The organism is Flavobacterium sp. (assembly GCF_044357305.1).
Classification (GTDB): Bacteria; Bacteroidota; Bacteroidia; order Flavobacteriales; family Flavobacteriaceae; genus Flavobacterium.
Map to the genome: position 1 here is coordinate 1 of NZ_JBIKPS010000023.1, position 46,221 is coordinate 46,221.

Here is a 46,221-nt window from a genome sequence, read left to right on the forward strand (position 1 = left end):
AAACAATTGTTAAAATTTTAAACTTGAACCAAGTTGAACCAAAATAATAATAATTTAATGCAGTAATTTGTAATAATTATTTCAATTACTAATTAGTAATCAAATTATCCAAAAAAACATTGAAAACTATTGTTGTTAATAGTGTAAATCAAAGGACGAAATTAAAAATAGGTGTTTAAATTATATAAATTAAAAATTAAAATACAAGTCCTATAAAAATTATTTATTCCTTATTAGGACTTTATTGTCACTATATTTTCGAAAACTTTAGAGAAATGCAAGTAGTTTTGTGATTTAATTAAGAGAATCTTAAGAATTGCCTTTAGGATGTTTTTTAGAGTTCTTTTAGAGTTTACACTACCACAGGGATGGTGTTTAAATTAGAATGCCAATTTGGGTAGCACAACCGTGACTAACCATGGGGAACCCGTACCAATTCAGACTGTTTTAAATATTAAAACTGTGCTACAAAGTTCTTAAAAAAACCTTTTTTTGAATTGGAAAAAACAAAATAAATAAAAAGATAGAAAAAGACTTCACTGCCAGAAAATAGGGTGAAGAAAAAGAAATCAAATTATATTTTAATACCCAAGACCACCGCTTCTCTAGTAGCGGTTTACGGAAAGAATTTTTTAACAAATAACTAGAAAACGCGCAGAAATAACCCTTTTTTTGTTCCCAAAATCAAAAAAACCTTTATGCCTACTAAATCTAACGTAACTCTAGTAGTTCTCACCGGCGGTGTAGGAAGCAGGCTTTGGCCGCTTTCTAGAAAAAGCCAACCCAAACAATACTTGGAGCTTTTTGACGGACAATCTCTTTTTGAGAAAACCGTAGCCCGAAATGCCGATGCCACGAACCAATTGATAGTGGTAGGAAATATCGAAAATTACCAAATGAGCAATGCGGTAATGACTAAATTCGATACTTCGTTTACCCATATCGTAGAAGCAACACCACGAAACACAGCTGCAGCAATTGCCTTTGCAGCATTTTCCTCCCACCCTGATGATGTGTTGCTCATCACCCCTTCCGATCACGTTATTGAAGGCAGCGACTTGTACACCAACTCGGTGCAGCAAGCCATTGCCCTAGCCAACCAAGATTTCTTGGTCACCTTTGGTATTCAACCCACTAAGCCAGAAACGGGTTATGGGTATATCGAATTTGAAGGCGAAAATGTGATTGCTTTTCACGAAAAACCCAACTTAGCTACCGCAACCACCTATTTAAATAGTGGTAATTACTTTTGGAATAGCGGTCTTTTTTGTTTTAAAGCGGGCTTGTTCTTATCAGAATTAGAAAAACAAGAACCAGAAGTATTTCGTACCTCCAAAAAAGCTTGGGAAGCAAACCAAAACGGATTTTTAGATTTAGATTTATCGATGCAAATTCCATCGATCAGTGTAGACTATGCCGTTATGGAACGTTCTGCCAATATAAAAGTAGTGCCAACTAGTTTTGATTGGTCCGATTTAGGGTCCTTCGAATCGGTTTATGATTATCTAGCACAAAAAGGACATCCTGTAGATGCTAATGGCAATATGGTCATTGGTACCGATATGCACACCACCTTTGTAGGAATGCACAATTGTTTGTTTATTAACACTCCCGATGCGCTAATGGTTTTGCAAAAAGAACATTCACAAGCCGTGAAAGAAGTGTATCAAAATCTTGAGGCGATGCAATCGGCACTAACCTAAAAAAAAATGACTTTAAGGTTAGATTAATTAAAAAATCTCCCTTAATTTTATGTCGAAATATAAAAGATGTCCAAAAATAAAAAAATATACATCGCAGGTCATAACGGAATGGTAGGAAGTGCCATCTGGCGAACACTAATTGCTAAAGGGTACACCAATCTTATTGGAGTTTCTAGCAAAGACTTGGATTTAAAAAACCAACAAGACGTTACCAATTTCATTGCTAAAGAACAACCCCAAGTAATCATTGATGCTGCTGCTAAAGTTGGCGGTATTTTGGCAAACAACAATTTTCCATACCAATTTTTGATGGAAAACATGCAAATTCAAAACAACCTTTTGGATAGCGCACATAAATTAGGCGTTGAAAAATTCCTATTTTTAGGAAGCTCTTGTATTTATCCTAAAATGGCGCCACAGCCACTTAAAGAAGAATATTTACTTACCGATAGTTTAGAACCTACTAACGAATGGTATGCTTTGGCAAAAATCACTGGAGTTAAAACCTGTCAAGCCATCCGCAACCAATTTGGTAAAGATTATGTAAGCTTGATGCCTACTAATTTATATGGCACCCACGACAATTTTGATTTAAACAGTTCCCACGTTTTACCTGCCATGATGCGTAAGTTTCATGAAGCCAAAGAAAACAATAATGCACCCGTAACCCTTTGGGGAAGCGGTACCCCAATGCGGGAATTTCTATTTGTAGACGATATGGCCGCAGCAGTAGTATTTGCATTAGAAAATAAATTACCAGATTATCTTTATAATGTTGGAACTGGAGAAGATTTAACCATTCACGATTTGGCCACTACCATTCAGAAAATTGTAGGCCACCAAGGAGAAATAATTTGGGATGCCAGCAAACCCGATGGCACTCCAAGAAAATTAATGGATATTTCTAAAATGCACGACCTTGGCTGGAAACACCAAGTGAATTTAGAAGATGGTATTGCAAAAACCTACGCTTGGTTTTTAGAAAACATAGAGAGTTTTAAGGAATTGAAATATAGTTAAAAGTACGAAGTTAGAAGTGGGAAGAGGGAAGTTAGAAGAGGGAAGTTAGAAGAGGGAAGAAAGAAGTTAGAAGAAAGAAGTTAGAAGTGTAAAAATAAGGTTTATTTGCATTAACTAAACTCATAACCTTCTAAACTCATAACCTAGAACTCATAACCTAGAACCCAGAACCTAGAACCCAAAACCCAGAACCCAATACCCAAAAAAACAATGAGCACAAAACAAAAAACAGCATTAATCACCGGAGTAACAGGGCAAGATGGATCTTATTTAGCGGAACTATTATTAGAAAAAGGATATATAGTTCATGGAATTAAAAGAAGAGCATCCTCATTTAATACCCAAAGAATAGATCATATATATAGAGACCAACACGAAAATAATGTCAATTTCAAATTGCATTACGGAGATTTAACCGATTCTACTAACCTTATTAGAATTATTCAAGAAACACAACCCGACGAAATTTATAATCTTGGGGCAATGTCGCATGTAAAAGTTTCCTTTGATTCCCCGGAATATGTTGCTAATGTGGATGGTATCGGAACTTTAAGAGTTCTAGAAGCCGTACGTATTTTGGGTCTAGAAAAGAAAACAAGAATTTACCAGGCTTCAACTTCCGAATTGTATGGAGGTTTGGCTGAAAATAAAAATGCTGCAGGATTTTACGATGAAAATTCGCCGTTTTATCCTCGTTCTCCTTACGGAGTTGCCAAAATTTATGGCTTTTGGATTACCAAAAACTACCGCGAAGCTTATGATATATTTGCCTGCAACGGAATCCTATTCAACCACGAATCGCCACGAAGAGGGGAAACCTTTGTTACCCGTAAAATTACAATGGCAACCGCTGCTATCGCTTTAGGTAAACAAGATTGCTTGTACTTAGGAAATTTGAATTCCCAAAGAGACTGGGGGCATGCTAAAGATTATGTGGAAGCTATGTGGCGCATTTTGCAACAAGACGTTGCCGAAGACTACGTAATTGCTACTGGAGTTACTACTTACATCCGTGATTTTGTTCGTTATGCTTTCGCAGAAGTAGGAATGGAATTAGCATTTGAAGGAGAAAACGAAAATGAAACTGCTACAATAATAGCGTGTAATAATCCAGAATACCAATTGCCAATAGGTACCGTAGTAGTTCGAGTAGACCCACAATACTACCGTCCTACCGAAGTAGATTTATTATTGGGAGACCCAACAAAATCGAAAACACAATTAGGTTGGAAACCACAATACGATCTTGCCGGATTAGTAAAAGAAATGGTCGCAAGTGATTTAGAAAACGTGAAAAAGGGGCATAATTAGAGGGTAGTGAGCAGTATTCAGTGATTAGTGTTCAGTCATCAGTGTTCAGTAATCAGTACATAAAAACAACCATAGATTAAGCAACAACAGAAATCTGTGAATTCTGCGCATTCTGCGGGAAAAAATCAATTACAATTTCAAAATCAGTGTTCCGTAATCAGTTATCAGTACACAAAAACAGCCATAGATTAAGCAGGAACATTAATATTCTGTGAATTCCGCGCAATCTGTGGAAAATAATCAATTGCAAAACACATTAACGATTATAATCAGTTCTAATCTGCTAAGCGAAGCGCATCTGCACTAATCCGTGCAATCTTTGGCAAAAAAACCAGTTTCAAAAATCAACATATAATTGCAACAATAATATTCTGTGAATTCCGCGCATTCTGCGGGAAAAAATTAACCACATAGAAACATAGATAATGCAACTGCATAACTAAGTTTTCTTTGTCAAGCGAAGCGCCTTAGTTACCTGCATAAAATTATGACCCTATGGGCTTTAAAAAATATAATTTCAGTAGATAATTGCAACAATAATCATCTGTGAATTCCGCATAATCTGCGGGATAAAAACAAATTTCAAAACATATTAACGATTATAATCAGTTCTAATCTGTTAAGCGAAGCGCATCTGCACTAATCCGTGCAATCTTTGGCAAAAAAACCAGTTTCAAATTTCAACATATAATTGCAACTATAATATTCTGTGAATTCCGCGCAATCTGCGGGAAAAAATTAACCACATAGAAACAAAGATAATGCAACTCCATAACTAAGTTTTCTTTTTCAAGCGAGGCGCCTTAATTCCCTGCATAAGCTTATGACACTATGTGATTAATAAAAAGAGCAATAACAATCAATTAGTTTTTGGTATCAATTAACAGATACCAAAATAGAATAAAAAAGTTAAATCTCTTAGTAAAAACATAAAAAAACATCAACGTATTGAGATAAAAACACGATAAAAACATCAATCCATTGATATTTTTACCCATAAAAAGTAGCAACCTATTGACATTTATCCTATTTTTGCATAAAAAAGAGTACTTATGGAAAAATTAGTATCCCTGTTTTATGAAAAATACGCAGCAACAGCAACCGATTCGGTTCGAAGTTTTATAGACACCATCGATTGGGATAACCGATTTATTGGAATCAAAGGCAGTAGAGGTGTAGGAAAAACAACATTAGTACTACAACATATAAAATTAAATTACCAACCAGACAAACGTGTTTTATATATCAGTTTAGATCACCTTTATTTTCTTGAAAATAATTTATACGATTTAGTTACTGATTTTTATAAAAAAGGTGGCGAATTTATAGCCATTGATGAAGTACACAAATACAAAAATTGGGCTGTTGAATTAAAAAACATTTACGATGACATGCCCAACTTGAAGCTAGTTTTTACAAGTTCCTCTTTGTTGCATATTCATCAGGCCAAAGCCGATTTAAGCAGGCGAGCTGTAGTATATGAAATGCCAGGATTATCGTTTAGAGAATTTTTACAATTTGAAACTAAAGCACCTCTAAACTCCTATTCCGTTGAACAAATAATAGAAAATCATGTGGCAATTGCTATTGACATCCATCAAAAAGTAAAACCGCTACACTATTTTGCCGATTATTTACACCATGGTTATTATCCATTTTATTTAGAAAATAAAAAATCATTTCATCAAAAATTAAGCGAGATACTGCTCACCGTTTTAGAAGTCGATATTCCACAATATGCTGTCATTTCACCTTCTAACGTTATATTATTAAAAAAATTAATGGCAATCATTAGTAGTTCCGTGCCATTTAAACCCAATATGAATTCTATAAGTGAGCGCAGTGGCATTAGTTTAAATACCATGAAAAATTATTTAAACCTATTGAATGATGCACAACTTTTGAATTTATTGTACACAGAAGACAAAGGAATTAATAGTTTGGGCAAGCCCGAAAAAATTTATGTTCATAATGCCAGTTTGATGTACAATTTAGTTTCCACTCCTAATGAGGGTAGCATTCGTGAAACGTTTTTTTTTAATCAAGTGAACCAAAACAATACAGTATTTGCATCAAAACAAGTAGATTTCACAGTTAACAACCTCTATTCTTTTGAAGTAGGTGGAAAAACCAAAAAACAAACACAACTAAAAAACATCCCCAATTCCTATATCGTTAAAGACACTATAGAAATAGGTAACGACAATAATATCCCGCTTTGGTTATTTGGGTTTTTGTATTAGTTGGTGGGTTTAAGGTTTTGGGTCTTGGGTTTTGGATCTTATGCTTTAGGTATAGTAGAAAACCACAAACAACAAACCACAAACAACAAACCACAAACAACAAACCATAAACAACAAACCATAAACAACAAACCACAAACAACAAACCACAAACCATAAACAACAAACCACAAACAACAAACAACAAACCATAAACAACAAACCACAAACAACAAACCATAAACAACAAACCATAAACAACAAACCACAAACAACAAACCATAAACAACAAACCATAAACAACAAACCATAAACAACAAACCACAAACAACAAACCATAAACAACAAACCACAAACAACAAACCATAAACAACAAACCATAAACAACAAACCACAAACAACAAACCATAAACAACAAACCATAAACAATAAACCACAAACCACAAACCATAAACAACAAACCATAAACAACAAACCATAAACCACAAACTAAAAACAACAAATAAAACCCTATTATAAGTTATAGACATAACTATAACTTTTTATATATTTGTTACTTATTAAAAGTATATCTATAACAAATGGTGAAATTCAAACTTCCTGAAAATACTATTAGACGAACGGTCTATTTAGAAAAAGTGCGACCTTTTAGGAACACCAATCTAATTAAGGTCTTCACGGGGCAGCGTAGGGTTGGAAAAAGTTATTTGTTATACCAAATTATTCAGGAAATTTTAAGTCAAAATCCAGCTGCAACTATAGTATATATTAATAAAGAAGATCTTGCTTTTTCAGCTATTAAAACAGCTAATGATTTAAACGATTATGTGCTTCTAAACAAATCGCAAACAGGAAAAACATATGTATTTATAGACGAAATTCAAGATATCATCGAATTTGAATTAGCGTTACGCTCGCTACTTCTAGATTTACAACTTGATATTTACTGTACAGGAAGTAATGCCAATTTATTGTCTGGTGATATAGCAGGTTTTTTAAGTGGACGAGTTATAGAAATTCAAGTGTATAGTCTTTCTTATTCAGAATTTTTAATGTTTCAGCAATTAGAAACCAATGTTAAAAATTTAAATTTATATCTTAAATATGGCGGATTACCTTATTTGAAGCATTTAAAACTAGAAGATGAAATTGTATTCGAATATTTAAAAAACATTTATAGTACCATTATTTATAGAGATATTATCAATAGGTATTCCGTTCGAAATGTATCTTTCTTAGAACAACTCGTTTTGTTTTTGGCTTCAAATACAGGAAGTATATTTTCAGCAAAAAAAATTAGTGATTTTTTAAAATCACAACGAATTAATATAGCCCCCAATCAAGTACAGATTTATAACCGATATTTAGTCAATGCTTTCATAATTCAAGCAGTATCGCGTTATGATATTATCGGAAAACGGATATTTGAAATTGGCGAAAAATATTACTTCGAAAATTTAGGGATTCGTAATGCACTTTGGGGATACCGTTTAGAGGATCGAGCGAAAATAATAGAAAATGCAGTTTACAATCATTTGGCTTATTGTGGGTATAAAATAAGCATTGGTATGCTTGGCGATAAAGAAATTGATTTTATTGCCGAAAAAAATGGAGAAAAAAAATACATTCAAGTAGCGCTAAGTATTCATGAAAAGCAAACTTTAGAGCGAGAGTTCGGAAACCTATTAGCCATCAAAGACAATTATCCTAAAATAGTAATTACTATGGAGCCTTTTTCGGGTAATACTGTCGAAGGAATAGAAATCGTACAATTAGAAAATTTTTTATTGACCAATTAGTAACCTAAATAGATACCCTTTATAAAATGGCATTGCAGGGTCACTTATAAAACAAACACAACTAAAAAAACCTCCCAAATTCCTATATAGTAAAAGACAACATCGAAATAGGGAGCGACAAAAATATCCCGCTTTGGTTGTTTGGGTTTTTACATTAGGTGTTAGATTTTTGGTTTCTTGGTTTAGGGTTTTAGGTTTAGGTTTAGGAATTTAATAAGTAGGAAAAATGCTTTACCTGTTAAGCAAAAAATTACAAAAATGCTTATTATATTAAGCAAAAAATAGTTATATTTGCTATCTCAATTAAGCAATAATGACAACACTATTTGAAAAACACCTCCGTAAAATTAATGCAACTCCCATGCATTTTACTAGGAGTATAATGGATACGATTCACTGGGAGGCGCGGTTAATAGGCATAAAAGGAGCAAGAGGAGTAGGCAAAACTACGCTGCTTTTACAATACATAAAGAAAAATCTGCCTATTGATAAGGCCACTTTATATGTAAGTTTAGACAGTATTTGGTTTACTGAAAACACCCTTAGTGCACTAGCAGATCAATTTGTAAAGCAAGGAGGAAACTATCTTTTCTTAGATGAAGTACATAAATATCCTAATTGGTCACAGGAATTAAAAAACATATACGATGATTACCCCGAGTTAAAAATTGTTTTTACCGCCTCGTCCTTGTTAGAAATTCTCAATGCGAGAGCCGATCTCAGTAGGCGAGCTGTGGTATATACCATGCAAGGTTTGTCGTATAGGGAATATGTAAATTTAAACTTGGGTTTGCAATTACCCAAATACACCTTATCCGAAATTTTAGACCAACATGTGTCTATTGCCAGTGAAATAAATAAAAAAATTAAGCCATTACAGTATTTTAACGACTATTTGCACCATGGTTATTATCCTTTTTTTCAGGAAGTGCCCGAATTGTATTTTTATAGAATTGAAGAAGTACTCAATTTAATTCTTGAAATAGAATTACCGCTACTCCGAAAAGTAGAAGTAGCCTATATAGCCAAATTACGACAGCTGCTACAAATCATATCTCAATCGGTTCCATTTGTGCCCAATGTGAGTAAATTAAGCGAAAGAATAGGGGTAAACAGAAATACATTTGTAAGTTATTTGTATTTTTTAGAAGAAGCCCATATCACCAGAAACTTATACAAAGATGCCAAGGGAATTACCCAATTGCAAAAACCCAATAAAATATATTTAGAAAACACCAATTTGCAATATGCCCTTTCTCCAGATCAAGCTAACATTGGTACTATTCGCGAAACTTTTTTTTTAAATCAAGTAAGTGTGCATCACAAACTAGAATATATTGATGAAAGTGATTTTCTGGTGGACCACCAATACATTTTTGAAATAGGTGGAAAATCTAAGAACCACAAACAAATAAAAAATCTTAAACAAAGTTATCTCGCACTCGATGACCTTGAATATGGCATGGCAAATAAAATTCCGCTTTGGTTGTTTGGGTTTCTTTATTAGGTGGTTGGTGGTGGGTTGCAGGTTTAAGAAGTAACAATGACAATTGCAAAAATCTATGGCAATACAATAGCAATACCAATAACTAAGTTCTCTTTGTTAAGCGAAGCGCCTTTACACATAATAAAACTATAACCCTATGTGGTTTAAAAAATAACAATTTCAAATTTCAATAGATAATTACAACAATACTATTCTGTGAATTCCGCGCATTCTGCGGGAAAAATAACAATCGCAAAACACATTACCGAATAAAATCTGTTCTAATCTGTGTCAAGCGAAGCGCATCTGTACCAATCCGTGCAATCTGTGGCAAAAAAAATAACAATATCAATAACAATATCAAAAATCAACATATAATTGCAACAATGATATTCTGTGAATTCTGCGCATTCTGCGGGAAAAAAAATAAAAATCGCAAAACACATTACCGAATAAAATCCGTTCTAATCTGTGTTAAGCGAAGCGCATCTGTACCAATCCGTGCAATCTGTGGCAAAAAAAATAACAATTTCAATAGCAATATCAAATTTCAATAGATTAAGCAGCAAATATATTCTGTGAATTCTGCGCATTCTGCGGGAAAAAATCAATTACAATTTCAAAATCAGTGGGGCAGTGTTCGGTGTTCAGTACACAAAAACAACCCTAGATTAAGCAACAAATATATTCTATGAATTCCGCGCATTCCGCGTAATCTGCGGAAAAAAATAACAATCGCAAAAGCATAAACCAATAAAATCTGTTCTAATCTATGTCAAGCGAAGCGCATCAGTACCAATCCGTGCAATCTGTGGCAAAAAAACCACATAAAAAGCACCACCACGTTCAAGTAATAAACCCAATACCCAAACAGCTTAACCAATCCAGTTTACTGGATAAAAAATTAATACTATGGAAATAATAATAAGTTACCTCAAAGAATATTATTTTCTTGGAGCGTTTTGCATAGTTCTTTTTTCCTTTTTAATGTCTTATAAATTATTCCCGGTAATAATTAATTTAAGTAACGTTAAAAATCTACATCAGGAGCCAGAAGAAAGGAGTTCGCACCAACATAAAACCCCAACTTTAGGAGGAATAGGAATATTTTTTGGTTTCACATTATCCATTGCAATAACCGGATCCATTTTAAGTAAGCACTTTCAAAGTAGTGCGTTATTAGATCTGATTGCGGCCCTTTTAATCTTATTTTTCATTGGCGTAAAAGACGATTTAATTAACATCTCTCCTTTAAAAAAACTGATTGCACAGCTAATGGCTGCAAGTATTGTTCTGTTTTTATCCGATGTTCACGTGGTAACTTTTGATGGATTTTTGGGCATTTATGAATTGCCTTACATTATTTCTATACTCTTCACTTACTTTGCCTTTATTTTAGTAATCAATGCATACAACTTAATTGATGGCATTGACGGATTAGCTGCCTCCATTGCATTAATAATATTTGTGTTTTTTGGTTTTTATTTTTTAATAAACAAACAAATAACACAATTGTTAATCTCCCTATCGTTAATCGGACCCTTAATTGCTTTTTTGAAATACAATGTATCCTCCAAAAGAAAAATATTTATGGGCGACACAGGCTCTATGGTCATTGGGTTTATAATAGTATACCAATCCATAAATTTTCTTACCATAAATCAAACGGCCAATTTGCCATTCCAATTAAGTAATGGACCTGTTTTCATAATAGCACTTCTTTCCTTTCCTTTATTAGATACCTTAAGAGTATTTATCCTCCGAGTAAAAAAAGGCAATAGCCCTTTTAAGGCAGATAGAAACCATCTCCACCATTGTTTTATAGATTACGGATTTTCACATATCAATTCCACATTAATTATAGCAACCTTATCCTTTATCGTGTTACTAAGTGCTTTTTTATTACAAAAAACCAACATTAACCTTGAAATGTTTATCATTGCATTTATAGCTTCTGGTGTTTATTTATTTATCACTACTAAAATTAAAAAAGGCATTTCAAAAAAAAACAGTTAAGTTATTGAAATGGAATCCAAAAATACAAGTGTTAAAATAATAATCACAGGAGGAGCTGGTTTTATTGGTTCCAATCTATGCGAACATTTTCTTAACAAAGGATACTCTGTAGTTTGCTAGGGGTAAAGGTAATTCGTGAATTATCTTTAAAATAAATAGTCATGATTTTCGATAAACTAAAATTTAGATTTAGTAAGCTTTTTAAAATAAAACGGAATTTAAGACACTATTTATCATCCACAAGTCTATTTAACATAAGTAATAACTGAGTATATTTCACCTTTCATCTTATTAACTCACTACTTGCAATTCCAAACTTTTTTTGTAATATCTTATTAGTCAATAAAGCTAAGTACTATCAAGTATAATGAAATCTTATATAGGAGTAACAAAAATAGAATTCCTATTTCAATACATAATTCCTTTATAGCAAGAAAATGCAGTTGTATATAATCTTAAAGGAATATATTACGGAAATAATGCAATATTGTAAAATAGTAATTTTTAAAAATCATGAATATATTAAAACTTATAGGACGGACAGACCAGCTTTTTAAACAAGATATTTATTCTTATAAAAATAAATTAAGCGAAATAGTTTCATCTTCTACCTTCTTAGTTATTGGAGGAGCCGGTTCAATCGGACAAGCCGTTACTAAAGAAATATTTAAGCGGAATCCTTTAAAGTTACATGTAGTTGATATCAGTGAAAATAATATGGTTGAATTAGTTCGTGATATTCGAAGTTCTTTTGGCTATATTGATGGTGACTTTCAAACTTTTGCATTAGATATTGGATCTACAGAATATGATTCTTTTATAGAATCGGATGGTAAATATGATTATGTTTTAAATCTATCAGCCCTAAAACATGTTCGAAGCGAGAAGGATCCATTTACATTGATGAGAATGATAAATGTAAATATATTCAATACAGATAAAACCATTCAACAATCAATTGCTAAAGGAGTTAAAAAATATTTTTGCGTTTCTACTGATAAAGCGGCTAATCCAGTAAATATGATGGGCGCTTCTAAAAGAATCATGGAAATGTTTCTGATGCGCAGAAGCAAAGAAATAGCTATTTCTACTGCTCGTTTTGCTAATGTTGCTTTTTCTGATGGCTCATTATTGCATGGATTTAATCAAAGGATTATGAAAAAGCAACCTATAGTTGCACCTAATGACATCAAGCGTTATTTTGTTATACCAGAAGAATCAGGACAATTGTGTTTGATGTCATGTGTTTTTGGAGAAAATAGAGATATTTTTTTTCCTAAATTAAGTGTAAGTTTGCATCTGATTACTTTTTCAGATATTGCAGTAAAATACTTAAACGAGCTTGGATATCAGCCATTTTATTGTAAAGATGAAGATGAAGCTAGATTACTAATGGAAACATTACCTGCAGAGGGTAAATGGCCTTGCTTGTTTACAATTAGTGATACCACTGGAGAAAAAGATTTTGAAGAATTTTTTACGGAAAACGAAGTCTTAGATATGAATCGATTTGAAAATTTAGGTGTAATTAAAAACAACTTAAATTTTGATGAAGAGAAATTAAATCTTTTTACTCAAACAATAGATACTTTAAAGAAAGAAGGAAAGTGGAATAAAGAAAAAATAGTTGACTTGTTTATTAAGATGATACCAGATTTCGGACATAATGAAATAGGTAAATACTTAGATTCTAAAATGTAATTATGCAGAAAATTAAAAATACGATTTCATTCATTCAAGACTGTTATAAGTCAAAAGGTTTTATTTCGTTACATACCCCCTCTTTTGAAGGAAATGAAAAGAAATATTTATTAGAAACTATAGACTCTACTTTTGTTTCTTCAGTTGGTGCATATGTTGACCAATTTGAAGAAATGATGACTGCTATTACAAACACTAAAAAATCTGTAGCGGTTGTTAATGGCACAGCAGGAATACAAGTAGCTTTGCGATTAGTGGGAGTTAATGCTGGAGACGAGGTAATAACTCAAGCGTTAACATTTGTAGCAACTGCTAATGCAATTGCATATAATGGTGCATCTCCAATTTTTTTAGATGTTGATTTGGATACAATGGGTTTGTCGCCAAATTCGGTTTCTCTATTTTTAGAAGAGTATGGTGATTTGCGCGATGAGGGATGTTTTAATAAAAAAACAGGAAATAAAATTAGTGCATGCCTTCCTATGCATACTTTTGGATTTCCAGTACATCTTGATGAGTTAAAAGTAGTTTGTGATGCATGGAAAATACCTATAGTCGAAGATGCAGCTGAATCATTAGGTAGTGAATATAAAAACAAACCTACTGGAAGTATTGGTGAAATGGGAGTATTTTCATTTAATGGAAATAAAATTGTAACCTGTGGAGGTGGTGGCGCTATTGTAACTAAAAATGAACAATTAGGTATAAAAGGAAAATATTTAACTACAACAGCTAAAGTGCCTCATGCATATGAATTTTATCATGATGAATTGGGTTTCAATTTTAGAATGCCCAATTTGAATGCTGCCTTAGCTTGTGCCCAACTAGAACAACTTGATGTTTTTTTAGAAAAAAAACGTTCGTTGGCGGCTGAGTATAAAACTTTTTTTGATGTTTCAGGAATAAAATTTAGAGACGAAACACCAAATACAAAAGCCAATTATTGGTTGATGTGTGTTGAGTTAGAAAATCAAACAGAAAGAGATTTTTTTTTAGCTGAAACGAATGTGGCAAAAATTATGACGAGGCCAATCTGGCAATTGATGTATCGTTTACCGATGTACCAACACTGTCAAAGAGACGAACAATTAAATGCCCAGTTTCTTGAAGAACGCATTGTAAATATACCAAGTAGTGTTAGATAAGAAAATTATTTTAATTGGATATTCAGGACATGCATATGTCGTTGCAGATACTGCTATTGAGAATCAATATAATCTTATTGGTTTTACTGAAAATTCAATTGTCAAAAAAAATCCTTTTAACTTAATTTTTTTAGGGAATGAAAATGAAAATGATTTTTTCAATAAAAATATTGATGTAAATTACTTAATAGGTATTGGAGATAATAAAATAAGAGAAAGAATTTATAACCTTATTTCAGTTAAAAATGCTGAAGTTATTACATTAATAAGTCCTTCTTCATCAATATCAAAATCCGCAACTATAGGAAATGGAACTTTTGTGAATAGAAATGTTACGATTAATGCATTAGTTAAAATAGGCAAAAATGTTATATTAAATACCTCATGTGTTATTGAACATGAATGTGATATTTCAGATAGTGTCCATATAGCACCTGGAGCAGTTTTAGCAGGAAACGTTATTGTTGGCACAAGATCTTTTATAGGCGCAAATTGTGTTGTAAAACAAGGAGTTAAAATAGGGAATGATGTGTTTGTAGGCGCTGGAACAGTAGTTTTAAAAGACATTCCTGACGGAAAAAAAATTGTTGGAAATCCTAGTAGATTTATTTAAATATGGAAAAAGTAATAATAATTGCCGAAGCAGGAGTAAATCACAATGGGGATATTAATTTAGCTAAATATCTAATAGATGTTGCTGTTGCTGCAGGAGTTGATTATGTAAAATTCCAAACATTTAAATCAGAAAATTTGGTTTCGAAGTCTGCAAAAAAAGCTGATTATCAAATTGAAAACACACAAAATAAAACTGAAAATCAGTTGCAAATGTTAAAAAATTTAGAACTTTCACATGAACAGCATATTGAATTAATTGCATATTGTGGAGACAAAAATATTTCTTTTTTTTCTACAGCATTTGATATAGATTCTCTGATTTATCTTAAAGAGTTAGGTTTGACAATGGTGAAAATTCCCTCGGGAGAAGTAACAAATTTACCCTATTTAAGAAAAGCAGCAGAATTATTTTCAAAAGTAATTATATCAACAGGAATGTCAACCATTGACGATATAGAAAACGCATTAAATGTTTTTTTATCTGCGGGAATTAAAAGAAAATCTATTTATATTTTACATTGTAATACGGAGTATCCTACACCAATGAAAGATGTGAATTTATTAGCTATGTTGGAAATAAAAAATAAATTCAAAGTTGAAATTGGATATTCAGATCATACATTAGGCATTGAAGTGCCAATAGCAGCTGTCGCTCTAGGTGCTAAAGTCATTGAAAAGCATTTTACTTTAGATAGAAGTTTACCTGGTCCCGATCAATTAGCTTCTCTCGAGCCAGAAGAATTATCTGCAATGGTAGTTGGTATTCGAAATATAGAAATTGCAATTTCTGGAAATGGAAAAAAGGAACCTAGTATCTCTGAACAAAAAAACATGGAAATCGCGCGAAAAAGTATTGTTGCAAAAACAATAATAAATAAAGGTGAAATTTTTTCTGAATTGAATATTACAACAAAAAGACCAGGCAACGGAATTTCACCTATGAAATGGGATTATGTTATTGGAATAGTCGCTCAAAAAGATTTCAATGAGGATGATTTAATTGAGATAGCCAAATGAAAATAGGAGTATTAACAAGTTCAAGGGCAGATTATGGAATCTATTTGCCATTAATAAAAAAAATTAAAGATGATGATTACTTTGATCTTGAAATAATTGCTTTTGGTACTCATTTATCCAAAAGTCATGGTTATACGTTATCAGAAATTGAAAAAGAGAACTATAAAAAAACTCATTGTATATCTTCTTTGATTTCAAATGACGACGAGCAAGGAATTGCAACTTCGTATGCATTAACAGCATTGAAATTTGCAGATTTTTGGCAACAAAATAAATTTGACTTGGTTTTCTGTTTAGGAGATCGATTTGAAATGTGTGCTGCTGTTCAAGCTTCAATACCATTTAATTTAAAATTCGCACATTTTCATGGTGGTGAAACAACATTAGGAGCGATTGATAATATTTATAGACATCAAATTACATTGGCTTCAAGTTTACATTTTTCAGCGAACGAAATTTTTTCTAAACGTATAATAGAATTAATAGGTAAAAAAGATAATGTTTTCACTGTAGGTTCATTGAGTTTAAATGGAATTGAACGCTATCAACCAATTGAAAAAACAGAATTTTACGAAAAATTTAAACTATATAATGAAGATTTTGCATTAATAACTTTTCATCCCGAAACCGTAAATTCTAAAATGAACAAACAATTTGCTAATGAAATGAGAAAAGCATTAACTCATTTAGCATCAAAATTGTTTTTAGTAATTACCATGCCAAATGCCGACACAATGGGATCTTTTTTTAGAAAAGAAATAGCGCAATTAGAAGACGAATTTTCAGATCAAGTATTATGCATAGAAAACTTTGGAAAGGAATACTATTTCAGTGCAATGTATTATGCTAAATTATTAATTGGCAATACTTCTAGCGGAATAATTGAAGCCGCTTCTTTTGGCAAATATGTCGTAAATGTAGGTGACAGACAAAAAGGACGCCTTCAAAGTGATAATGTTATAAATGCACCATTTAGTAAACAAGAAATAATTGAAGCGTTTGATAAAGCTTTAGTTAGAGAATGTTATACTGGAAAAAATAATTATTATAATCAAAATTCAGCGGATTTAATTATTAAACAAATTAAACAATTCAATGAGGTCGTATAAAGAACATTTAATTTTAAGCGGGAGTTCAATAAAACAGGCACTTAGTGTGTTGAATGATTTATCTCTAGACGCTATATTGTTTGTAGTTGATAAAAACGAAAAATTAATTGGATCTATCACGGACGGTGATGTAAGACGTGGGTTTTTGAATAATTTCACTTTAGATAGTGTAATAGATACAATTATACAACCCAAGCCACGATTCATTAGAAAAGGATACTATGACGTTCAAAAAATAATTAAATATCGAGAAGAAAATTTTCGAATTATTCCTGTTTTAAACGATAATGATGTTGTAGTTAATGTGATTAATTTTAGGCATATCAAATCCTATTTACCAATCGATGCGGTAATAATGGCTGGAGGTAGAGGACAACGTTTACAACCTTTGACCGATAATACTCCAAAACCATTATTAAAAGTTGGAGATAAACCAATAATGGAGCATAATTTGGATCGATTAACTTTGTTTGGTATAGATGATTTTTGGGTTTCAGTTAATTACCTTGGCGAGCAAATAAAAAATTATTTTGGTCACGGAAAAAAAAAGAATATTAACATAGAATATGTTTGGGAAAATGAACCGCTAGGGACAATTGGAGCGGTGTCTCAAGTAAGAAATTTCAAACACGACTATATATTAGTGACCAATTCTGATTTATTAACAAATATTGATTATGAGCATTTCTTTTTAGAATTCATTAAACAAGAAGCAGATTTAGCAGTTCTAACAATTCCTTATCAAGTAACCATTCCTTATGCGGTATTAGAAACAGAAAAAGGGGAAGTCAAAAGTTTCAAAGAAAAGCCTACTTACACATATTATTCCAATGGAGGTATATATTTAATGAAGAAAGAGATGTTAACATTTATTCCACAAGATAAATTTTTTAATGCTACTGATTTAATGGAAGAATTAATTCATAATAATAAAAAAATAATTTCATTTCCTTTTTCTGGATATTGGCTAGATGTTGGTAAACACGAAGACTTTGAGAAAGCCCAAAATGATATAAATAATATCAAATTTGTATGAGAATTTTATATTTAATTCCAGCTAGAAAAGGATCAAAAGGTCTACCAGGTAAGAATACTAAAATACTAGGGGATAAACCATTGATTTTATATACGATTGATTTCGCATTAAATATAATGGAGGATGAAGATGTATTGTGTATTTCGACAAATGATCTCGAAGTAGTAAAAATAGCTGAAGCTAAAGGAATATTAATTCCATTTATACGATCGGAAGAATTGTCAAATGATAACGCAGCAAGTTATGATGTGATTATACATGCGATAAATCATTATGAAAAGTTGAGTCAAAAGTTTGATGCAGTATTATTACTTCAACCCACTTCTCCTTTTAGAATCCAAGAGGATTTTGTTCATTTAAAAAATGAGTTTGACATTACTACAGACATGGTAGTGAGTGTAAAATTCGCGAAAGAAAACCCTTATTTTACACTTTTTGAAGAAAACAATGATGGGTATCTAGATAAAAGTAAAGTTGGAAATTTTGAAAGAAGGCAAGACTGTCCTCCTGTTTATGCCTTTAATGGTTCAATGTATTTAATTAACATTGAATCAATTAAGAATTCAAAAATTGCAGATTTTAAAAAAGTAAAAAAAATAGTAATGCCCGAAGAGCGAAGTGTTGATATTGATACGCTTGCGGATTGGACTTTGGCGGAATTTAATTTAAAAAATGAAAACAGTTAGAATAATACCTAGGTTGGATGTTAAAGGTCCTAATCTTGTAAAAGGAATTCATTTAGAGGGTTTAAGGGTTTTAGGCAAACCATCTGATTTTGCCAAATTCTATTATGAACAAGGTGCGGATGAATTGATGTTTATGGATGTAGTTGCCTCACTATACGAGCGTAATAGTTTACATGATATTATTTCTGAAACAGCAAAAAGTATTTTTATTCCAATTACTGTTGGTGGTGGCTTACGCTCTATCTCAGATATTAAAGAAGTACTTAGGGTTGGAGCTGATAAAGTTTGCCTCAATACTGCTGCAATTAAAAATCCAAAATTAATAAAGGATGCCTCACGAATGTTTGGATCTTCTACAATTGTAGTAGCGATAGAAGCAATAAAAGAAAGCAATGGAAAGTATTTAGCTTACACAGATAATGGAAGAGAATATACTGGAGTTGATGTTTTTGAATGGGCACAACAAGTTGCTGAATTAGGTGCGGGTGAAATTGTTATTACATCAGTTGATAAAGAAGGAACGGGACAAGGATATGATTTAGATTTAATTTCAAAAATCACAAATATTGTTGGTATTCCTGTAATCGCTCATGGTGGTGCTGGTAAGCAAGATCACGTTGTTGATGTATTAATGAGTGGAAATATTAGTTCAGCAATGATTTCCTCTCTTTTTCATTATCATTACATTAAAGAAAATGAATCTCAAGGATCCAATCTAGAGGGTAATGTAGAGTTTTTGAACCAAAAAAGAAGTTTTCATACATTTGAACCTTGTTCAATAGAAGATGTCAAAAGAAGATTAAAAAGTAACCAGATTGATTGCAGATTATAATGGATAATAATTTAAAAAAAGTAATAATAATTGATTATCAACTAGGTAATCTATTTAGTGTTAAGCAAGCTTGTGATACAGTTGGTATTAACGCGGAAATAAGTTCAGATCGAGAAGAAATATTAAATGCAGACGCGTTAATATTACCTGGTGTAGGAGCTTTCATCGAAGCCATGAATAATTTAAAATTTTTTGGTTTAGATACGGCAATACAAAATAAAGTAAAAGGAGGGACGCCCATTTTTGGAATTTGTTTAGGACAACAATTATTGTTTACTGAAAGTGAGGAGTTTGGAGCAGGTAAAGGTTTAGATTTAATTTCAGGGATAATTAAACGATTTCCTGAAAGTTTTGAAGAACGAAAAATTAAGGTGCCACACATTGCTTGGAATACTATTTTCAGTAATAAACAAGAATGGGGTAATTCAGCATTAAGAAACTTAGATATTAATGATTTTATGTATTTTATTCATTCATATTATGTGAAACCTAATGATGATTCTTGTATTTTGACTCTTACAAATTATGATGGAATTGAATTTTGTTCATCAGTTTTAAAAAATAATATCTTTGCAACTCAATTTCATCCTGAGAAAAGTGCAGAAAAAGGAATTTCTATATATAAAAATTGGGCTTTAATTAATAACTTATTATGATGTCAGAAAATAAAAAATTAGAGGCATATTTTGGATTGCCTGAAGAGGTTGTATATTGTACTAAATGCGTAATGTCTAATCAACGGCCTACTTCAGCAGTTGAATTCAAACATACCAAAGACAGTAAAAAAACAACCATGAATTTCGACGAAGATGGTGTTTGTGATGCATGTAGAACTGCTGAAATCAAAGACAATATCGATTGGGGGATGCGGGAAGAAGAATTAGTAAAACTCTTAGATAAACACCGCAAAAATGATGGATCTTACGATTGTTTAGTGCCTGGGAGTGGTGGTAAAGACAGTGCTTATCAAGCTCATGTTTTGAAATATAAATATAATATGAATCCTCTTACTGTAACTTGGCCTCCTATATTGTATACCGATTATGGTTTGCAAAATTGGAGAAATTGGTTAGATAGTGGTTTTGATAATATTTCCTTCTATCGTAATGGTAAAGTAATGAAGTTGCTGACTAAATTGTCCATTGAAAATTTATTACATCCTTTTCAAACGTTTATTTTGGGGCAAAAAAATCTTGCCCCAAAAATTGCAGCTCAACATGGAATCAATTTGATCTTTTACGGAGAAAATGAAGCGGAATATGGGAATCCATTAGCTGACAACATGACTTCTTTAAGAGATAAATCGTATTTCAGTTTTGAACATCTAGACGAAGTGTTTTTGGCTGGTGTTTCCATTAAAGAATTAATGGAAAAATATGATGTAAGATTAAGTGATTTAATGGCTTTTTTGCCTCCCAAAATTGAAGATTTAGAAAAAGCAAATATTGAGGTACATTACCTTGGTTATTATCTTAAGTGGACACCACAAGAGGTGTACTATTATGCGGTTGAAAATACTGGTTTTAAAGCGAGACCACACAGAACACAAGGAACGTTTAGTAAGTATAGTGGAATAGATGATAAAATTGACGATTTACATTTCTATACAACATTTATAAAATTTGGAATTGGTAGAGCATCTTATGATGCAGCCCAAGAAATCAGAAATAGGCATTTAACAAGACAAGAAGGAGTTGCATTGGTTAATCGTTTTGATGGGGAGTTTCCAGATAGATATTTCAATGATGTCATGGAATACATCGGAATGGAACCAGAATATTTCCATGAATTGTGTGATAAGTTTAGATCTCCACATTTATGGGGTAAAGACGCAGACGGTAACTGGAAATTGAGACATAATGTTGCCGTAACTGGCATAGCAGATTAATAATATACAGAATTTATATGAAAAAAATATTTATTATAGGAGCCGGTCAATTAGGGAGTAGACATCTTCAAGCTTTAAAAAGCATAGAGGATTCACTAGATATTTATGTTATAGACCCTAGTAAAAAGTCCTTAGAAATTGCTAAAGAACGATATGACTCAATAACAATTATAGATAATAATATTGTAACCTATGTTGAGTCAATAAGAAACATTAATATTAATTCGAAACTAGATATTGTCATAATTGCTACATCTTCAAATGTGAGAGCAAGTGTTACTGAGGATTTATTAAATAATTTCAAGGTTAATAGTATCATTTTTGAAAAAATATTATTCAACAGAAAAGAAGATTATATAACTATTAATGATTTATTAAAAAAACAAAATATTAAAGCATATGTAAATTGCCCTATGCGTATGATGGACTTTTATAAAGATATTAAAACATCTATTAACGGAAGTAAATTTAAATATATAGTTTCTGGGAGTCAATATGGTTTAGTTACAAATCTTATTCATTATTTAGACCATATGTCATACCTGAACAACAGTTCTGACTATGATACAGATACTCAATTTTTAGATAACGAACTAATTTCTAGTAAGAGAGATGGTTTTTATGAGTTAAACGGATTTTTTCAAGTTAATTTTAAAAATGGAACACAAGGGTTTTTCAATTGTGAATCAAAAGGTAACTCTCCAATTATAGTTCAGGGTTTTAACGATAATTTACATTTTATATCTAAAGAATCAGAAGGGAAGGTATTAATTTCAAAATCTGAAAATGATTGGAAATGGGAAGAAATAAAATTTGAAATTCCTTTCCAAAGTCAACTAACTACTATTTTGGTTCAGGATTTATTAAAGAAAGACAGCTGTTCACTTCCGTTATATGAGGAAAGTATGAAAATTCATTTAACTTATTTAGATTCATTACTTGAATTCATCAATACTCATACTGAAAATAAATTTAATTACTACCCTTTTACATAAAATTTTGATTAATAATGAATAAAGAAACTAAAATACTTTTATTGGGCGCTGGGCCTATGGCTATTGAATATGCGAAAATTTTAAAACATCAAAATATAAATTTTATTACTATAGGAAATACTAGAAATGGGGCACTTAAATTTGAAGAAGAAATTAATACAAAAGTTGTTTTAGGAGGTATCGAAAATTGGATAAAAAATAACACTTTAATAAATTTAAGTTTATATAAAGTTATTGTAACTGTTAATGAAAATATATTAGGAACAATTGCTAAATTATTGATAAGTTCAGGGTTTAAAAATATTCTTGTAGAAAAACCAGGTGGCTTAGATTTCGAAGATATTCAAAGTGTAAATAATTTGGCAATTGAAAATAAAGCCAATATTTATATTGCTTACAACAGAAGGTTTTTTTCTTCAACTTTAACTGTACGAGATCTTATTGAGCTAGATGGTGGAGTAACTTCATTCAATTTTGAATTTACCGAATGGGGTCACATAATAAAAGATCTTGTTAAAAATGAGGGAGTGCTTGGTCAATGGTTTATTCAAAACTCATCACACGTAATTGATTTGGCCTTTTATATTGGAGGAAATCCTTATGTTTTAAAGAGCTTTGTAAAAGGGGGGCAATCATGGCATCCAAATGGAACAATTTTTTCAGGAGCAGGTATTTCAGATAAAAATGCTCTATTTTCATATAATGCAAATTGGGAATCTGCGGGTAGATGGTGGGTTGAATTTTTAACTACAGAGAATAGATATATAATGAAACCTATGGAACAATTATTTGTTCAAAGAAGAGGGAGCATCAAAATTGAACAAATTGAATTAGAAGATGAATTAGATAAAAGATTTAAACCTGGTTTATACAAGCAAGTAGAAGCATTCTTAAATTCACCAACTAAATTGATGAAAATTGAAGAGCAAATTAAAATGTTACCATTTTATAAAACGATGATTGAAGGAGATATAATAAATATTTGAAAATATAAACTAAAAATTTTGAACCTAATGAACCTTTTTAGAATGGAATTCTTTATGAAGAAGGAATTGTTCTTATTAATTAATTCAAGTTGCTAGTTTAAAAAGTATAGAAAAAGAAAAGCAAAGGTTAAGTAAATTTGTTTTGCGAACCAATAAACAAAACCAATGCTTAGCAAAGACAAAATTATATCAATTTTTTGTTTAATCGATGATATTTTACAAGGAATTGAGCACAAAGACGACATAAGAAGACGAGTAAGTGATAGTGAAATTATTTTAACAGCAATTGTATCATCAACAAGTTTTTATGGCAATCATTGTTCCGCTATTAAATTTATGAAGCAGTATGGATTTATTCCAGATATGCTAGATAAAAGTAGATTTAACAGACGATTACATAAAATTGGGAGTTTACTTTATGAGTTATTTGAAATGGTAAGTTCTTATTTTAAAGAATTTTGTTGCGAGATGCATTATATTATAGATTCGTTTCCCGTTGCAGTATGTAATAATATGAGGATTGCAAATTGCAAAATTCTTAAAGAAGAAAAGTGGCGAGGTTATACCGCAAGTATGCGAAATTATTTTTATGGCGTTAAAGTACAATTGCTTACCACAAAAGATGGAATTCCAATAGCATTTCATTTTACACCTGGAAAAACAGGCGATGCAAAAGCAATAGGAAAAATGATTGATAAATTACCAGCAGAAGCATCATTATATGGTGACAGTGCTTATACCGATTATGTTTTAGAAGATATTGCATTGGAAAGAAAATGTGTTTTATTAAAGATTCAACGCAAATCAAATGCTAAAAGAACGGATACTTTAGAACAAAAAAATGAAAAACTAAAAATGAGAAAAAGAGTAGAAACAACGATAAGTGACATCAAAAAAATGTTTCCAAGAACAATTCATGCTATAACATTAGAAGGATTTCTAATAAAACTAACATTGTTTGTCTTTGGACTTCAATTAAACAAATCAATTAACTAGCAACTTGAATTAATTATAACAAAGAATTTTTATAAATTTCTTGGGACTAATTATTTATTAGTATTGGGTCAATAAACTATCTTGATGAAGCTTAAATAAATTAACTTTGAATGAGGCATAGCTTTGAGTTACTGATAATAGAATAAATCAAAAAAAAGAAATAGTTAAATAATCTAAAATTGTAAATTAATAGATGTCAATTTTTATGATTAAAATAATTTGAATTTTAATAAACTTTTTTTAGAATTAGAATAACCTCAGGTGTATTAGTTAATAAATATTGTATCGTTAAAAACGGCACTAAAAGTTTAAATACTATAAAACCAATCAAATAAAGTAATTAGTCAATTTTTTGCCCATTGATTTTGATGTAATATTTTTAAATGTTTTAAAATTAGTTTCAATTTTTTAAAGATAATTTTCATTAAATTTAAAAAATTTAAAAATCTTAAAATATCAGATTTGGTATTAAAAAAACAACAATTTAATCATCATTTGGATTTACATAAATATGAAAAAAATTCTTAAAATATTTTCAAATAAAATATTCCTATATATATCTTCTAGATATTTAACTTATTTTTTGCAGTTTATCTCATCTATTTATATAGCAGTTAATCTTGGACCATATTATTTTGGTGTTTATGGATTTATATTATTGTTAATAAGTTATTTGTCTACAATTAATTTCGGAATTACACATTCAACAACTGTTTTGCTTGTGCAAAGCAAAACAAATGAAAAAGAAATAAGTAAAATTGTTTCAAATTCAATTTTACTAATTTTTTTTATTTCTTTGTTGGTAATTATATTAAGTTTTTTGTTTTTTTTTATAGATATCGATTATTTCAAAAAATACAATATAAATAGTTACATTTTATTTGTACCAATTATTGCTATTATTGGACACTTTAACATTTTATTCCTAACAATTTATAGATTTAAAAATAAACTTTTTGAAGTAGCTTTTCAACAATCTTTTAGACCTTTTTTAGTTTTTATATCAGTATTTATCGCTCCAAAAGAGAATTTATTATACATAATTTTATTAACATATTTGATAGGTGATTTTATTCCTTTGTTACTATTTATTTTTAAACGTCAGTTACCTTTTGAATTTAAGTTTTCTTTAAATGCATGCAAAAAAATAATTGTTAAGGCATTATATTTATTTATGTATATTTCTAGTTTTGGAATGATATTAATAACAACAAGGACTTTTATAAGTTATTACTATAGTGTTGCAGATTTTGGATTTTTTTCCTTTTCATTTTCTCTTGCAAATGCTATTTTATTATTTTTACAAGCATTAACATTTCTTTTTACTCCAAAAATATTGGATAAATTAAATTCCAATAATAATACCGAAACACTTTTGACAATAGAGAAAATAAATAGTATTTATATAACTTTTAGCTATTTTTTGCTTTTTTTAGCAATTGTTTTTTTTCCTTTTTGTTTAGATTTTTTTCCAAAGTGGAAAGCATCATTACCTACATTAAATATGTCTGTAATTTCGATTATGATGATTTCAAATTCTTTCACCTTTTCATCATTTCTTATGGCTAAAAATAAAGAAAAGTTACTAAGCTTAATTTCTATATTATCATTATTTATTAATATATTAGTTAGTTTTCTTTTGATTCGTGTTTTTAATGTTAAAATGGAATATGTGATTCTATCAACAATGATAAGCTATTTCATCTTTGGACTTTTGAGCACTTATTATGTATATAAAATTATTTCAAATTATAATTTCATAAAATTATTTAATGGCTTTTTACCTGTTAGATTACTTATCCCTTATTTTGTCTTAATTTTTAGTCTTTCCTTCAATGTTTCCTATGCATCCTACATTAGTTTATTAATATTTATAATTTTAAATTTTAAAGAACTATTAAGTATAATAATCTATATCAAAAAAGCTATAAATAACTCAAGTTTAATCGATTTATAATAATTCTCAATGAAATTACTACGACATATATATAAATTAATAATTTTCATTCCCAATTTTTTTTATAAAATCAAATATAATTTTTTTTATAAATATTACAATTTCGTAATTGTTAAAAGTCATAAATCAGAATTATTTATAGGTGGAAAGACATTTTTAAGTAGTAACACAATCTTGAATCTAAATCCAAATTTTAATGGTATGATTATTAAAGGTGGGGGGGAGGTTCTAATTGGAGATAATTTTCATTCAGGTGAAAATTGTTTGATATTAACTTCTTTTCATGATTATGATAATGGTTCCCATCTTCCTTATGGTTCAACTTTTGTTAACAAAGATATTAATATAAAGGATAATGTTTGGGTTGGATCGAGAGTAATAATTTTAGGTGGAGTAACTATTGGTGAGGGAGCTATTATTCAAGCTGGTTCAGTTGTAGTAAGTGATGTAGAAGATTTTGCAATTGTAGGTGGTAGTCCAGCTAAAAAATTTAAAAGTCGAGATGTAAATCATTATGATAGACTTTTCAAAGAAAATAAATTCCATTAATTCTATTCAAATGAAAGATTTTAAAGATTTTTTTTTTATTTCAATTTATTTGGTTATTCCATTGTTATTATATGTACTTCCTATATCATATAATGTTCCTCTCAAGATAATATTTCTATCTTCAAATATTATTATTGTTATAGGTTGGATATTAAAAAAAAATATAAAGCATGAATGGAAACCTTTATTTTTTTCAATTTCATTATTTTTATTGTCATTTATAGTTGTTTTTTACAAAGGTCTACATTGGAGTATACCCTTTTATTATTTAACGGGTTATATTTCGTATATACAAGTAAAAAAAATCCGTAATATTCAGTCTAAGTTAGAATATTTGATAATAATTTCTTATATTTACTTTATTGTTGTTTACTTTTCCAAATTGCCTAGTTTTATTGATAGACCTGGCTTTGATGAAAATGTTTTTTATGTTTCATCTTCCAATACAATTTCAATAGTTTTGAACATATATCTCCTTACATATGTAATTTTAGGGATTTATTTAGAAAGAATGAATTATCGAAAAATTTTAATCTTTGGCACAATAAATATAGGATTAATTTTTATTCAGCAAAGTAGAATAGGAATATTTGCTGCGATTATTATTTTATTTCTACCAATGGTTAGTAAATTTAAAAAATCTTATTTGAAATCATTTTTACCAATATTACTAATAGTTATTTTTTTATTTTTATTTCAAATTTTTATTAATATTGAAAATAAATTATCTTTAGATTCCTATTTATCTGATTCTCGTGGTGTTATTCAATTTGATTTTTTTTCTAATTTATCAGGAGATTTATTTTTTTGGGGGTACCCTTTAAGTTATGTGTACTTCGGTGATCTTGATAGAGTATACAATATGTTTTTACTAAATTATAATTATACAACTATTATTGGATTTATTTTAATATCCATTGTATTTCTATATAGAATCGTATTCTTTAGCAAATATTTTTTTCATTATTTATTTTTAGTCGTTATAATCTCCTATGGTATGGTTGAAGAAATATTTTTACCAATGGGATGGGATTTTATTTTGTATTTATTATTGTTTTTAAAATCAAACCAACAAAAAAACTTAAAAATTCATTCATAAATGAAAAATATTTTTCTTATTTATACGGAGCACCAATTACACGGAATAATTAATGCCATTGATTTTTTTAAAATTATAAATAAAGAATCTTTATTATTTATATTTGTTCCTCTTGAATTTTCCATTACAAAAAATGAATGGATTAATGAACTGAAAGAAAAGGCCATTTTTGATGATGTTTTTATAATAAGTGAATGGTCTATCGTAAATTCATTTTTCATTAGATCAAATAACGTTCTTAATTTTACCAATCAATTAATTAATTTATCAAAATATAAAGTTAGATTATTTTCGCCTATTTATAATTCAGATTCAGTTAACTTGGCATATAATATTCTAACACCGGAAAATCTATTTATATTAGATGATGGAAATGCGAGCTTTTCAGTAATTATTCAAAGACAGAGGAAGAAATATATTTCATTATATCCAATTTTAAGCTCAATTTATCATAGAAGGAACATGTTAAAATTTCCAAAAAAAATAATTTATTTCACAAAATATAATCTTCCCTTTTTCGGCATCGATACTATAATTAACTATAAAGAAGCTATAGAAAATAATACTTTGGGATTAGATGAAAGTAGTATAATTATTTTGGGCTCATCAATTTATGAGACTAAAAGATTTCATAAGACAGTAGTCGATTTTAATGACTATCTTTTAATTTTAACTAATTTACATAATAAATTTTCCAATAAAAAAATATTTTATTATGCTCACAGAAGAGAAAGTAAAAATTCTATTTTAATTATTGAAAAGCTCGGGTTCACTGTTGTGTCAAATAACGCCCCTTTTGAAAAGGTTTTCGGGGATTTTAAAATATGTCCTCACATTATTTTCTCTTTTGGTTCTCCAATTTTAGATAATATAGGTAGGAGATATAAAAATGTACCTAGAATGATTACAATAAAAATGAATCTATCCGCTTTTCCAAATAATGGAGCTGAATTTGAACTCATATATAAAGATTTTGAAAAAAAAAGCTATTTAGAAGTCATATCATATAAAAATATAAATAGTTTTAATGTTTAAAATCTTTTTTAATGAAGATATTTTAACTTCTTTTACGTATTGTTGGTTTTTACTCAATGTTAACTTTCTATGTATAGGAATCAGTTAAATAAGGCAAACTTACAGTCATTAATTGTTTCATAATATTCCTAAATTTATATTATTTGATTAAACCTATTTTAATGTTTTTAATTCAAATTTTGTTAGAAGAATAAATCCAAAGTTCGAAAAGAAAACCCATTAGTGAATATAATTAATCTAGTTTATGTTTTCGATTACCTATTTATAAAAGTTTTTTAATTATTCAGAGCTAGTTCAATAATAACAACATCAATTTATTCATTCAATTTTTATTTAAGATTTAAAGTAATAAAACAATATTTAATAGTTATTTCATTAATTTACAATTCAACTAGGATTACACAGTCAGTTAAGAAAATCTTAATATAAGTATTTAACAATCTTAGTAATAAATGTTTTTTTATAATATTCAGAAAATATTAAGTAAAAAATATTTAATTTATTTAAAATCATTTGATAAAATTGGATATTGATAAATTCAATTCGCAGATAATTTGAATCCTAGTATTGCATGCAATGTAAAAGCTTTGATAGCTTTTTTGGATTACCAATATAGTTATTTATTAACCGAAAATATTATATAATTTATGTTCAATAGATTTTTTATAAAAATAATAACATTCAGATAAAATTTTAAAGGCAATTATTTAGGACTAGTCAATTTTAAAAATTATGTTGAAGTAATATTATTTGTATTGTTCTCTTAAAAAAAGTAAAAATTTAATTATAGTATAATAATTTCAGAAAAGTTTTGTTTTAATGCATCTTTTTTTACCAAAATAAATTAGATTATAGGGAGAGAAAAACAATTTTAAAAAGAAGAGATAATTCCCATAATATTAATTAAACAAAAAAAATAGTAATAATTTTATTTAAATATTTCTTATGTTAACTTTTTGAATAATAAAATAACCTTCTTTTAAAATCATATTTTGTTAATAATTATAATATATATTAACTCCTTTTTATACTCTATAAATTAAATTTAGATACAATGAGCAAATTAGCACCTGTAGTTTTATTCACTTATAAACGATTAGAAACATTGCAGCGTACAGTATCAGCATTGGCAGCAAACAACTTAGCATTACAAAGTGAATTAATTATTTATTCAGATGGAGCTAAAACATCAGAGGACCAAAGTGTAGTTACTGAAATTAGAAGTTACTTAAAAACCATTTTGGGATTTAAATCGATTCAAATACATGAATCCGAGATCAATAAAGGATTAGCCACTTCGATAATTAATGGAGTAAGTGAAGTGATGGCTCAGTATCACAAGGCTATAGTACTTGAAGATGACTTGATTACAAGTACTAATTTTTTGGACTATATGAATGCAGGATTAGATGAATATCAGGAAAAGAAAAAAGTATTTTCCATTTCAGGGTATGCTTTTAATTTAAAGTGTAAGACAACCGAATATGATTCTTATTTTCTAAATAGGCATTGGCCATGGGGCTGGGCGAGTTGGGAAGACCGATGGCAGGAAGTTGATTGGGATTTAAAAGATTACGTAAGTTTCAAGTCAAATTCTAAATTAAAAAAAGAGTTTTCTCAATTAGGTTCTGATGTGAACGACATGCTAGAAAAACAGATGAATGGCAATTTAGATTCCTGGTCCATTCGATGGACTTATTATATTTTTACAAAAAAAGGTTTGGTTTTATTTCCTAAAATTTCAAAAATAAACAATAATGGTTTCGATATAAACGCCACAAACACTATAGGAATTAACAATCGATATTTAACAGATTTTGATATTTCAAATAATACAAATTTTGACTTTCCAGAAGTTATTGAAATTAATGAAAAATATCAAAAAGCATTGAAACGGAAAATGGGCATACTTTCTCGACTAGTAAACAAAATCAAGGAGATAATATTAAAATAATTTTACTGTTTTAATTAATCAAGGAAATTAACAAAAAGTTAATTTTAGATTTTACTTTTTGTATAAATCTTTTCTAGCATTTAACTACTAATTCAAAAATAATAATAAATATAATAGTTTTTTTAAATTACGAGATAACATTTGTATTTAAAAAAAGCGGTACAAGTTTTCAATTTACTAAACTAATGTTTTTTTAATTTAATTTAAGTAACATAATATCTTTTCAATTCTTTAGTTTGAAAATAAACGCAAATTAGGCTCAGTAAAATTTTAAAAATTAAATAAAATGATAAACCTATTAGGCTTTAATATTTACATCAATGACTTGTCTAAGGTTGAGTTAGATAGAAAAATTATAATTAACACAATAAATCCCCATAGTTATTGTATATCTAAAAAGGAAGTTGTTTTTCAAGAATCATTAAAAAACTCTAATGTTCTATTGCCAGATGGAATAGGGATTGTTTGGGCATCTCAATTTCTTTTAGGAAAAAAAATTAAAAAAATTGCAGGTGCTGATGTGCATTTACATTTTTTAAATATAGCTAATCAAGATAATTTTAAAATATTTTATTTAGGTGCAAGTGATCAAACTTTGTCCAAAATTAAAAAACGTATCACAATAGAATTTCCAAATTGTAATGTAGCAACATTTAGTCCTCCTTTTAAATCTAATTTTTCGGAAAAGGAGAATGAAATAATGTTACAGGAAATAAATTCCTTTCAACCGGATATTTTATTTGTTGGTATGACTGCACCAAAACAAGAAAAATGGGTATTTCACAACAAAGAAAAAATAAATGCCAGAGTAATTTGTTCTATAGGTGCGGTATTTGATTTTTATGCCGGCAATGTAAAAAGAGCAAGTCCTTTTTGGATAAAAATTGGATTAGAATGGTTGCCACGTTTAATAAAAGAACCAAAACGGTTATTTTATAGAAATTTTATTTCTACTCCCAAATTTATTTTGGAAGTTATTAGTTTCAAAATTTTTGGGAAAGGAATTTTATAATAATTAATAATATATGTGTGGAATTGTAGGTTATATTGGCCATCGGGAAGCCTATCCAATTGTAATAAAAGGATTAAAACGTTTAGAATATCGGGGTTATGACAGTGCGGGAATCATGCTTTATGATGGTACGGATATAAAAGTTTCCAAAACGAAAGGTAAAGTTTCCGATTTAGAAGAATTATCTTCCTCAGAAATAATTCCTTCGGGTACCATTGGTATTGGTCACACCAGATGGGCTACACACGGTATCCCAAATGATGTAAACTCCCATCCACACGAATCCAATTCGGGAAATTTGTGTATCATTCACAATGGAATTATTGAGAATTATGCACCTTTAAAAAAAGAATTAGAGCAAAGAAGATACACCTTTAAATCGGATACCGATACCGAGGTTTTGATCAATCTAATTGAAGAGGTTCAGAAAAAACACCAATTAAAACTAGGTAAAGCAGTTCAGGTTGCTTTAAATCAAGTGGTGGGTGCGTATGCCATTTGTGTTTTTGACAAGAACAAACCTAACGAAATTATAGTAGCCCGTTTAGGCAGTCCGTTAGCAATTGGCGTTGGAGAAAAGGAGTATTTTATTGCTTCCGATGCTTCTCCATTTATTGAATATACCTCCAATGCGATTTATTTAGAAGATGAGGAGATGGCCATTGTACGTTTGCACAAACCATTAAAAATCAGAAAAATTAAAGACGATACCTTGGTAGCTCCTTACATTCAGGAATTACAAATGAATCTGGAGCAAATTGAAAAAGGCGGTTACGACCACTTTATGCTTAAAGAAATCTACGAGCAACCCAATGTAATAAAGGACACCTTTAGAGGAAGATTGCATGCCAATGAAGGATTAATTCAAATGGCAGGAGTGGAAGATAATTTGGATAAATTCATTAATGCTAAAAGAATACTAATAATTGCATGTGGCACTTCATGGCATGCTGGATTAGTGGCAGAATATGTAATTGAAGAATTTGCACGAATCCCGGTTGAAGTAGAATACGCTTCCGAATTTAGATACCGTAATCCGATTATAAATAGTAATGATATTGTGATTGCTATTTCCCAATCGGGAGAAACTGCAGATACTTTAGCTGCAATAAAATTGGCTAAAGAAAAAGGTGCTTTTGTATTTGGAGTATGTAACGTGGTTGGATCTTCTATTTCTAGAGAAACGCATGCTGGTGCTTACACCCATGCAGGACCAGAAATTGGAGTAGCATCTACTAAAGCATTTACTACACAAATTACGGTGTTAACTATGTTGGCGCTTCGTTTGGCTAAAGCCAAAGGTACTATCTCCAATTCCGATTTACATTTATACCTTCAAGAATTAGAAGCAATACCGGAAAAAGTTACCGAAGTGTTAACAAGTTCGGATGTTATTGCAAAAGAAATTGCTGTAATATATAAAGATGCACCAAATTGTCTTTACTTAGGTAGAGGATACAATTTCCCAGTAGCATTAGAAGGAGCATTAAAATTAAAAGAGATATCCTATATTCATGCAGAAGGTTATCCTGCTGCCGAAATGAAACACGGGCCAATTGCTTTAATTGATGAAAAAATGCCAATTGTAGTTATCGCTCCTAAACAAGGGCATTACGACAAAGTGGTAAGTAACATTCAAGAAATAAAAGCCAGAAGCGGAAAAATAATTGCTATAGTTACCAAAGGCGACACCCAAGTAAAAGCACTAGCAGATCACGTAATTGAAATTCCAGAAACCTCCGACGCACTTTCGCCATTAATTACTACAATCCCTTTACAATTATTGTCGTATTATATTGCGGTAAATAGAGGTTGTAATGTGGATCAACCGCGAAACTTAGCGAAATCGGTAACGGTGGAGTAGAAGACGAGGTACGAAGTAAGAAGTAAGAAGTTAGAAGTTCAAAATTCCATACTAAGAAAGTCAGAACCCAAGACCTAGAACCCAGTACCAAGAACCTTTACAAAAAAATTGCTTTGCCACGTTTCTCACAACGCCTCATAATAAAAATAGCACCAAAAAAACCTTAGAATCTTAGCACCTTAGTCTCTCAGTACCTTTACAAAAAAAATCTTCTTAATCACTATTCTCGCACTCCTCTCATAATTGCGATGAAGAAAGCAATCTAGTGATTGAAATTAAGGTTTTAAAACAAAAAAAAATGAATATCACAAAAATTTGCTGCCTAGGCGCAGGATACGTAGGAGGACCTACTATGGCAATAATTGCCCAAAAATGTCCTCATATTCAAGTAACGGTGGTAGATTTAAATACCGAACGCATTGCAGCTTGGAATGATAAAAATGTAGAAAACATACCCATTTACGAACCAGGATTAGCAGAAGTAGTCGCCGAAGCAAGAAACAGAAATTTATTTTTCTCCACCGATGTGGATAAGGCTATAGACGAAGCACAAATGATTTTTATATCGGTAAACACGCCAACCAAAACCTACGGTTCTGGAAAAGGTATGGCAGCCGATTTAAAATACATTGAATTATGTGCCCGACAAATTGCTTCTATTGCAAAAGAAGATAAAATCATAGTCGAAAAATCAACCCTTCCGGTGCGTACTGCCGAAGCGGTAAAAAACATACTGGACAATACTGGTAATGGAGTACAGTTTCAAATACTTTCCAATCCAGAATTCCTTGCCGAAGGAACCGCAGTTCAAGATTTACTAAATCCTGACCGAGTATTAATTGGTGGTGACCCATCAGAAGTAGGACAAAAAGCAGTGCAAGCTTTAGTAGAAATTTATGCCAACTGGGTGGCTAAAGATAAAATTGTAACAACCAACCTTTGGTCTTCCGAATTGTCCAAATTAACGGCCAATGCTTTTCTGGCACAACGTATTTCTTCCATCAACGCCTTATCCGAATTGTGTGAAGTTACTGGTGCTAATATTGATGAAGTAGCCAAAGCAATAGGAATGGACAGCCGTATAGGACCAAAATTCTTAAAAGCCTCGGTAGGTTTTGGTGGATCTTGTTTCCAAAAAGACATTTTGAATTTAGTATACATTGCCAAATCCTATGGTTTACAAGAAGTAGCAGATTATTGGGAACAAGTCATTATCTTGAACGACCACCAAAAAAGACGATTTTCGAAAACTATTGTTAAAACATTATACAATACCATTTCCGATAAAAAAATTGCTTTCTTAGGTTGGGCTTTCAAAAAAGACACGAACGATACCAGAGAATCCGCTGCAATTTATGTGGCAGACGAATTACTTAACGAACAAGCTGATATTGCAGTATACGACCCAAAAGTTACTAGAAAAAAAATCCTTGCCGATTTAGATTACTTAGAAACCCGAGCTTCCGAAGAAAATGCCAAAAAAGCGACCTCCTTTGAAGATCCTTACGAAGCATGCCATAATGCACATGCCATTGCAGTCTTAACCGAATGGGATGAATTTATCACTTACGATTGGCAGCGCATTTACGATAACATGCAAAAGCCAGCCTTTGTTTTTGATGGAAGAAACATCCTAAATGGAGCGCAACTAGAAAAAATTGGATTTGTTTACCGAGCAATTGGGAATTGATTTTGGTTGTAAGTTTAAAGTTGTAAGTTGTGGATTTACGGAAAACGAACAACGTTATGTCAAAAGCAAATAGAGAAGTTTTAAAAGCATAAAGCCTTATGAAGTTGGATGTTAGAACACTATGATTTCTTTAGTAGAGTGAAACGACTTTTATTTTTTTTATTTAGGATTATCCTATGTGGTTAAAAATAGTGCAAATACAAAGTAGAACTCAGAATGAAGTTGGAAGTTAGAACACTATGATTTCTTTTGTAGAGTGAAACGACTTTTATTTTTTTTAATTATGATTTCTATGTGGTTAAAAATAATGTAATTACCAAGTAGAACTCAGAAGTAAATTGGAAGTTAGAACACTATGATTTCTTTTGTAGAGTAAAACGACTTTTAATTTTTTTATTTATGATTTTTCTATGTGGTTAAAAATAATGTAATATTACATAAGAAATAAAAAATTAGTTGACATAAAAAATTAGTAATTAACAACAAAAAGTGTCAAGTAATTTTAGGAGGGGGCATATGGAAAGACAATAAGGATAGTCCGAAGCCCAACAAGTACTTACCGAAGCTTAATTGTGATCTACCGAAATTATTTCTTGTATTACGGAAGGTTTATCCTTACTTAAGGAAGCTTTATAAATACTTGCAGAAATTCCGTCTTGACCTACCGAAGGTAGATCTTCATTTACGGAAAATCCGAAATGGAATACCAAAATAGAATAAGTACCTACGGAAAACGAACAACGTTATGCCAAAAGCAAACAAGGAGGTTACAAAAGCATATAGCCTTATGTAGAAAACGAACAACGTTATTCCAAAAGCAAATAGACAGGTTCCGAAATAGAATAAGCACCTGCAGAAAACAAATGGAGATAATCCAAAAGCAAATAGACAGGTTCTAAAATAGAATAAGCATCTGCAAAAAGCAAATAGAGACAATCCAAAAACAGTGGTCAGTGTTCAGTATTCAGAAGGCAGTGTTCAGAAGGCAGTGTTCAGAAGGCAGTGTTCAGAGGTCGGTGTTCAGAAATCAATGATCAGTAATTGGTGTTCAGTAATCATTTTTCAAAATGTCATTGTACACATTTTAAACTTGGAACCTTAGCGCCTCAGTACCTTAAAAACAGATTGCTAAGCCAGTTCGCTATCGCTCGTGTCCTCGTTCCCCGGAATTACAAGTCAACGAAAGTTTAGTGCCCACAACAATAAAATAGTCAGAACTCATTTATAACGTAGAAAGTGTATTTGAAAACGATACTCACTCCCCTCTCCTGTCATTGCGACGTTGGAAGCAATCTAGGGGCTGGGGGAGAGGATAAATCGCAAGTTTGTATTGACAAGTAACCGGTACTGCAGTTTTCCAGAACCCAAAACCTAGAACCCAGAACCTTTTGATGAGATTGCTTCGTACCTCGCAATGACAAGTCACCGAAAGTTTAGTGCCCACAACAATAAAATAGTCAGAACTCATTTATAACGTAAAAAGTGTATTTGAAAACGATACTCACTCCCCTCTTCTGTCATTGCGACGTTGGAAGCAATCTAGGGGCTGGCGGTGAGGACAAACCGCAAGCTCGCAATGACAAATCGCCGGTACTATAGTTTTCCAAAACCTAGGGCCTAGAACCCAAGACCCAGAACCCAGTACCCAGAATTTTTTGATGGGATTGCTTCGTACCTCGCAATGACAAGTCACTGGAGGTTTAGTGCCAATAACAAAAAATAACAGATCCCAATTATAAAGTAAAAAGTGTATTTGAAAACGATTCTCACTCCCCTCTCCTGTCATTGCGACGTTGGAAGCAATCTAGGGGCTGGGGGAGAGGACAAATCGCAAGTATGTAATGACAAATCGCCGGTACTACAGTTTTCCAAAACCCAAAACCTAGAACCCAGAACCTTTTGATGGGATTGCTTCGTGCCTCGCAATGACAAGTAACCGGTACTACAGTTTTCCAAAACCCAAAACCCAGAACCTAGAACCCAAAACACCAGACTAAAAAATAAAATTATTTTTGTAATTTTGAAAAAAGATTAAAAAAATGAAAACATTAAGTATATCCATATCCGATTTAGAATTTAACAAATTCGGGATTAAAGAGAGTAAACTGAATTTCACTGATTTTGTAGACATTGTAAGTAAAGAATTAACCCGCCAAAATTTAAGTAAGTGTATAAAACTTGCTGAAAAATATGGTCTTTCTAAAATGACAATGGATGAAATTACAGACGAAGTAAAAGCAGTTAGAAAAGATGCAAAGAATCGTAATTGATACCAATGTAATTATTTCATCATTAATTCAAAAAAGTTATCCTTATACAATTATAAACGAACTTTTTATTGGTGACAAAATAGAGATGTATGTTTCCGAAGAATTAATGGCGGAATACTATGACGTATTAAGAAGAGAAAAGTTTGCTAAATTTCAAGATTTTTTTGCAAGAGCAGAAGTTTTACTTGTAGAAATAGAAACTAAAGCAAAAATGTTTAATCCGAAAATCCGATTAGAATTAATTTCCGATTTAGACGATAACAAGATATTAGAACTTGCAGACGAATGTTTGGCAAATTTTGTAATAACCGGGAACACCACAGATTTTACATTCCCAACATATAAAGAAACTAAGACTGTAACCCCAAGAGAATATTGGGAAATTCATAAGCTTAGTGCCTTAGAACCTTAGCGAATCAGCGCCTTAAGAAGAGATTGCTTCGTGCCTCGCAATGACAAGTCGCCGAGGGTATAGTCCCAATAACAACAAGATAGTCAGAACTCATTTTATAACGTAGAAAGTGTATTTGAAAACGATACTCACTCCCCTCTCCTGTCATTGCGACGTTGGAAGCAATCTAGGGGCTGGGGGAGAGGACAAATCGCAAGTTTGTATTGACAAGTAACCGGTACTGCAGTTTTCCAGAACCCAAAACCTAGAACCCAGAACCTTTTGATGGGATTGCTTCGTGCCTCGCAATGACAAGTCACTGGAAGTTTAGTGCCAATAACAAAAAATAACAGATCCCAATTATAAAGTAAAAAGTGTATTTGAAAACGATACTCACTCCCCTCTCCTGTCATTGCGACGTTGGAAGCAATCTAGGGGCTGGCGGTGAGGACAAATCGCAAGTTTGTAATGACAAGTAACCGGCAATGCAATTTCCAAAAACCCAGAACCCAAAACCTTTTGATGGGATTGCTTCGTGCCTCGCAATGACAAATAGCCGGGACTACAGTTTTCCAAAACCTAGAACCCAAAACCTAGAACCCAAGACCCAAAACCCAACACCCATCTCCGTTAAAAAAAACCATCCCAGATGTAATCCGATGCAAAAAATAACATATTTTCGTAAACTCATTGGAATAAGTTAAAAAAAATAGATTATTATTGTTTCTGATTTTTAATTAGAAAAAAAAGTCAAACATGCTGAACAGACATAAATTTTCTTTTCTTTTTTGTTGCTTGCTCGGCGATTTGTTGGCAATTATTGGAGGTGCTTTTATTTTTTTAAAGTATGCCAATACTTCTGGAGTAGTTTGGAATGGTTTTGTATTAGATAAAATGTATGCAGTTTCGGTAACGACTTGGTTGCTCTCGGCACTATTTTGCAGATTATACAATATAGGAAATACGTTCAATCTGATGTTTTTTTTTCGTCGTTCCTGGCATACTTTTTTATTGCATTGGATTTTAGTACAAAGTTTTATTTTTACCTTTCAAGGAAGTCTACAATTTCAAGTTGGTATTTCTTCTAATGTATACCAATTTACTTTTTGGGCACTGTATTTACTTTTTTCTAGGGGTTTAATAACGATTTTGTTGTTTAAAATTAAAAGCCGCCTGCAAAAACTTCTAAATGTTGCCATTTGGGGTTTTAATACAACCAGCATTGAATTGGCAGCAATATTAGAATCCAATGAAACGTTTATGAATTTCAAGGGAATTCTTAATGAAAAATCCGATACTGTAGTTGCTACTACAGAGGAGTATAAGCAAGAATTAACAAATGCCATTGCACAAGCCTATTCGGATAACATAGACGAGTTGTACGTTGTTACTGCTCCAGATAATATTGTTGATTTGAATTATTATTTTAAATTGGCAGATAACTATTGCATCCGATTGAAATTTGTTCCCGATTTTTCCAATATTTCAACGGTGCCCTATACCTCTTCCAATCTCAATGAGTTTCAGGTTATAAAGCCTAGACACGAGCCTTTACAAAATGCCTACAATCGTTTAATTAAGAGAATTTTTGACCTCTTTTTTTGCGTCTTAATTTTAGTATTTATTCTTTCGTGGTTGTATCCTCTTATTGGAGGAATTATTAAGTACCAAAGCAAAGGGCCAATATTATTCAAACAATTGCGCACTGGCAAGAAAAACAAACCATTTTGGTGTTATAAGTTCCGTAGTATGCAAGTCAATACGACTAGTGATAGCCAACAAGCACAAAAGGGAGATGTGCGTATTACACCAATCGGTAAATTCATCCGACAAACCAGTCTAGACGAAATGCCACAGTTTATTAATGTGTTGTTGGGCGACATGAGCATCGTAGGACCGAGACCACACATGTTGAAACATACCAAAGACTATAATGATTTGATTTCTAATTTTATGGTACGGCATTATGTAAAACCAGGAATTACTGGTTTGGCACAAGTATCTGGATTGCGTGGAGAAATAAAAAAAGTTTCTGATATTAAACGAAGAGTAAACGCCGACATTCAATACGTGCAGCAATGGGACATTATTAAAGATATTAAGATTTGTTTTTTAACTATATTTGTTGTTTTAAAAGGCGATAAAAATGCATTTTAACCCCAAATAAAAACTATTATGTTAGTAACCTACTTACTTGGATTCCTATCGGGTATTGCAATTGCTTCCTTTTTTATCGGAAAAGAATTGTACAGATTCTATGTTAAAAACAAAGTACAGGGAAAACAGTTGGAACGTTTACGACGTTTAAAAAAGAAAAAAAAGTCGGAAGTTAGAGTGGTCAGTGGACAGTAAGCAGTATTCAGTCATCAGAAAGCAGTCATCAGAAAGCAGTTGTCAGAAAGCAGTTGTCAGAAAGCAGTTGTCAGAAAGCAGTTAAACAGAGAGCAGTTAAACAGAGAGCAGGTAACAGAAAGCTGTCTGTCCCTGATATAGGTTGACTATAAAAGTCAATTAAGCAAGAATCAGAAGTATACTGATGAGTTTAAAAAGGAAATCATTATTGTCCGATTAAAATATTTATTGCTAAAAACATTATATGTTTTTTCTCTCAGAGGCGCAAAGTCGCAGTTAATATCTGAGTTCTTTGCGACTTTGTGTCTTAGCGAGAATATATTAAAAATTAAGTTGAGTCTAAAATTTCGTAATATTTATAAAACTTAACAAAGCAAATAGTTAGTTTTATCGGACAACAATGAAAGGAAATAATTTCTTTTTTTGAAAATGAAAATTTTAGCGTTATTCAACTAGAAAAACTAAATACGAACCACTAAATACTGCTTTGTGATCACTAAACACTGACCACTAAAACACTGACCACTGAACACTAATCACTGAACACTGACCACTGACCACTGAACAATAATCACTGACCACTGAACAATAATCACTAAACACTGACCACTGACCACTGACCACTAATCACTGACCACTGACCACTCAACCTACAACCTAGAAAAAAAAACATCATTATTAAAAAAAAACATCTATTTTTGTCGCGCCTTACGCTTAACCTAAATAATTTCTATGCAAACACCTTTTCCAAAAACGCTACTCCTAGTACTTATTGCTGTAGTAGTTACCTCTTGTGTGTCAAGTTCTAAAATCACCTATATGCAGGATATCTATTCAGCAAAAAAAGAGGGCCAAACCAACACCAATTACGAGCCAAAATTACAAGCAGACGATTTGTTAAGCATTATTGTCTCTGCAGAAAATCCAGAGAATGCACTACCGTTTAACCTTCCAACTATTCAAGGTAATTATAATACCGACGGTACAGTTGTTCAAAGTGCCATTAAAACCTATTTAATCAACACCCACGGCGAAATAGATTTTCCGGTTTTGGGTAAAATAAAATTAGCAGGATTAACGCATACCGAAGCCCACGATAAATTGGTGGCATTGGTATCCGACTATATTAAAAATCCTGGAGTAAACTTGATTCTACTTAATTTTAAAGTATCGGTTTTAGGCGAAGTAATGCGACCAGGAAGCATACCAGTTAGAGGAGAGCGTATCACTCTTTTGGAAGCATTGAGTGTAGCAGGGGATTTAACTATTTATGGCAAACGAAATAACATCTTAGTAATTCGCGAGCAAAATGGCGAAAAAACCTACCAAAGTATAGACATCACCAAATCGAGTTTTATCCATTCGCCTTTTTATTATTTGTCCCAAAACGATGTAGTGGTAGTGAGTCCAAACAAAACTAAAATAAATGCGTCCGCCGTAGGGCCGAATACCTCAGTAATTATTAGTTCTATTTCATTGTTATTGACCTTATTAATATTCCTTAAAAAATAAAATATGCAAGATTCTTTTAATATGCAAGAGGAAGAAGAGAATGAAGTATCTTCTTTTAAAATCTTAAGCCGGTACATACGATTCTGGAAATGGTTTGTAATAAGCATACTAATTTGTACTGCTATTGCCTTCTTAAAATTACGCTATACAACTCCCCAATATAGAGCTAAAGCTAAAATATTAGTTCGAGACGAAAAAAAAGGTGGAATTAATTCCGAGTTAAGTGCTTTTGCCGACTTGGGTTTAATGGGCGGGATGAAAAACAATGTAGATAACGAAATTGAAATCCTAAACTCGACTACCTTAATAGAAAAAACACTAAAAAAACTGCAGTTTAATATTGTTTGTATTTCTATAGGGAATATTAGAGATAGGGAGTTGTATAAAGAGTCCCAACCAATAGAACTACAGGTAGTAAATGCAACGGATGCCTTTTACAAAAAGAGACAAATTTTTACCATAACTATTATTTCAAACTCTAGTTTTGAGCTAGTGGATCCCAAAGGGAAAAAGAGGGGGACTTTCCGATTTGGAACTCCAATAGTGGTAGAGGAAGCACGTATAGATTTTCAAAAAACGCCCTTTTTTAATTTAATTAATCCAGTAAGCAAAGGGTTTAAGATAGTAGTTATGCCAATAGAAAATGCAGCCGCAGGATATAGTGGCGTATTACAAGTTGAAGCATTAAGTAAAACTAGTAGCATTGTAAACCTAAGTGTAAGCAATGCAGTTCCTAAAAAAGCCGCCGATTTTTTAGATGGATTAATTACCATTTATAATGAAGAAGCAATAAACGATAAAAATCAAATTTCAGAAAACACCTTGAAATTTATTCAGGAACGTTTAGGAATCATCTCATCCGAATTGGGTGCAGAAGAAAGTAAGGCCAAAGGATTTAAGCAAGCAAACCAATTGGTCGATATTACTTCCAATGCAAATATCTATTTAAACAATTTTTCGACCCTTGATAAAATGCTAATCGAAACCGAAACCAAATTGCGGGTAACCGAAATCATGGCGGATTTCATGAAGCACAAAAGCAGGTCGGAATTAGTGCCAGCAGAACTCATTCCGAGTGAAAAAATGACTGCTCTGGTAAATCCATTAATCCAACAGTATAATAATTTAGTGTTGCAAAACAACCGTTTGCTTAAAGATGGTAAGAAAAGCAATGCTACTTTAGTAAATATAGACCAGCAATTAACCGATTTAGAACGCGACATAACACAGAGTATTTCGCAATACAAATCCAAATTAGTGGTCGAAAAAGGCGATTTAACCAAACAATACAATTTAATGTCGGGTAAACTAAGCCAAATTCCTACACAAGAACAGGAGTACCGTGTGATAGAGCGCCAACAAAAAATTAAAGAAGGTATTTATTTGTATTTGATACAAAAAAGAGAGGAAACCGCGATAGCCTTATCCGTAACCGAACCAAATGCCAAAATTGTAGATGCCGGTCGTGCCTTTCCTAATCCAATTTCTCCTAATAGAAATATATATTATCTGGTTGCCTTGCTATTGGGCATGGGTATTCCTTTCGGGATTTTATATGTTATTTTCTTATTGGATGATAAAATATATAACGGTAGTGATGTAGAGGAAAAATCCAAAGGTATTCCGGTACTGGCAGAAATTCCAAACGTGTTAGAAGGTAAAAATGGAGAGACTCAAAAAATGGAGGCCTTTAGAACCTTGCTTAATAACACGAACTTTATTACGCCTTATGGTGAAAACGACGAGGGTAAAGTAATATATGTATCCTCTGCCAAGAAAGGAGAAGGTAAAACCTTTGTAGCTTACAATCTTGCTAATTCGTATTCTAGTTTGGAGAAAAGAACCATCCTAGTAGGTACCGATTTTAGAAATCCACAGTTGCATAAATTTTTAAATCAAAGTAAATCTGCCAACAAAGGGCTTTCTAATTATTTACACAATAGTTCTTTTAAATGGAGAGATTTAGTTATTTCTACAGCAGAACACGGATTCTCATTTGATATGTTGCTAGCTGGAGATATCCCTCCAAATCCTACTTTGTTGTTGTCTAGTAAGCGTTTTGCAGATTTTATGGCAGAATTGAAAAAAGAATACGATATAATTATAGTGGATACTGCTCCAACCCTATTGGTTTCGGATACTTTGATTATTTCTAAATACGCAGATACTACTGTGTATGTAGCACGATCTGGAGTAACCGAGAAAAAATTAATTCAGTATGCGGTTAAATTGAAAGAAGATGATAAAATTAACAATGTTGGTTATGTAGTTAATTCTATTGATTATTCAAACACCTACGGATATGGTTATGGCTACGGGTATGGCTACGGATATGGCTACGGATATAACTATGGTTATGGTTATGGTTACGGAGCAGAAGAAGCCGCTAAACCTTGGTACCGAAAAGGCATTGTAGGTCGCTTTTATAAAAAGGTATTTAAAAGATAAGAAGTTATAGGATAACTAGAAAAAAGGTGGTCTTTAATATCCAAAACCACTACCTGCTTTTATAATTTCATTGGTATATAAAAAGCGTCGGAAGATTTTTCCGACGCTTTTTGTATTTTATAGAAATAAGCTTTTATAAGAGGTCCAATTTTTATAAATCAATATTCCGTTTAAGATAGCAACAACTAATGCACCTGCTATTCCGGAAGCATCTAAAAAAAGATGAAACAACACAATATTAATAGATATTGGAACTAACGAAAGCAATGCAAAGGCCACCCATTTTTTTGCTAATAAAAGTACGCCAATAATTAGTTCTAATAGGGCTACAGTTTTCAAAATATAACCAGTCGCAGCCATGGAAGATAAAAAGGCAGCGGCCTTTTCTGGTGGCACTGGCAACGGAATAAAAGGTTGCGGCAGCAGTATATTCAATCCGAATAAAACAAGAATACCACCCAGTATTCTTCTAACAATTTTAGTAAACATGGAATTCATAATTGGTTGGTTTAAAGGTTCGTATAAAGTAAATTTATAAATAATTTTTAACACTACCCAATTATTCATCTCAAAATATTGGAAAACCAAGTGTTTATTGGAGGTTTCAACGTATACCAATCAAATTATATAACCTAAGCATCTATGTACAATTGCAATGCAAAATCAGTGCTCGGTTATCAGTGCTCGGTGCTCAGTAATACAAAACAAATTACCGTACTAAATTTTCAGTAACAATATTCATCTGCGTTATCTGCGGGATAAAATTCAATGGCAATGGCAATGTCAAAATCAATAACAAAAAAATCTGTTCTAATCCGTGCAATCTGTGGCAAAAAAACTACTTGCTATATTATTCTATACAAAGCGAAGCGCCTAAACTACATTAAAAACCTATGAAACTATATGGTTAAAAAAATGCAATTGCAAAACCAGTGTTCAGTGCTCGGTGCTCAGTAATACAAAACACACAAAACAAATTGCCTTACTAAATTAAGCAGTAACAATATTCATCTGCGAAATCTGCGTAATCTGCGGGATAAAATTCAATAGTAATGTCAAAAATCAAAATCAATAACAAAAAAATCCGTTCTAATCCGCACAATCTGTGGCAAAAACAACTACTTGCTATATTATTCTATGCAAAGCGAAACGCCTAAACTACATTAAAAACCTATGAATCTATATGGTTAAAAAAATGCAATTGCAAAACCAGTGTTCAGTGCTCGGTGTTCAGTAATACAAAACACACAAAACAAATTACCATCCTAATTTTTCAGTAACAATATTCATCTGCGAAATCTGCGTAATCTGCGGGATAAAATTCAATAGTAATGTCAAAAATCAAAATCAATAACAAAAAAATCCGTTCTAATCCGCACAATCTGTGGCAAAAACAACTACTTGCTATATTATTCTATGCAAAGCGAAACGCCTAAACTACATTAAAAACCTATGAATCTATATGGTTAAAAAAATGCAATTGCAAAACCAGTGTTCAGTGCTCGGTGCTCAGTAATACAAAACA

General features: G+C 31.3%; 37 protein-coding genes and 2 pseudogenes. 36 read left to right on the forward strand and 3 right to left on the reverse strand.

Annotated features, from left to right (window positions below; translation table 11 throughout):
* Positions 1–556 precede the first annotated feature (556 nt).
* The 5 genes and pseudogenes from ACIQ2J_RS12150 to ACIQ2J_RS12170 form a co-directional block, all read left to right on the forward strand.
* Positions 557–643 (forward strand): annotated as a pseudogene (locus tag ACIQ2J_RS12150) (glycerol-3-phosphate cytidylyltransferase); the annotation flags it as partial.
* A 55-nt stretch (positions 644–698) separates the two neighbouring features.
* A complete protein-coding gene (locus ACIQ2J_RS12155) occupies positions 699–1,703 on the forward strand; it encodes a mannose-1-phosphate guanylyltransferase (protein WP_396170174.1) in 1,005 nt (334 codons plus the stop codon).
* Positions 1,704–1,769: 66 nt separating this feature from the next.
* Positions 1,770–2,723 carry a GDP-L-fucose synthase family protein gene (locus ACIQ2J_RS12160; protein ID WP_396170176.1) on the forward strand — a complete coding sequence of 318 codons (954 nt, stop codon included), beginning with the start codon at positions 1,770–1,772 and terminating at the stop codon, positions 2,721–2,723.
* A gap of 210 nt (positions 2,724–2,933) precedes the next feature.
* Positions 2,934–4,034, forward strand: a complete 1,101-nt coding sequence (gene gmd, locus ACIQ2J_RS12165; RefSeq protein WP_396170178.1) for a GDP-mannose 4,6-dehydratase — start codon at positions 2,934–2,936, stop codon at positions 4,032–4,034.
* Between the two features lie 1,052 nt (positions 4,035–5,086).
* Entirely contained in the window at positions 5,087–6,277 is a 1,191-nt protein-coding gene (locus ACIQ2J_RS12170) for an ATP-binding protein (RefSeq protein WP_396170181.1), read from the forward strand.
* A 38-nt stretch (positions 6,278–6,315) separates the two neighbouring features.
* On the opposite strand, the gene ACIQ2J_RS12175 is transcribed toward ACIQ2J_RS12170, so the two are convergent.
* Positions 6,316–6,786, reverse strand: a complete 471-nt coding sequence (locus ACIQ2J_RS12175) for a hypothetical protein (RefSeq protein WP_396170183.1) — start codon at positions 6,784–6,786, stop codon at positions 6,316–6,318.
* Positions 6,787–6,837: 51 nt separating this feature from the next.
* Between ACIQ2J_RS12175 and ACIQ2J_RS12180 the strand changes: the two genes are divergently transcribed.
* From ACIQ2J_RS12180 to ACIQ2J_RS12300, 25 genes and pseudogenes are all read left to right on the forward strand, one after another.
* Positions 6,838–8,055, forward strand: coding sequence for an ATP-binding protein (locus ACIQ2J_RS12180; RefSeq protein WP_396170185.1), 1,218 nt, complete (start codon positions 6,838–6,840; stop codon positions 8,053–8,055).
* 313 nt (positions 8,056–8,368) lie between these two features.
* Complete coding sequence (locus ACIQ2J_RS12185; protein ID WP_396170187.1) at positions 8,369–9,562, forward strand: ATP-binding protein; 1,194 nt, start codon at positions 8,369–8,371, stop codon at positions 9,560–9,562.
* 891 nt (positions 9,563–10,453) lie between these two features.
* On the forward strand, positions 10,454–11,557 hold the full coding sequence (locus ACIQ2J_RS12190; protein ID WP_396170189.1) for an MraY family glycosyltransferase: 1,104 nt from the start codon (positions 10,454–10,456) through the stop codon (positions 11,555–11,557).
* Positions 11,558–11,566: 9 nt separating this feature from the next.
* A pseudogene (locus ACIQ2J_RS12195) lies at positions 11,567–11,674 on the forward strand (NAD-dependent epimerase/dehydratase family protein); the annotation flags it as partial.
* A 396-nt stretch (positions 11,675–12,070) separates the two neighbouring features.
* Positions 12,071–13,258, forward strand: coding sequence for a UDP-N-acetylglucosamine 4,6-dehydratase (locus tag ACIQ2J_RS12200; protein ID WP_396170191.1), 1,188 nt, complete (start codon positions 12,071–12,073; stop codon positions 13,256–13,258).
* A gap of 2 nt (positions 13,259–13,260) precedes the next feature.
* The gene (locus tag ACIQ2J_RS12205; RefSeq protein ID WP_396170193.1) at positions 13,261–14,403 is read left to right on the forward strand and encodes a LegC family aminotransferase; all 1,143 of its coding nucleotides are present in this window, start codon (positions 13,261–13,263) and stop codon (positions 14,401–14,403) included.
* Positions 14,393–15,016 (forward strand): acetyltransferase, encoded by a 624-nt coding sequence (locus tag ACIQ2J_RS12210; protein WP_396170196.1) that lies wholly within the window; start codon positions 14,393–14,395, stop codon positions 15,014–15,016. Before ACIQ2J_RS12205 ends, ACIQ2J_RS12210 begins: the two co-directional genes overlap by 11 nt.
* A gap of 2 nt (positions 15,017–15,018) precedes the next feature.
* Positions 15,019–16,035 (forward strand): N-acetylneuraminate synthase, encoded by a 1,017-nt coding sequence (gene neuB, locus ACIQ2J_RS12215; RefSeq protein ID WP_396170198.1) that lies wholly within the window; start codon positions 15,019–15,021, stop codon positions 16,033–16,035.
* Entirely contained in the window at positions 16,032–17,144 is a 1,113-nt protein-coding gene (neuC, locus tag ACIQ2J_RS12220; RefSeq protein WP_396170200.1) for a UDP-N-acetylglucosamine 2-epimerase, read from the forward strand. Before neuB ends, neuC begins: the two co-directional genes overlap by 4 nt.
* Positions 17,131–18,180: a nucleotidyltransferase family protein gene (locus ACIQ2J_RS12225; protein ID WP_396170202.1), complete on the forward strand. Its 1,050-nt coding sequence runs from the start codon at positions 17,131–17,133 to the stop codon at positions 18,178–18,180. Before neuC ends, ACIQ2J_RS12225 begins: the two co-directional genes overlap by 14 nt.
* The gene (locus ACIQ2J_RS12230; RefSeq protein WP_396170204.1) at positions 18,177–18,866 is read left to right on the forward strand and encodes a cytidylyltransferase domain-containing protein; all 690 of its coding nucleotides are present in this window, start codon (positions 18,177–18,179) and stop codon (positions 18,864–18,866) included. The genes ACIQ2J_RS12225 and ACIQ2J_RS12230 overlap by 4 nt, the downstream gene beginning before the upstream one ends.
* Positions 18,853–19,698, forward strand: a complete 846-nt coding sequence (hisF, locus tag ACIQ2J_RS12235) for an imidazole glycerol phosphate synthase subunit HisF (RefSeq protein ID WP_396170206.1) — start codon at positions 18,853–18,855, stop codon at positions 19,696–19,698. Before ACIQ2J_RS12230 ends, hisF begins: the two co-directional genes overlap by 14 nt.
* Positions 19,698–20,354: an imidazole glycerol phosphate synthase subunit HisH gene (hisH, locus tag ACIQ2J_RS12240; protein ID WP_396170208.1), complete on the forward strand. Its 657-nt coding sequence runs from the start codon at positions 19,698–19,700 to the stop codon at positions 20,352–20,354. Before hisF ends, hisH begins: the two co-directional genes overlap by 1 nt.
* Positions 20,354–21,586 carry an N-acetyl sugar amidotransferase gene (locus ACIQ2J_RS12245; protein ID WP_396170261.1) on the forward strand — a complete coding sequence of 411 codons (1,233 nt, stop codon included), beginning with the start codon at positions 20,354–20,356 and terminating at the stop codon, positions 21,584–21,586. Before hisH ends, ACIQ2J_RS12245 begins: the two co-directional genes overlap by 1 nt.
* A 17-nt stretch (positions 21,587–21,603) precedes the next feature.
* Entirely contained in the window at positions 21,604–22,581 is a 978-nt protein-coding gene (locus ACIQ2J_RS12250) for a Gfo/Idh/MocA family oxidoreductase (RefSeq protein WP_396170210.1), read from the forward strand.
* 14 nt (positions 22,582–22,595) lie between these two features.
* Positions 22,596–23,567, forward strand: coding sequence for a hypothetical protein (locus ACIQ2J_RS12255; protein ID WP_396170213.1), 972 nt, complete (start codon positions 22,596–22,598; stop codon positions 23,565–23,567).
* Positions 23,568–23,732: 165 nt separating this feature from the next.
* Positions 23,733–24,563: an IS982 family transposase gene (locus ACIQ2J_RS12260; protein ID WP_396170215.1), complete on the forward strand. Its 831-nt coding sequence runs from the start codon at positions 23,733–23,735 to the stop codon at positions 24,561–24,563.
* A gap of 511 nt (positions 24,564–25,074) precedes the next feature.
* Entirely contained in the window at positions 25,075–26,520 is a 1,446-nt protein-coding gene (locus ACIQ2J_RS12265) for a lipopolysaccharide biosynthesis protein (RefSeq protein WP_396170220.1), read from the forward strand.
* Positions 26,521–26,529: 9 nt separating this feature from the next.
* Positions 26,530–27,069, forward strand: coding sequence for an acyltransferase (locus ACIQ2J_RS12270; protein ID WP_396170223.1), 540 nt, complete (start codon positions 26,530–26,532; stop codon positions 27,067–27,069).
* A gap of 10 nt (positions 27,070–27,079) precedes the next feature.
* The gene (locus ACIQ2J_RS12275; RefSeq protein ID WP_396170225.1) at positions 27,080–28,168 is read left to right on the forward strand and encodes an O-antigen polymerase; all 1,089 of its coding nucleotides are present in this window, start codon (positions 27,080–27,082) and stop codon (positions 28,166–28,168) included.
* A complete protein-coding gene (locus tag ACIQ2J_RS12280) occupies positions 28,169–29,203 on the forward strand; it encodes a hypothetical protein (protein ID WP_396170229.1) in 1,035 nt (344 codons plus the stop codon). It abuts the gene before it with no gap.
* A gap of 1,054 nt (positions 29,204–30,257) precedes the next feature.
* Complete coding sequence (locus ACIQ2J_RS12285) at positions 30,258–31,157, forward strand: sugar transferase (protein ID WP_396170233.1); 900 nt, start codon at positions 30,258–30,260, stop codon at positions 31,155–31,157.
* Positions 31,158–31,443: 286 nt separating this feature from the next.
* The gene (locus tag ACIQ2J_RS12290; RefSeq protein WP_396170237.1) at positions 31,444–32,169 is read left to right on the forward strand and encodes a WecB/TagA/CpsF family glycosyltransferase; all 726 of its coding nucleotides are present in this window, start codon (positions 31,444–31,446) and stop codon (positions 32,167–32,169) included.
* A gap of 13 nt (positions 32,170–32,182) precedes the next feature.
* Positions 32,183–34,033 carry a glutamine--fructose-6-phosphate transaminase (isomerizing) gene (glmS, locus tag ACIQ2J_RS12295; protein ID WP_396170239.1) on the forward strand — a complete coding sequence of 617 codons (1,851 nt, stop codon included), beginning with the start codon at positions 32,183–32,185 and terminating at the stop codon, positions 34,031–34,033.
* Between the two features lie 298 nt (positions 34,034–34,331).
* Positions 34,332–35,723, forward strand: coding sequence for a UDP-glucose 6-dehydrogenase (locus ACIQ2J_RS12300; RefSeq protein ID WP_396170241.1), 1,392 nt, complete (start codon positions 34,332–34,334; stop codon positions 35,721–35,723).
* Between the two features lie 566 nt (positions 35,724–36,289).
* Here the strand turns inward: ACIQ2J_RS12300 and ACIQ2J_RS12305 are convergent.
* Positions 36,290–36,433, reverse strand: coding sequence for a hypothetical protein (locus ACIQ2J_RS12305; protein ID WP_396170244.1), 144 nt, complete (start codon positions 36,431–36,433; stop codon positions 36,290–36,292).
* A gap of 1,329 nt (positions 36,434–37,762) precedes the next feature.
* Here ACIQ2J_RS12305 and ACIQ2J_RS12310 point away from each other — a divergent pair.
* The 6 genes from ACIQ2J_RS12310 to ACIQ2J_RS12335 all read left to right on the forward strand — a co-directional run bounded on the left by ACIQ2J_RS12310 (position 37,763) and on the right by ACIQ2J_RS12335 (position 44,696).
* The gene (locus ACIQ2J_RS12310) at positions 37,763–37,993 is read left to right on the forward strand and encodes a hypothetical protein (protein ID WP_396170246.1); all 231 of its coding nucleotides are present in this window, start codon (positions 37,763–37,765) and stop codon (positions 37,991–37,993) included.
* Positions 37,974–38,405, forward strand: coding sequence for a putative toxin-antitoxin system toxin component, PIN family (locus ACIQ2J_RS12315; protein WP_396170248.1), 432 nt, complete (start codon positions 37,974–37,976; stop codon positions 38,403–38,405). Before ACIQ2J_RS12310 ends, ACIQ2J_RS12315 begins: the two co-directional genes overlap by 20 nt.
* Before the next feature lie 735 nt (positions 38,406–39,140).
* Complete coding sequence (locus ACIQ2J_RS12320; RefSeq protein WP_396170250.1) at positions 39,141–40,541, forward strand: exopolysaccharide biosynthesis polyprenyl glycosylphosphotransferase; 1,401 nt, start codon at positions 39,141–39,143, stop codon at positions 40,539–40,541.
* Between the two features lie 18 nt (positions 40,542–40,559).
* Complete coding sequence (locus ACIQ2J_RS12325) at positions 40,560–40,736, forward strand: hypothetical protein (protein ID WP_396170253.1); 177 nt, start codon at positions 40,560–40,562, stop codon at positions 40,734–40,736.
* 732 nt (positions 40,737–41,468) lie between these two features.
* A complete protein-coding gene (locus ACIQ2J_RS12330; RefSeq protein WP_396170255.1) occupies positions 41,469–42,248 on the forward strand; it encodes a polysaccharide biosynthesis/export family protein in 780 nt (259 codons plus the stop codon).
* A 3-nt stretch (positions 42,249–42,251) separates the two neighbouring features.
* On the forward strand, positions 42,252–44,696 hold the full coding sequence (locus ACIQ2J_RS12335; protein WP_396170257.1) for a GumC family protein: 2,445 nt from the start codon (positions 42,252–42,254) through the stop codon (positions 44,694–44,696).
* Positions 44,697–44,813: 117 nt separating this feature from the next.
* On the opposite strand, the gene ACIQ2J_RS12340 is transcribed toward ACIQ2J_RS12335, so the two are convergent.
* Complete coding sequence (locus ACIQ2J_RS12340; RefSeq protein WP_396170259.1) at positions 44,814–45,263, reverse strand: DoxX protein; 450 nt, start codon at positions 45,261–45,263, stop codon at positions 44,814–44,816.
* Positions 45,264–46,221 lie beyond the last annotated feature (958 nt).

Excerpts from the sequence above, each read along its gene's own strand:
- ACIQ2J_RS12185 (WP_396170187.1), top strand. The coding sequence starts at position 8,369 with ATGACAACACTATTTGAAAAACACCTCCGTAAAATTAATGCAACTCCC.
- ACIQ2J_RS12325 (WP_396170253.1), top strand. The coding sequence starts at position 40,560 with ATGTTAGTAACCTACTTACTTGGATTCCTATCGGGTATTGCAATTGCT.
- ACIQ2J_RS12230 (WP_396170204.1), top strand. The coding sequence starts at position 18,177 with ATGAGAATTTTATATTTAATTCCAGCTAGAAAAGGATCAAAAGGTCTA.
- ACIQ2J_RS12250 (WP_396170210.1), top strand. The coding sequence starts at position 21,604 with ATGAAAAAAATATTTATTATAGGAGCCGGTCAATTAGGGAGTAGACAT.
- ACIQ2J_RS12300 (WP_396170241.1), top strand. The coding sequence starts at position 34,332 with ATGAATATCACAAAAATTTGCTGCCTAGGCGCAGGATACGTAGGAGGA.
- neuC (WP_396170200.1), top strand. The coding sequence starts at position 16,032 with ATGAAAATAGGAGTATTAACAAGTTCAAGGGCAGATTATGGAATCTAT.
- ACIQ2J_RS12160 (WP_396170176.1), top strand. The coding sequence starts at position 1,770 with ATGTCCAAAAATAAAAAAATATACATCGCAGGTCATAACGGAATGGTA.
- ACIQ2J_RS12320 (WP_396170250.1), top strand. The coding sequence starts at position 39,141 with ATGCTGAACAGACATAAATTTTCTTTTCTTTTTTGTTGCTTGCTCGGC.
- ACIQ2J_RS12275 (WP_396170225.1), top strand. The coding sequence starts at position 27,080 with ATGAAAGATTTTAAAGATTTTTTTTTTATTTCAATTTATTTGGTTATT.
- neuB (WP_396170198.1), top strand. The coding sequence starts at position 15,019 with ATGGAAAAAGTAATAATAATTGCCGAAGCAGGAGTAAATCACAATGGG.
- ACIQ2J_RS12340 (WP_396170259.1), bottom strand. The coding sequence starts at position 45,263 with ATGAATAATTGGGTAGTGTTAAAAATTATTTATAAATTTACTTTATAC.
- ACIQ2J_RS12335 (WP_396170257.1), top strand. The coding sequence starts at position 42,252 with ATGCAAGATTCTTTTAATATGCAAGAGGAAGAAGAGAATGAAGTATCT.
- ACIQ2J_RS12290 (WP_396170237.1), top strand. The coding sequence starts at position 31,444 with ATGATAAACCTATTAGGCTTTAATATTTACATCAATGACTTGTCTAAG.
- hisF (WP_396170206.1), top strand. The coding sequence starts at position 18,853 with ATGAAAACAGTTAGAATAATACCTAGGTTGGATGTTAAAGGTCCTAAT.
- ACIQ2J_RS12155 (WP_396170174.1), top strand. The coding sequence starts at position 699 with ATGCCTACTAAATCTAACGTAACTCTAGTAGTTCTCACCGGCGGTGTA.
- ACIQ2J_RS12170 (WP_396170181.1), top strand. The coding sequence starts at position 5,087 with ATGGAAAAATTAGTATCCCTGTTTTATGAAAAATACGCAGCAACAGCA.
- ACIQ2J_RS12255 (WP_396170213.1), top strand. The coding sequence starts at position 22,596 with ATGAATAAAGAAACTAAAATACTTTTATTGGGCGCTGGGCCTATGGCT.
- ACIQ2J_RS12205 (WP_396170193.1), top strand. The coding sequence starts at position 13,261 with ATGCAGAAAATTAAAAATACGATTTCATTCATTCAAGACTGTTATAAG.
- ACIQ2J_RS12285 (WP_396170233.1), top strand. The coding sequence starts at position 30,258 with ATGAGCAAATTAGCACCTGTAGTTTTATTCACTTATAAACGATTAGAA.
- ACIQ2J_RS12280 (WP_396170229.1), top strand. The coding sequence starts at position 28,169 with ATGAAAAATATTTTTCTTATTTATACGGAGCACCAATTACACGGAATA.
- ACIQ2J_RS12270 (WP_396170223.1), top strand. The coding sequence starts at position 26,530 with ATGAAATTACTACGACATATATATAAATTAATAATTTTCATTCCCAAT.
- ACIQ2J_RS12200 (WP_396170191.1), top strand. The coding sequence starts at position 12,071 with ATGAATATATTAAAACTTATAGGACGGACAGACCAGCTTTTTAAACAA.
- gmd (WP_396170178.1), top strand. The coding sequence starts at position 2,934 with ATGAGCACAAAACAAAAAACAGCATTAATCACCGGAGTAACAGGGCAA.
- ACIQ2J_RS12180 (WP_396170185.1), top strand. The coding sequence starts at position 6,838 with ATGGTGAAATTCAAACTTCCTGAAAATACTATTAGACGAACGGTCTAT.
- ACIQ2J_RS12260 (WP_396170215.1), top strand. The coding sequence starts at position 23,733 with ATGCTTAGCAAAGACAAAATTATATCAATTTTTTGTTTAATCGATGAT.
- ACIQ2J_RS12245 (WP_396170261.1), top strand. The coding sequence starts at position 20,354 with ATGTCAGAAAATAAAAAATTAGAGGCATATTTTGGATTGCCTGAAGAG.
- ACIQ2J_RS12225 (WP_396170202.1), top strand. The coding sequence starts at position 17,131 with ATGAGGTCGTATAAAGAACATTTAATTTTAAGCGGGAGTTCAATAAAA.
- ACIQ2J_RS12315 (WP_396170248.1), top strand. The coding sequence starts at position 37,974 with ATGCAAAGAATCGTAATTGATACCAATGTAATTATTTCATCATTAATT.
- hisH (WP_396170208.1), top strand. The coding sequence starts at position 19,698 with ATGGATAATAATTTAAAAAAAGTAATAATAATTGATTATCAACTAGGT.
- ACIQ2J_RS12330 (WP_396170255.1), top strand. The coding sequence starts at position 41,469 with ATGCAAACACCTTTTCCAAAAACGCTACTCCTAGTACTTATTGCTGTA.
- ACIQ2J_RS12175 (WP_396170183.1), bottom strand. The coding sequence starts at position 6,786 with ATGTCTATAACTTATAATAGGGTTTTATTTGTTGTTTTTAGTTTGTGG.
- glmS (WP_396170239.1), top strand. The coding sequence starts at position 32,183 with ATGTGTGGAATTGTAGGTTATATTGGCCATCGGGAAGCCTATCCAATT.
- ACIQ2J_RS12310 (WP_396170246.1), top strand. The coding sequence starts at position 37,763 with ATGAAAACATTAAGTATATCCATATCCGATTTAGAATTTAACAAATTC.
- ACIQ2J_RS12190 (WP_396170189.1), top strand. The coding sequence starts at position 10,454 with ATGGAAATAATAATAAGTTACCTCAAAGAATATTATTTTCTTGGAGCG.
- ACIQ2J_RS12265 (WP_396170220.1), top strand. The coding sequence starts at position 25,075 with ATGAAAAAAATTCTTAAAATATTTTCAAATAAAATATTCCTATATATA.